Annotated in this window: 53 protein-coding genes, 1 pseudogene and 1 other annotated feature (2 of these 55 cut by a window edge); of the genes and pseudogenes, 30 read left to right on the forward strand and 24 right to left on the reverse strand. The window is 35.2% G+C overall.

The features are described 5' to 3' along the window. A protein-coding gene (gene lpxM / locus E2R68_RS05445; protein WP_134276489.1) for a lauroyl-Kdo(2)-lipid IV(A) myristoyltransferase crosses the window boundary here: on the forward strand, positions 1-193 show its end. It extends 773 nt beyond the left edge of the window; 193 of the gene's 966 nt are visible here — the last part of the coding sequence; its start codon lies beyond the left edge, outside the window; the stop codon is at positions 191-193. A gap of 55 nt (positions 194-248) precedes the next feature. Here the strand turns inward: lpxM and E2R68_RS05450 are convergent, their stop codons facing one another. Further along, positions 249-983 carry a YciK family oxidoreductase gene (locus tag E2R68_RS05450; protein ID WP_134276490.1) on the reverse strand — a complete coding sequence of 245 codons (735 nt, stop codon included), beginning with the start codon at positions 981-983 and terminating at the stop codon, positions 249-251. 127 nt (positions 984-1110) lie between these two features. Here E2R68_RS05450 and sohB point away from each other — a divergent pair, with 127 nt between their 5' ends. From sohB to purF, 7 genes are all read left to right on the forward strand, one after another. After that, positions 1111-2160, forward strand: coding sequence for a protease SohB (gene sohB / locus E2R68_RS05455; protein WP_134276491.1), 1050 nt, complete (start codon positions 1111-1113; stop codon positions 2158-2160). A gap of 180 nt (positions 2161-2340) precedes the next feature. Then, positions 2341-5001 carry a type I DNA topoisomerase gene (topA, locus tag E2R68_RS05460; RefSeq protein WP_134276492.1) on the forward strand — a complete coding sequence of 887 codons (2661 nt, stop codon included), beginning with the start codon at positions 2341-2343 and terminating at the stop codon, positions 4999-5001. 185 nt (positions 5002-5186) lie between these two features. Continuing rightward, a complete protein-coding gene (truA, locus tag E2R68_RS05465) occupies positions 5187-5972 on the forward strand; it encodes a tRNA pseudouridine(38-40) synthase TruA (RefSeq protein WP_134276493.1) in 786 nt (261 codons plus the stop codon). A gap of 12 nt (positions 5973-5984) precedes the next feature. After that, entirely contained in the window at positions 5985-7277 is a 1293-nt protein-coding gene (gene folC / locus E2R68_RS05470) for a bifunctional tetrahydrofolate synthase/dihydrofolate synthase (RefSeq protein ID WP_134276494.1), read from the forward strand. A gap of 3 nt (positions 7278-7280) precedes the next feature. Next, positions 7281-7895 carry an SPOR domain-containing protein gene (locus E2R68_RS05475; protein ID WP_134276495.1) on the forward strand — a complete coding sequence of 205 codons (615 nt, stop codon included), beginning with the start codon at positions 7281-7283 and terminating at the stop codon, positions 7893-7895. 73 nt (positions 7896-7968) lie between these two features. Beyond that, positions 7969-8469, forward strand: a complete 501-nt coding sequence (locus E2R68_RS05480; protein ID WP_134276496.1) for a CvpA family protein — start codon at positions 7969-7971, stop codon at positions 8467-8469. A gap of 90 nt (positions 8470-8559) precedes the next feature. Beyond that, positions 8560-10074 carry an amidophosphoribosyltransferase gene (purF, locus tag E2R68_RS05485; RefSeq protein WP_134276497.1) on the forward strand — a complete coding sequence of 505 codons (1515 nt, stop codon included), beginning with the start codon at positions 8560-8562 and terminating at the stop codon, positions 10072-10074. A 370-nt stretch (positions 10075-10444) separates the two neighbouring features. Here the strand turns inward: purF and asnS are convergent, their stop codons facing one another. Together asnS and bioA are read right to left on the reverse strand one after the other, a co-directional pair. Beyond that, entirely contained in the window at positions 10445-11845 is a 1401-nt protein-coding gene (gene asnS / locus E2R68_RS05490) for an asparagine--tRNA ligase (RefSeq protein WP_134276498.1), read from the reverse strand. 157 nt (positions 11846-12002) lie between these two features. Further along, positions 12003-13292 (reverse strand): adenosylmethionine--8-amino-7-oxononanoate transaminase, encoded by a 1290-nt coding sequence (bioA, locus tag E2R68_RS05495; RefSeq protein WP_134276499.1) that lies wholly within the window; start codon positions 13290-13292, stop codon positions 12003-12005. Positions 13293-13389: 97 nt separating this feature from the next. Here bioA and bioB point away from each other — a divergent pair, with 97 nt between their 5' ends. From bioB to bioD, 4 genes are read left to right on the forward strand one after another with little or no spacing between them, the layout of a single operon-like run. Continuing rightward, entirely contained in the window at positions 13390-14445 is a 1056-nt protein-coding gene (gene bioB, locus E2R68_RS05500) for a biotin synthase BioB (protein WP_134276500.1), read from the forward strand. Further along, complete coding sequence (bioF, locus tag E2R68_RS05505) at positions 14445-15620, forward strand: 8-amino-7-oxononanoate synthase (RefSeq protein ID WP_243834611.1); 1176 nt, start codon at positions 14445-14447, stop codon at positions 15618-15620. Before bioB ends, bioF begins: the two co-directional genes overlap by 1 nt. Further along, positions 15604-16467, forward strand: coding sequence for a malonyl-ACP O-methyltransferase BioC (gene bioC, locus E2R68_RS05510; RefSeq protein ID WP_134276501.1), 864 nt, complete (start codon positions 15604-15606; stop codon positions 16465-16467). The genes bioF and bioC overlap by 17 nt, the downstream gene beginning before the upstream one ends. Positions 16468-16502: 35 nt before the next feature. Beyond that, positions 16503-17204 carry a dethiobiotin synthase gene (gene bioD, locus E2R68_RS05515; protein ID WP_134276502.1) on the forward strand — a complete coding sequence of 234 codons (702 nt, stop codon included), beginning with the start codon at positions 16503-16505 and terminating at the stop codon, positions 17202-17204. Positions 17205-17228: 24 nt separating this feature from the next. On the opposite strand, the gene E2R68_RS05520 is transcribed toward bioD, so the two are convergent. From E2R68_RS05520 to E2R68_RS05530, 3 genes are all read right to left on the reverse strand, one after another. After that, entirely contained in the window at positions 17229-18119 is an 891-nt protein-coding gene (locus E2R68_RS05520) for a DMT family transporter (RefSeq protein WP_134276503.1), read from the reverse strand. Between the two features lie 226 nt (positions 18120-18345). Then, positions 18346-18624, reverse strand: a complete 279-nt coding sequence (locus E2R68_RS05525) for an Rdx family protein (RefSeq protein ID WP_134276504.1) — start codon at positions 18622-18624, stop codon at positions 18346-18348. 27 nt (positions 18625-18651) lie between these two features. Further along, the gene (locus tag E2R68_RS05530) at positions 18652-19503 is read right to left on the reverse strand and encodes a tetratricopeptide repeat protein (protein ID WP_134276505.1); all 852 of its coding nucleotides are present in this window, start codon (positions 19501-19503) and stop codon (positions 18652-18654) included. A gap of 232 nt (positions 19504-19735) precedes the next feature. Between E2R68_RS05530 and dapA the strand changes: the two genes are divergently transcribed. Both dapA and bamC read left to right on the forward strand, forming a co-directional pair. After that, positions 19736-20617, forward strand: a complete 882-nt coding sequence (gene dapA, locus E2R68_RS05535) for a 4-hydroxy-tetrahydrodipicolinate synthase (RefSeq protein ID WP_134276506.1) — start codon at positions 19736-19738, stop codon at positions 20615-20617. Continuing rightward, entirely contained in the window at positions 20614-21735 is a 1122-nt protein-coding gene (bamC, locus tag E2R68_RS05540) for an NlpB/DapX family lipoprotein (RefSeq protein WP_134276507.1), read from the forward strand. Before dapA ends, bamC begins: the two co-directional genes overlap by 4 nt. 61 nt (positions 21736-21796) lie before the next feature. Here bamC and E2R68_RS05545 read toward each other — a convergent pair whose 3' ends face one another. Next, a complete protein-coding gene (locus E2R68_RS05545) occupies positions 21797-21967 on the reverse strand; it encodes a DUF2897 family protein (protein WP_134276508.1) in 171 nt (56 codons plus the stop codon). Between the two features lie 106 nt (positions 21968-22073). Next, the gene (locus E2R68_RS05550; protein ID WP_134276509.1) at positions 22074-23177 is read right to left on the reverse strand and encodes a phosphoribosylaminoimidazolesuccinocarboxamide synthase; all 1104 of its coding nucleotides are present in this window, start codon (positions 23175-23177) and stop codon (positions 22074-22076) included. 112 nt (positions 23178-23289) lie between these two features. On the opposite strand from E2R68_RS05550, the gene E2R68_RS05555 reads away from it, so the two are divergent. After that, the gene (locus tag E2R68_RS05555) at positions 23290-24060 is read left to right on the forward strand and encodes a tRNA1(Val) (adenine(37)-N6)-methyltransferase (protein WP_134276510.1); all 771 of its coding nucleotides are present in this window, start codon (positions 23290-23292) and stop codon (positions 24058-24060) included. Between the two features lie 22 nt (positions 24061-24082). Here E2R68_RS05555 and E2R68_RS05560 read toward each other — a convergent pair whose 3' ends face one another. Further along, entirely contained in the window at positions 24083-24712 is a 630-nt protein-coding gene (locus E2R68_RS05560; protein ID WP_134276511.1) for a sulfotransferase, read from the reverse strand. A gap of 355 nt (positions 24713-25067) precedes the next feature. On the opposite strand from E2R68_RS05560, the gene E2R68_RS05565 reads away from it, so the two are divergent. From E2R68_RS05565 to yghU, 5 genes are all read left to right on the forward strand, one after another. Continuing rightward, complete coding sequence (locus E2R68_RS05565) at positions 25068-25994, forward strand: TAXI family TRAP transporter solute-binding subunit (protein ID WP_134276512.1); 927 nt, start codon at positions 25068-25070, stop codon at positions 25992-25994. A 71-nt stretch (positions 25995-26065) separates the two neighbouring features. Further along, complete coding sequence (locus E2R68_RS05570) at positions 26066-27985, forward strand: TRAP transporter permease (protein ID WP_134276513.1); 1920 nt, start codon at positions 26066-26068, stop codon at positions 27983-27985. Between the two features lie 157 nt (positions 27986-28142). Further along, positions 28143-28643, forward strand: coding sequence for a YbhB/YbcL family Raf kinase inhibitor-like protein (locus E2R68_RS05575; protein WP_134276514.1), 501 nt, complete (start codon positions 28143-28145; stop codon positions 28641-28643). Positions 28644-28872: 229 nt separating this feature from the next. Further along, on the forward strand, positions 28873-29550 hold the full coding sequence (locus tag E2R68_RS05580; protein WP_134276515.1) for a glutathione S-transferase family protein: 678 nt from the start codon (positions 28873-28875) through the stop codon (positions 29548-29550). 22 nt (positions 29551-29572) lie between these two features. After that, positions 29573-30433, forward strand: a complete 861-nt coding sequence (gene yghU / locus E2R68_RS05585) for a glutathione-dependent disulfide-bond oxidoreductase (RefSeq protein ID WP_134276516.1) — start codon at positions 29573-29575, stop codon at positions 30431-30433. Between the two features lie 112 nt (positions 30434-30545). On the opposite strand, the gene E2R68_RS05590 is transcribed toward yghU, so the two are convergent. The 3 genes from E2R68_RS05590 to E2R68_RS05600 all read right to left on the reverse strand — a co-directional run bounded on the left by E2R68_RS05590 (position 30546) and on the right by E2R68_RS05600 (position 32578). Further along, on the reverse strand, positions 30546-31094 hold the full coding sequence (locus E2R68_RS05590) for a carboxymuconolactone decarboxylase family protein (RefSeq protein ID WP_134276517.1): 549 nt from the start codon (positions 31092-31094) through the stop codon (positions 30546-30548). Between the two features lie 168 nt (positions 31095-31262). Next, positions 31263-31853, reverse strand: a complete 591-nt coding sequence (locus tag E2R68_RS05595) for a TetR/AcrR family transcriptional regulator (protein ID WP_134276518.1) — start codon at positions 31851-31853, stop codon at positions 31263-31265. 350 nt (positions 31854-32203) lie between these two features. Beyond that, positions 32204-32578: a hypothetical protein gene (locus E2R68_RS05600; protein WP_134276519.1), complete on the reverse strand. Its 375-nt coding sequence runs from the start codon at positions 32576-32578 to the stop codon at positions 32204-32206. A gap of 255 nt (positions 32579-32833) precedes the next feature. Here E2R68_RS05600 and E2R68_RS05605 point away from each other — a divergent pair, with 255 nt between their 5' ends. The 3 genes and pseudogenes from E2R68_RS05605 to E2R68_RS13880 all read left to right on the forward strand — a co-directional run. Continuing rightward, positions 32834-33094, forward strand: a complete 261-nt coding sequence (locus tag E2R68_RS05605) for a DUF3297 family protein (protein ID WP_134276520.1) — start codon at positions 32834-32836, stop codon at positions 33092-33094. Positions 33095-33338: 244 nt separating this feature from the next. After that, positions 33339-33866 (forward strand): pilus assembly FimT family protein, encoded by a 528-nt coding sequence (locus tag E2R68_RS14190; RefSeq protein WP_134276521.1) that lies wholly within the window; start codon positions 33339-33341, stop codon positions 33864-33866. Between the two features lie 203 nt (positions 33867-34069). Continuing rightward, positions 34070-34189: pseudogene (locus E2R68_RS13880) on the forward strand (type I restriction enzyme endonuclease domain-containing protein); the annotation flags it as partial. Positions 34190-34964: 775 nt separating this feature from the next. Here E2R68_RS13880 and E2R68_RS05620 read toward each other — a convergent pair. The 6 genes from E2R68_RS05620 to htpX form a co-directional block, all read right to left on the reverse strand. Further along, complete coding sequence (locus tag E2R68_RS05620) at positions 34965-35219, reverse strand: MetJ regulator of methionine regulon (RefSeq protein ID WP_134276523.1); 255 nt, start codon at positions 35217-35219, stop codon at positions 34965-34967. A 50-nt stretch (positions 35220-35269) separates the two neighbouring features. Then, entirely contained in the window at positions 35270-39226 is a 3957-nt protein-coding gene (locus tag E2R68_RS05625; RefSeq protein WP_134276524.1) for a translocation/assembly module TamB domain-containing protein, read from the reverse strand. Further along, a complete protein-coding gene (locus tag E2R68_RS05630; RefSeq protein WP_134276525.1) occupies positions 39223-40947 on the reverse strand; it encodes an autotransporter assembly complex protein TamA in 1725 nt (574 codons plus the stop codon). The genes E2R68_RS05625 and E2R68_RS05630 overlap by 4 nt, the downstream gene beginning before the upstream one ends. Continuing rightward, positions 40947-43445, reverse strand: a complete 2499-nt coding sequence (locus E2R68_RS05635; RefSeq protein ID WP_134276526.1) for a putative bifunctional diguanylate cyclase/phosphodiesterase — start codon at positions 43443-43445, stop codon at positions 40947-40949. The genes E2R68_RS05630 and E2R68_RS05635 overlap by 1 nt, the downstream gene beginning before the upstream one ends. Next, positions 43438-44415 carry an ABC transporter substrate-binding protein gene (locus E2R68_RS05640; protein WP_166738811.1) on the reverse strand — a complete coding sequence of 326 codons (978 nt, stop codon included), beginning with the start codon at positions 44413-44415 and terminating at the stop codon, positions 43438-43440. Before E2R68_RS05640 ends, E2R68_RS05635 begins: the two co-directional genes overlap by 8 nt. A 135-nt stretch (positions 44416-44550) precedes the next feature. After that, positions 44551-45426 carry a protease HtpX gene (gene htpX / locus E2R68_RS05645; RefSeq protein WP_134276528.1) on the reverse strand — a complete coding sequence of 292 codons (876 nt, stop codon included), beginning with the start codon at positions 45424-45426 and terminating at the stop codon, positions 44551-44553. A gap of 207 nt (positions 45427-45633) precedes the next feature. On the opposite strand from htpX, the gene E2R68_RS05650 reads away from it, so the two are divergent. Then, positions 45634-45915, forward strand: a complete 282-nt coding sequence (locus E2R68_RS05650) for a peptidylprolyl isomerase (RefSeq protein WP_134276529.1) — start codon at positions 45634-45636, stop codon at positions 45913-45915. Between the two features lie 91 nt (positions 45916-46006). Here E2R68_RS05650 and E2R68_RS05655 read toward each other — a convergent pair whose 3' ends face one another. The 6 genes from E2R68_RS05655 to yoaA form a co-directional block, all read right to left on the reverse strand. After that, a complete protein-coding gene (locus E2R68_RS05655) occupies positions 46007-47401 on the reverse strand; it encodes a sodium-dependent transporter (RefSeq protein WP_134276530.1) in 1395 nt (464 codons plus the stop codon). A 257-nt stretch (positions 47402-47658) separates the two neighbouring features. Next, positions 47659-48213 (reverse strand): cell division protein ZapC domain-containing protein, encoded by a 555-nt coding sequence (locus E2R68_RS05660; RefSeq protein ID WP_134276531.1) that lies wholly within the window; start codon positions 48211-48213, stop codon positions 47659-47661. A gap of 89 nt (positions 48214-48302) precedes the next feature. Beyond that, a complete protein-coding gene (gene pyrD, locus E2R68_RS05665) occupies positions 48303-49313 on the reverse strand; it encodes a quinone-dependent dihydroorotate dehydrogenase (RefSeq protein WP_134276532.1) in 1011 nt (336 codons plus the stop codon). Positions 49314-49496: 183 nt separating this feature from the next. Then, positions 49497-50285, reverse strand: coding sequence for a hypothetical protein (locus E2R68_RS05670; protein ID WP_134276533.1), 789 nt, complete (start codon positions 50283-50285; stop codon positions 49497-49499). 61 nt (positions 50286-50346) lie between these two features. Further along, entirely contained in the window at positions 50347-51063 is a 717-nt protein-coding gene (gene tsaB / locus E2R68_RS05675; protein WP_134276534.1) for a tRNA (adenosine(37)-N6)-threonylcarbamoyltransferase complex dimerization subunit type 1 TsaB, read from the reverse strand. Positions 51064-51126: 63 nt separating this feature from the next. Continuing rightward, positions 51127-53049, reverse strand: a complete 1923-nt coding sequence (gene yoaA / locus E2R68_RS05680) for a DNA repair helicase YoaA (protein ID WP_134276535.1) — start codon at positions 53047-53049, stop codon at positions 51127-51129. A gap of 88 nt (positions 53050-53137) precedes the next feature. On the opposite strand from yoaA, the gene E2R68_RS05685 reads away from it, so the two are divergent. The 6 genes from E2R68_RS05685 to hisB all read left to right on the forward strand — a co-directional run. Next, positions 53138-53542: a nitrous oxide-stimulated promoter family protein gene (locus tag E2R68_RS05685; protein WP_243834612.1), complete on the forward strand. Its 405-nt coding sequence runs from the start codon at positions 53138-53140 to the stop codon at positions 53540-53542. A 46-nt stretch (positions 53543-53588) separates the two neighbouring features. After that, the gene (locus E2R68_RS05690) at positions 53589-53750 is read left to right on the forward strand and encodes a DUF2986 domain-containing protein (RefSeq protein WP_134276536.1); all 162 of its coding nucleotides are present in this window, start codon (positions 53589-53591) and stop codon (positions 53748-53750) included. A gap of 139 nt (positions 53751-53889) precedes the next feature. Further along, positions 53890-54005 (forward strand) — a sequence feature (His leader region). Positions 54006-54027: 22 nt separating this feature from the next. Continuing rightward, positions 54028-54924 carry an ATP phosphoribosyltransferase gene (gene hisG / locus E2R68_RS05695; RefSeq protein WP_134276537.1) on the forward strand — a complete coding sequence of 299 codons (897 nt, stop codon included), beginning with the start codon at positions 54028-54030 and terminating at the stop codon, positions 54922-54924. A gap of 14 nt (positions 54925-54938) precedes the next feature. Then, the gene (hisD, locus tag E2R68_RS05700) at positions 54939-56231 is read left to right on the forward strand and encodes a histidinol dehydrogenase (protein ID WP_134276677.1); all 1293 of its coding nucleotides are present in this window, start codon (positions 54939-54941) and stop codon (positions 56229-56231) included. 61 nt (positions 56232-56292) lie between these two features. Then, positions 56293-57363 (forward strand): histidinol-phosphate transaminase, encoded by a 1071-nt coding sequence (gene hisC, locus E2R68_RS05705; protein WP_134276538.1) that lies wholly within the window; start codon positions 56293-56295, stop codon positions 57361-57363. A gap of 9 nt (positions 57364-57372) precedes the next feature. Beyond that, a protein-coding gene (gene hisB / locus E2R68_RS05710; protein WP_134276539.1) for a bifunctional histidinol-phosphatase/imidazoleglycerol-phosphate dehydratase HisB crosses the window boundary here: on the forward strand, positions 57373-57671 show its 5' portion. It continues 772 nt past the right edge of the window; the window shows 299 of its 1071 coding nt (coding positions 1-299); the start codon lies at positions 57373-57375; its stop codon lies off the right edge, out of view.

The raw sequence follows: 57671 nt of genomic DNA on the forward strand, positions 1-57671 counted from the left end.
TGCTAAAACCGGTAAAGTTGATGTTATTTGTCATGCTCCTTTAAAAGCAATTCCAACTGGTGATGAGCAGCAAGATACCGATTTAATGAATGCAGCAATAGAAGCCGTTGTTAATGAAAATAGAGCGCAGTACATGTGGACTTTAAAATTATTTAAAACTAGACCTGAAGAGGATTTAAAAATTTATAAGTAATCTTATTATTCGCATAAAAAAACAGGCCATGAGCCTGTTTTTTTATCTCTAGACTTTATTGAGCGTTGATTCTTTGCCCTGTAATATCAAGACTCTGATCACCTAATAAATATAAATAAGCAGCTAGTATTTGTTCCGGTGTTTTTAATAAACTGCTATCTTCAGCTGGAAAAGCACTTGCTCGCATTGCTGTTTTTGTTGCACCAGGATTAATCGAATTGAAGCGTAGCTTAGTGCCTTCGTATTCATCTGCAATAACCTGTACCATTCCTTCCGTTGCAAACTTAGAGACGCTATATGAGCCCCAATATGCTCTTCCTTTATTGCCTACACCTGAAGTGGTAAAGATAGTACTTGCTTGTGGTGCTTTTTCTAATACAGGAATGAGATATTTAGTCATTAAAAATGCAGCGTTGACATTAACATGCATAACTTCATTCCACATTTTACTTTCAATTTGCGTAAAAGGGCTCAATACACCTAACTTACCTGCATTGTGTACTAACCCATCTAACTGACCGTATTCACGTAATATAGTGTCAGCTAGATCTTGATAATGTTCTTCAGTAGCACCTAATAAATCTACAGGTAAAATAGCTGCTGATTGTTTGTTTAATGCTTCAATTTGATCATAAACAGCTTCTAATTTTTTTACTGTTTTCCCCAATAAAATAACTGCTGCACCTAGTTCGGCACATTTGATTGCTAGTGCTTTTCCAATACCGTCTCCAGCACCCGTTATTAGAATGGTTTTATTTTCTAGTAAATTATCTGGGGCAATATAATCCATTTATTATTCTCTTTAAGACAAAAAAATTGCATCATAGCTTTTTTTTAAAAAAAACTCACAAACTCTTTTGTAGGTTGCGACATTTTTTGTCATTATGAAGGAGAAAATACTATAAAGAGGATTTACTTTGGAATTTCTATTTGAATATGGGCTTTTTCTTGCAAAAGCCATTACATTTGTTATCACTGTGATCGCTATATTAATAGCGATTATTGCATTAACTAGCAAACAAAAATCTAAAAAAGGTGAGCTAGAAATAATCGACTTATCAGAACAGATTAATGACACAAAAAAATCAATTACAGAACAATTATTGTCATCAGTTCAACTAAAAGCAAAACATAAAGAAGATAAAAAAGCATTAAAAGCAGAGCAGAAAAAAGACAAAGCTTTGGCTAAAAAAGAACCTTCAAGCGAATTAACGCCACAAGTATATGTGATTGATTTTAAAGGCAGTATTGATGCAAAAGAAGTGGCCTCATTACGTGAAGAAATTACAGCTATATTAAGCGTCGCTACTGATAAAGATGAAGTTTTTGTTCGTCTTGAAAGTGGTGGCGGTATGGTCCATGGTTATGGCTTGGCAGCATCACAACTGCAGCGTCTAAAAGATAAAAATATTCCATTAACTATTTCAGTAGATAAAGTGGCTGCAAGTGGTGGTTATATGATGGCGTGTGTCGCAGATAAAATTATTGCGGCTCCTTTCTCAATCATAGGCTCTATAGGCGTTATCGCACAGATCCCCAACTTTAATAAACTACTAAAAAAACACGATGTAGAATTTGAGCAATTAACCGCGGGGCAATATAAACGTACATTAACTATGTTTGGTGAAAATGACGATCTAGGCAGAGAAAAATTTAAGCAAGAGTTAGAAGAAACACATCAATTATTCAAACACTTTGTCAGTGAACATCGCCCTCAACTAAATATAGAAAAAATAGCAACAGGTGAGCATTGGTATGGTACTCAAGCGATAGAGTTAGCACTCGTTGATGTTATTCAAACAAGCGATGACTATTTATTAGAAAGTAATGAAGCAAAACACATTGTTCAAGTACGTTATCAAAAAAGTAAAAAACTATCTGAAAAATTAGGTAAGAGTGTCGCATTATCAGTTGAAAGTAGTTTATTAAGCTTGATGCAAACAAACATTTCTAGAATGTTTAAATAGCTTTCTGGGTTGAAATAACGTAAAAAGCCGACTATTACTCAGTCGGCTTTTTCTTTTTAATTATCCAAAAAATAAAAAATAGGTTGCTATTAGTTGAAAGTTTGGATTATATAAAAAGAGAAATTCATTGGATGAGTTAACATTCTTTCTAAGACAAGACTATTTAGGTATTAAAGAAATATGAGCAAATCTCTGGTTATCGTAGAATCACCTGCCAAAGCAAAAACGATCAATAAATATTTAGGCAAAGATTTTATTGTTAAATCAAGTGTTGGCCACGTACGTGATTTACCGACAAGTGGTAGTGCCAAAAAATCAATTGATGCTAAAAAGAAAAAATCTTTAGCAGGATTAACTCCCGCTCAAAAAGCAAAGGAAACTGCAAAACGTACACAGGCGGCTTTGATCACTCGAATGGGTATCAATCCAAATAAAAACTGGGAAGCAAATTATGAAATATTACCCGGTAAAGAAAAGGTGGTTGATGAATTAAAAAAATTAGCGGTTGATGCGCCAACTATCTATCTCGCAACCGATTTGGATAGAGAGGGGGAAGCAATTGCATGGCATCTAAGAGAAATTTTAGGTGGAGATGAAAGTAAATATCAACGTGTTGTATTTAATGAAATTACTGAATCTGCTATCCAAGAAGCATTTAAACATCCTACTGAGTTAAATATCGATGGGGTTAATGCACAACAAACTCGTCGATTTTTAGACAGACTTGTTGGATTCATGGTTTCTCCGCTACTTTGGAAAAAAGTGGCGCGTGGTTTATCTGCTGGTCGAGTTCAGTCTGTTGCGGTTAAATTATTAGTAGAACGTGAGCGTTTAATTAAAGCTTTTAATCCTGTCGAATTTTGGGATCTACATGCTCAAACAATCTCACAAGATAAAACAGAATTACGTTTAGAAGTTTATAAACATAATGATAAAACCTTTTCGCCTGTTACAGAAACTGAAACATTAGTCGCAGTTGATGCGTTGAAAGAAGCGTCTTTTGTCCTTCATTCTCGTGAAGATAAACCAACCAAAAGTAAAGCCAGCGCTCCATTTATTACTTCAACACTACAACAAGCTGCGAGCACTCGTTTAGGTTTTGGCGTTAAAAAAACAATGATGCTAGCACAGCGTTTGTATGAAGCGGGTTATATTACCTACATGCGTACGGACTCAACCAACCTGAGTAAAGATGCCGTTGAATCAGCTCGTGAATTTATTGAAAAAGAGTTTGGTAGTAATTATTTACCCGACACTGCAGTTTCATACAGCAGTAAAGCTGGCGCACAAGAAGCGCATGAAGCGATACGTCCATCTGATGTATTACAACGAGCTGAGTTAATTGATGTTGCAGATAAAGATGCAAAACGACTTTATGAATTAATTTGGCGTCAATTTCTTGCATGTCAGATGCTACCTGCATTATACGATTCATCGACGTTGATTATTCAGGCAGGGGATTACAAACTACGTGCAAAAGGACGTACTTTGCGTTTTGCAGGTTGGACTAAAGCTCAACCAGTGACTAAAAGTAAAGCTGATGAAGTTAATTTACCTGACTTGAAAGTAGGTGAAACATTATCTTTAGTAGAGTTAGAGCCTCTTCAACATTTTACAAAACCACCTGCACGTTTCTCTGAAGCCGCACTAGTCAAAGAGTTAGAAAAACAGGGGATTGGTCGACCATCAACTTACGCGAGTATTATTTCAACGATTCAAGATCGTGGTTATGTGAAAGTTGATAAACGTCGTTTCTTTGCAGTTAAAATGGGTGAAATTGTTACCGACCGTTTAACTGAAAACTTTACCGACCTAATGAGTTATAACTTTACGGCTGCAATGGAAGAAAACCTAGATGCCATTGCTGAAGGTAAAGCTGATTGGCACAAAGAACTAGATCGTTTTTATAAAAACCTAACAACACAACTTGATACCGCTGAATTACCTGTTGAAGAAGGTGGTATGCGCCTAAATGAACCTGTGATCATTAAGGAAGTATCATGCCCAACATGTGAAAGACCAATGGGAATACGTACAGCAAGTACAGGTGTTTTCCTAGGTTGTTCTGGTTATGCTTTGCCACCTAAAGAGCGTTGTAAAACAACTATCAATCTAGTGGATGGTGAAGAAGTAGAAGATATTCTAAGTTCAGAAGATTTAGAAACTGCTGCATTAATGGCTAAACAGCGTTGTCCTAAATGTGATACTGCGATGGATAGTTATCTCATTGATGAAACTCGTAAACTGCATGTGTGTGGTAATAATCCACTATGTGATGGGCATACTGTGGAAGTCGGTGAGTTTAAAATCAAAGGTTATGATGGCCCGGTTGTTGAATGTGACAAGTGTGGCGCTGATATGCAGTTAAAAGATGGCCGCTTTGGTAAATACATGGATTGCACAAGTGAAGAGTGTAAAAACACACGTAAGATTTTACGAAGTGGTGAAGTTGCTCCTCCAAAGGAAGACGCTGTTCATTTACCTGAATTAGAGTGTGAACAAAGTGATGCTTATTTCATTCTTCGAGATGGTGCTGCCGGTATTTTCTTAGCTGCAAGTACTTTCCCGCGTTCTCGTGAAACTAGAGCACCTAAAGTTATCGAACTTGCACAATTTAGAGATAGAATCTCTGAGAAATTTTATTATTTAGCTGATGCCCCACAAAAAGATCCTGATGGAAATTTAGCTGTTGTACGCTATAGCCGTAAAAATAAAGAGCAATATGTCATGACGGAGATAGATAAAAAAGCAACAGGTTGGACGGCAAAATATGTTGATAATAAATGGGTAGAAGAGATCCCTAAAAAGAAAATCGCTAAAAAAACGAAAGCAAAAAAATAAACTAAGTTAATTATTTGGTTTTTTAAAATTGGCAGCTTAGGTTGCCATTTTTTTTGCGTACAAAAAAATACAACTTATTGAATGATTTTTATGCAAATAATCAACTAGATAATATTGAACTGATGTTGCTTGTTTAAATTATTAGACATTTGTATATACTAGCATTTTTTAAAAAGGTAATTTGAATGCGCATTGCTTTAGGTATTGAATACGATGGAGCCAATTATTATGGCTGGCAAAGACAAAAAGAAGTTAATTCTGTTCAAGAAGAACTTGAAAAAGCATTGTCAAACATTGCAAATCATACTGTAACAGTCAATTGTGCTGGTCGAACAGATTCAGGTGTTCATGGTACGGGGCAAGTTGTCCATTTTGATACTGAATCAGATCGTCAAATTGGTGCTTGGACATTAGGCGTTAACGCAAAATTGCCAGATGATATTGCTGTTCGCTGGGTTAAACAAGTTGATGATTCGTTTCACGCTCGTTTTAGTGCTACTGCCCGTCGTTATCGCTACATTATTTATAATGGCATTTATCGCCCTGGTATTTTAAGTAAAGGGTTAAGCCATTATCACTGTGATTTAGATGCTGATCTTATGCATAAAGCCGGACAGTTTCTAGTAGGCCAACAAGACTTCACTTCTTTTAGAGCACTACATTGCCAAGCTAATAGCCCAATTAGAACAATTGAATACCTAAACGTTACACGCCATAGCGACTTTATTGTTATTGATATTAAAGCGAATGCTTTTTTACATCATATGGTGCGTAATATTGCTGGCAGCTTAATAGAAATAGGGCAAGGTAAACAACCTGTTGATTGGCTCGCCACTTTATTAACTTACAAAGATCGCTCAAAAGCTGCGGCGACTGCCAAACCAGGTGGTTTATATTTAGTGGAAGTCGATTACCCTAAAGAATTTGAATTACCTAGACCTGCTTGTGGTCCTCTGTTTTTAGACATTTAATGCGAATTTAATATGACAAATAACTCTGCACATTCTGTTTTCTCAGCTGATAATTTAAGTGATTGGTTAAATCATCTTGAACAATTACACCCTAATGCGATAGAACTTGGATTAGCTAGAATAACTGAAGTTGGTAAACGCCTTAATTTAATAGAGTTTGATGCAAAAGTGATCACCGTTGCTGGTACTAACGGCAAAGGAACAACCTGTGCTTACTTAGAAAAAATATTGATTGATGCAGGGTTTAAAGTTGGTGTCTATAGTTCACCACATATCCACCGTTATAATGAACGACTACGTATTAACTACCTTGAATTAGATGATCAAATTCATTGTGATGCTTTTGCTGTCATTGAAAAAGTACGAAAAGATATTTCCCTTAGCTATTTTGAATACGCTACATTAGCTTGTCTGTATCTTCTACAGCAACAAAACTGTGACTATATATTATTGGAAGTAGGGTTGGGTGGACGGTTGGATGCCACTAATATGGTTGAATCAGATATGAGTGTTATCACAACGATTGGTATTGATCATGTTGATTGGTTAGGCAGCGATCGAGATGTGATAGGTTTTGAAAAAGCAGGTGTATTTAGAGCAAACAAACCTGCCATCTGTGGTGAATTAGATGTGCCACAATCTATTATTGATCATGCTGAGTCAATGTCGACACAACTCAAATTAGCGTCAACTGATTTTAATATTGAAATGCTCGATGAGCAGCACTGGGCATGGCATGGTCAACAAACATTATCACCTATTAAACAAACTTTGATGCCAATGCAAAATGCCTCAACAGCATTAGCCGTTATCGAACAACTAAATTTAAATATTGCACCATCACAGTTAATAAAATCAATTGAAACAGCTTCTTTAGTAGGACGTTTGCAACACTTAAGTGGCTTGGCTTGTGATTTATATATTGATGTTGCACATAACCCTCAATCTGCAGAATATTTAGCATCACAACTGAAACGATTGCGCTCAGAAAAAGGTGATGATTGTAAAGTTCATGCAGTGGTTGGCATGCTTTCAGATAAAGATATGAGTGCAACATTAAGTGCGGTGAATGTAGAAATTACTGATTATACTTTTGTTAATTTGAACTGTTATAGGGGAGCTTCTGCAGATATGCTTTTAGCTGCCTACCAAAATAGTGCAAACAATAAACATAATGTGATTTGTTTTGAAAATGTTAGTACTGCTGTCGATAAGGTAGCAAAGAATGCGAAGGCATCTGATATAATTATTGTATTCGGTTCTTTTCATACCGTGTCAGACATATTAAGCAATTGGAAAGGGTAAAACGTGGCATCTCAGTTTAAAAATCGTTTAGTGGGTATTACTATTTTGGTCGCTCTTGTGGTTATTTTTTTACCCTCTTTAATTGATGGTGAAAAAACATCTTATCAACAAGAATTCGTTGGTACGCCGATCAAACCTAACCTAAAAGAGCATTCAAAGTCATTTCCTGATAATGATGGAATTAAAAATGATCAGATGGTTATTGAAGATGCAACTGATGCTAATGACCAGACTGCTACAACAACTGAATGGAAAGTTGAAGAGATCGCTGATACGGTAGATATTGATGATCAGCCCAAAACAGCGAAAGTTGTTCAAGCTCCAAAAGTAACTAAACCCGTTATAAAAGAAAAAAAATCTAGCTTCAATGATCCTGCATGGACGATTCAACTAGGTGCATTTCAAAATAAAGCAAACATAAACGTGTTATTGAAAAAATTAAAAAAAGCAGGTTTTCAAGTTCATACATCACCTAGAGAAGTGGTTGATGGGCAATTAACTCGCGTTTTTGTTGGTCCAGATGTTTCTAAGAAAAAGTTAGAAGCTAATTTACCTCGATTAAAACGCTTAACAAACTTAAATGGTAAATTAGTACCCTTTAATCCAATTGAACCTTAGTTTTTAAAGCCTTTTAAAATGATATCTGTTAGAATGCGCGCGTTAAATACTTACTACAAAGATTAGGGATAGTATGAATTGGTTTGACCTCGTCATTCTTGGCATAATTGGTTTTTCATCATTAATTAGTTTAATCCGAGGCTTCACAAAAGAAGCTATCTCTTTAGTTACTTGGTTTGCTGCCTTTTTTATTGCCAGCAACTTTTATCCAGAAGTAGCATTATTCCTCACTCAAATTCAAGATGAGCTCATTCGTAATAGTGCCGCCATCGCCATCTTATTTATCGCTACATTATTAATTGGTGCTTTAATCAATTACATCGTTAATCGTCTTGTTGCTGTTACTGGTTTGTCTGGTACTGATCGTATATTAGGCGTTGTTTTTGGCGCTATTCGCGGAGTATTAATTGTCAGCGCAATCCTATTCTTTATTGATTCCTTTACTTCATTTAATCAAACACCATGGTGGAAAGGATCAGTATTAACGCCTGAATTTGGCATTGTCATTGAATGGTTTTTTAATCATTTAGAAAATTCTTCAAGTTTTCTAAATAATATACAGCCAACAAAATAAACGTTGGTTAGCACAAATTAGTCACTTAATTTAAAGATACAATGATTGTATCTTTTGTGAATTATCTTAAATATAGAAAGGCTTTAACTTATGTGTGGAATAGTTGGTATCGTTGGTTCAACTCCTGTCAATCAAAGTATTTATGATGCATTGACCGTTTTACAACACCGAGGACAAGATGCTGCAGGTATTGTTACTACTTATAATGGTAACTTTAAACAACGTAAAGCAAATGGTTTAGTGAAAGATGTTTTTGAAACTAAACATATGCAACGCTTAAAAGGTAACAGTGGTATTGGTCACGTTCGTTACCCAACTGCTGGTAGTTCAAGTGCAGCAGAAGCTCAACCATTTTATGTTAACTCACCTTGGGGTATATCATTAGCACATAATGGTAACTTAACTAATGCTAAAGATTTACGTACAGCCTTAGTTAAATCTCGTCGCCATATTAATACGACTTCAGATTCTGAGTTACTACTAAATACATTTGCAGCTGAACTAGCAAAAATCACAGCAGATAGACTGCTACCTGAAGATATTTTTTCAGCAGTAACAAAAGTACATGAGCAGATTAGTGGCGCTTATGCTGTAACATCATTAATTATCGATCATGGTTTAGTTGCATTTAGAGACCCAGATGGCATTCGTCCTTTAGTATTAGGATCTCGCCAAACAGAAGAAGGTGACACTGAATATATCGTAGCTTCTGAAAGTGTTGGTTTGGACACTATTGGTTTTAAATTCATGCGTGATGTTGAACCAGGTGAAGCAATTTATATCACTGAAGACAGACAGCTACATACGCAACTTTGTGCTAAAAACACAAGCTTAACACCATGTATTTTTGAGTATGTTTATTTTGCTCGTCCTGACTCAACATTAAACGGCGTTTCTGTTTACGAAGCTCGTTTAGAAATGGGTCGTAAATTAGGTGCAAAAATTAAACGTGATTGGGCAGACTTAGATATCGATGCTGTTATTCCAATTCCAGAAACATCTAACGATATTGCTTTAGAAATCTCTGTTGAATTAGGTTTGCCTTACCGTCAAGGTTTTGTAAAAAATCGTTATATTGGTCGTACCTTTATTATGCCGGGTCAAAAGCAACGTCGTAAATCAGTACGTCGTAAGTTAAATCCGATTACAGCTGAATTCAAAGGTAAAAACGTACTATTAGTAGATGATTCTATTGTTCGAGGTACAACTTCTGAACAAATAATCGAAATGGTAAGAGAAGCGGGCGCCAAAAAAGTTTATCTTGCTTCTGCCGCACCTGAAGTTCGTTACCCGAATGTGTATGGTATTGACATGCCAACGCCTGAAGAATTAATTGCACATAGTCGTAATGTTGATCAAATAAGTGATTGTATTGGTACTGACCGTTTAATTTTCCAAGACTTACAAGATCTTAAAGATGCAGTAGGTAAACAAAACCCTGCAATCAAAGAATTTGAATGTTCAGTATTTGATGGAAAATATGTAACTAAAAATATCAATAAAGAATACTTTGATTATTTAGCAAGCTTACGTAGTGAAGATGCTAAAAAAATTCAAACTCAAAAAGAAGAAATTGCAAACTTAGAAATGTATAACGAATCTTAAGTTTGATTTAATATTTTTTTATTAAGCACAGCACTTGCTGTGCTTTTTTGTGTCTGAAATAAAATCATTAACATTTTTAAAAAGAAAAATTTTTAAATTATTTTATGAAAAATAATTTTTGTTTTTTTATTTTATGATGAAGATGGTTAAGTGTTTTTTTAAATTAAATTTTATTTTTAAAATGGAGTGAAAGTAAATTTTTTAAAGAAAACTGGCGTGAAATTTGTTGATGAGGTGAAAATATTTTTAAGTGAAAGTTATAGCAATCACAATAAATAGTTTATCGATTTAAATTTTAGATGAAAAAAACCAGCGGTTAAACTGGTTTTATCATTTTAATATTTCTAAATGGTAATATTTTAAATGTTAATTAAAATTCTGCAGTACCTGGAGCACGAGGGAATGCAATTACGTCACGAATATTTTGTACACCTGTTACGTAAGAAACTAAACGCTCAAATCCAAGACCAAAACCTGCATGAGGAACTGTTCCGTATTTACGTAAATCACGGTACCAACTATAGTCTTCTTTATCTAAACCCATCTCTTCAAGACGTTTATCTAAAGCAACTAAATCTTCTTCACGTTGACTACCACCAATAATTTCACCAATACCCGGTGCTAATACATCCATTGCTGCAACTGTTTTACCGTCTGCATTTAATTTCATGTAGAAAGCTTTAATATCTTTCGGGTAGTTTTGTAAAATAATTGGAGCACCTACATGTTCTTCAGCAAGGTAACGTTCATGTTCAGACTGTAAATCAACACCCCATTCAACAGGGTATTCGAATTTTTTACCACATTTTTGCAGGATCTCAATTGCATCCGTGTAATCCATACGAACAAATTCAGAACTGATCATATTTTCCAAACGTGTAATTGCATCTTTATCAACACGATCAGCAAAGAAAGCCATGTCATCTGCACGTTCAGTTAATACTGCATTGAATACATATTTCAACATATCTTCTGCAAGTTGTGCTGCATCAGCTAAATCTGCAAATGCAATTTCAGGCTCAACCATCCAGAATTCTGCTAAGTGACGTGTTGTATTTGAGTTTTCAGCTCGGAAAGTTGGACCAAATGTATAAACATTACTTAATGCACAAGCATAAGTTTCTGCATTTAACTGGCCAGAAACAGTTAGGAATGTTTCTTTACCGAAGAAATCTTTTTTGTAATCGATTTGACCTTCAGCATTACGCGGCAAGTTTTCTAAATCAAGTGTGCTCACTTGGAACATTTCACCTGCACCTTCACAGTCACTACCAGTAATAATAGGGGTACTGATCCAGTTAAATCCACGCTCATAAAAGAAGTTATGAATAGCATGTGATAAACAGTTACGAACACGTGTTACCGCACCAAACATATTTGTGCGAGGGCGTAAGTGCGCATGTTCACGCATGTATTCAATACTGTGACGTTTAGCTGACATTGGGTAAGTATCAGGGTCTTGTACAAAACCATGTACTTTAACTGCACTTGCTTGCAGTTCAAATTTTTGTCCTTTTCCTGGACTTTCAACTAATTCACCTGTGACTTCAACACTACAACCTGCAGACAAATTTAAAACATCAGAGCTATAATTTTCTAACTCAGCTGGAACAACCGCTTGAATTGGATCAAAACATGAACCGTCATAAATATTTAAAAATGAGATGCCAGCTTTTGAATCACGACGAGTACGGATCCAACCTTGAACAGTAACTTGGCTGCCTAATGTAAATTTGCTGTTGAAAATATCAACAATGGGTGTTTTTGACATCTTAAATAATGCTCCATGATCACAGTGTTAACTGTTTTATACTAAAAATTTTAATTGTTGCATATATTACCTTGGCTAGACTCAGATACAAGTATCTGACTAGATAATAATAACAATATTGCCTATAAAAGACTGATATTAAAATACTTACGAACGGTTATTTACAAACTTCATAAATTGCTTCACATAGGCAGTTTATTTGTTGTTGTGATGCAACATAAGGTGGCATTACATAAATCAATTTACCAAAAGGGCGGATCCAAACACCTAATTCCACAAATTGCTTTTGCACCGCAACCATATCAACCGCTTGTTTTAATTCCACCACACCAATTGCGCCTAGCACTCTAACACTTTGTACTTTATCTAGTGGCTGACATTTCTGTAATTCATTATTTAATTGAATAGAAATATTATTTACCAATTGCGGCCAGTCACAGGTTAATAATTTACACAAGTTTGCATTGGCCACTGCACAAGCTAAAGCATTGCCCATAAAAGTAGGCCCATGCATAAAAACACCTGCTTTTCCTTCGCTGATAGTTGTCGCTACTTTTGTTGTTGTTAATGTAGCGGCAAAGCTCATGTAACCACCTGTGATAGCTTTGCCTAAACATAAAATATCAGGACTAATATCAGCATGCTCACAAGCAAATAATTTACCGGTTCTGCCAAATCCTGTGGCGATTTCATCTGCAATTAATAAAACATTGTATTGATTACATAATTCTCTAGCGGCTTTTAGATAATTAGGATGATAGAAATACATCCCACCCGCGCCTTGCACAATAGGCTCGAGAATTAAAGCGGCAATATTTTCATGTTGAGTTGCTAATAGCGTGGTTAAATCATCCATGGCATTTTCTTGCCATGATTGGTCAAAACGAACACTGGGTTGTTCAGTAAAATAATTCCTAACCACAAAGTCTTGATACAATTCATGCATTGAACCTTCAGGGTCTGTCACACTCATGGCTGCAAAAGTATCACCGTGATATCCTTTTTTAAGCGCAACAAATTTAGTTTTGTTTTCTCCCAATGACTGCCAGTACTGTAATGCCATTTTCATTGCCACTTCAACGGCAACACTACCTGAATCACTAAAGAAGACTTTATCTAAACCTTTAGGGGTTATGTCTACTAATGTTTTAGCCAAATCAACCGCGGGTTGATGAGTTAATCCACCAAACATAATATGCGACATTTTTGATAATTGTTCTGTTGCTGCGTCATTAAGCTCTTTTACGTTATAACCAAATAAACAAGCCCACCATGATGCCATACCATCAATAAGTTTTTCACCTGACTGCAATGAGATCAAACAACCTTCTGCACTTTCAACTGGATAACAGGGAATAGGTGAAGTCATTGAAGTGTAAGGGTGCCAAATATGCTTTTTATCGTAATTTAAGTCGATATCAATGTTACTTAGTGATTTGATGCTCATATATTAACCAGATGTAAAGTAATTGTCGTGTTGTAGGTTGACAGTGTAACTTTCAACATTAAACTAACCAAATATTTTTCAAGTTAGGTTAATTAAAATGCTCAATACAACACATATTCGTCATGATTGGACTGTTTCAGAAGTAAATGCTCTATTTGAGTTACCTTTTATGGACTTAATGTTTCAAGCACAAACGGTTCACCGAGCACATTTTCCTAATAATCAAGTTCAAGTGAGTACACTTCTCTCAATTAAAACCGGGGCTTGTCCTGAAGATTGTAAATATTGCCCACAAAGCGCGCGTTATGATACAGGTCTTGAAAAAGAAACCTTAATGGAAGTTGAAAAAGTCATTAAAGCTGCTAAAGATGCAAAAGCAACCGGCTCAACACGTTTTTGTATGGGCGCAGCTTGGAAAAATCCAAAACAACGTGATATGCCTTATCTAGTTGAAATGATAAAAGAAGTTAAATCATTAGGCCTAGAGTCATGTATGACCTTAGGTATGTTAGACGACAAACAAGCACAGCAACTTTCGAGTGCTGGCTTAGATTATTACAATCATAACTTAGATACTTCTCCAGAATATTATGACCAAATTATCACCACACGAACTTACCAAGATAGATTAGATACATTAGATAATGTACGCAGTGCCGGCATGAAAGTATGTAGTGGTGGTATCGTAGGTTTAGGAGAAGAGGGTAAAGATCGATCAGGATTATTAGTGCAATTAGCTAACATGCCTGTACAACCTGAAAGTGTACCTATTAATAAATTAGTAAAAGTAAAAGGCACACCATTAGATAATGTCGACGATCTAGATGATTTTGAATTCATTAAAACCATTGCGATAGCTCGTATATTAATGCCTAAATCGCATGTACGTTTATCTGCAGGTCGCGAGGATATGTCAGAACAAACACAAGCTTTATGTTTTATGGCAGGAGCAAATTCAATTTTTTATGGCTGTAAATTATTAACAACAGCCAATCCAGACGAAAATTCAGATATGCGTTTGTTCAATAAATTAGGCATTAATAAAGAAGAAATTAACTTTTCTCCTTATGAAACTGAAAAGACAGTTGATGCGGCGATTATTCGCCACGCTGAAAAAGATGAATTATTTTACGATGCGACCAGTAAATTATAATGATGGCTTTTTCATTTATTAGTGAACAATTAGCACAACAAAAACAACAACATTTACATCGTTCCTCTGTTCCTGTTGAAGGTAAGCAGTCTCGATATATTACGGTTAATGGTAAACAATATCTTAATTTCTCTAGTAATGATTATCTTGGTTTAGCTTCTGATCCAGCTTTAATTAAAGCTTGGCAAAAAGGAGCTGACTTATTTGGTATAGGTAGTGGCGGCTCTTATTTAGTAACGGGCTACAACCAAGTTCATCATGATGTGACTCAGCAATTACAACAATGGTTAGGTGTAAATGCTATTGCATTATTTAGTTCTGGTTATTCAGCAAATCAAGCGATCATTAAGTTATTACTGTCTAAAAATGATCTCTTAATTCAAGATAAATTAAACCATGCTTCATTAATGGAAGCTGGAATGAATAGCCCTGTGAAAATGCAACGCTTCAAACATAATGATATGCAGCAATTAACTTCTATCTTGCAAGCTAATACAGAGATTAAGAATAAACTGGTTATTTCGGAAGGTGTTTTCAGTATGGATGGTGATCGTTCGCCTATTCAATTACTAAAACAACAATGCCAACAAAACAATGCATGGTTAATGATTGATGATGCACATGGTTTAGGGGTATTAGGAAAGAATGGTGCAGGTAGTCTTGCTGAACAAGAAGTCAGTAATAATGATGTTGAAATCTATATGGCTACTTTTGGTAAAGCATTAGGTGTTGGTGGGGCGTTTGTATCCGGCTCAAATGAATTAATTGATTACATTAATAACTTTTCAAAACCCTATATTTACACAACAGGTTTACCTCCTGCCATGGTTTACTGCATTGGTGAAGCGGCTAAACTAGCTGAAACACAACAATGGCGTCGGGATCATTTAAATGAACTCATCCAACATTTCAGGCTATTAGCCACTCAACTTGATATTCCTTTAATGTCTTCAACTACAGCTATTCAACCTGTATTAATCGGTCAGAGTGATCAAGCAATAAAAATGAGTCAGCTGTTAAAAGAAAGTGGAATTTATACAACCGCGATACGACCACCTACAGTACCAAACAATACTGCTCGATTACGTATTACGCTAACAGTTAATCACCAAAAGCAAGATATTGAATTTTTGGTCCAACAAATAAAACAGGCTCTCGATGCATACAATAACTGATAAAGAGGTCATTACTAATAAAGTGATTAATAAAAAAGCCATCGAAGCATCGTTCTCTAAAGCGGCACTTTTTTATGATCAATATGCAGACCTGCAAAGAGATATAGGGCATCACTTAATGATGTTAACGGGCAGTGCTATGTCAGCAACAGAGCAAAGCCATGTAAGAGCAAAATTGAATGCAACAAAAACGACTAAAATATTAGATTTGGGCTGTGGTACAGGTTACTTTTCTACTGAGTTAAATCAATTAGCAATTAATGAACCTAGAGTAACCTGCTTTGATTTATCACCTAAAATGTTAGCGCAAACAGCATTAAGAAATATCCCTCATTGTTGTTATGTTGAAGGTGATATCGATGCGCTTCCTTTTACAGAAAATCAATTTGATTTAATTTTTTCAAATTTAGTTTTGCAATGGAGCCAACAACTTCAACACTCTTTACAACAAATCAAACAAGCGCTTAATGATAATGGTCTATTATGTTTCTCTACTTTATTAGATGGTTCATTAATGGAATTAAAAGAAGCGTGGAAGCAAGTAGACAATCATTCTCATATCAATACATTTTTAACGGAACAGGAAGTTAAAGAAGCCTTATATCAAGCTGGATATAAAAATGTAACCTTAACCACAGAAACACGAGTCAAAAAATATAACGATGTTGTTTCAGTGATGAAAGCACTAAAAGGTATCGGTGCAAATCATGTTCATGATGGTCCTAAAAAAACATTATCAGGGCGGAATTTATTGAAAAAATTACAACAAGGATACCAACCTTTTGTCGATACAGAGGGTTTATATAACTTAAGTTATCAGGTTTGTTATGTTGTTGCTTGTCGTTAAATACCTTTTCATCATCCTAAACCAAAAGAGAAAAAATGAATCATCCAACTTCAAGCACATTATTTCCAGGCACTTATTTTGTTACTGGAACAGATACCGATGTAGGTAAAACAATTTGTACTAAAGCGTTGTTACAAGCAGCTAATAAACAACAAAAAAGTACATTAGCTTATAAACCTATTTCCGCAGGTTGCGATGAAACGTCTCAAGGATTACGCAATGAAGATGCGCTTATTCTTCAACAGAATAGTCATATTAACGTTGCCTATGAGGCGATTAATCCTATTGCTTATAAACAACCAATAGCACCACATATTGCAGCCATTGAGAATAAGCGCAATATTGATCTTACGCTCATTGATCAAGGTTTACTTTTTTTACAGCAACAGAAACCAGACTATTTATTTGTAGAAGGAGCTGGCGGTTGGCATTTACCAGTGGATCATAAAAAGCTATTTTCTGAATGGGTGATTGAACATAAACTACCAATCATTTTAGTGGTTGGATTAAAGTTAGGTTGTTTAAATCATGCTTTATTAACAGTAGAAAGCATTAAACAAGCTGGTTTACCGATTGCAGGCTGGATTGCAAATCACTTACAATCCGACATGCCTTATGTGGAACAGAATATTGATACCTTGAGTGCTTATATTAACGCACCTTTGTTAGCTGAAATTCCATTTTTACAGGATATTAATAACCAAGATTTAGCTTCATATATCAATATTAATTTCTAATTTTTTATTAAACCGCATCCATAACTAAACCTTTTTTTCTGGTATTTCAGCCGTTATAACTAGTCTTTTAAAAAACCACTTTCGCCAAGGAAGTGGCATCATAGGAATAACAATCAACAATATACCAATGGCTGTAAATAAATCAGGTACTTCATCAAACCAAATAATGCCAAATAAGGTGACAAAAGCGAGTCCAGAATACTCTGCTAGTGCAATACTGCTGACAGCCGCTTTTTTGTAGGCAATAACAACTAAAGCGTGGTAACCCAACACAAATACATTAATCGCCACAATCCATAATATATTAGTCAGTGATACTGCTTGCCAATTAAATAAAGCTAAAAATAAAGCTAATGGTAAAGTCATTAATGTTGTCCAAAAAAGTGTAGAAATTAAATGTTGTCCTGGTGGTAAACGGCGAATAAAAATATTAGTGAATGCCATGGTGAGGGCACTACCTAAAGCAACAATGGCGGCCCAATGAAATTGCTCTGGACGTAAGACAATTAACACGCCAACAAAGCCAATTCCTGTAGCAATATATTTACCTAATGGTGGTGTTTCCTTAAGTAATAATATTGACATTGGTAACATCATTAATGGCGCAACATAAAACATGGCATTAGCTGTTGCGAGAGTTAGATGGGTAATGGCAATCATTGCACAAGCACTGCCTCCCACAATAAATTGTGCTCTCCAAAATGTGATTTTACAACATCCTTCTTTGTATTTTTCCTTAGGTAACTTTAACCAAAAAGGAAGAATAAAAAGTAAGCTGATAATTTGTCGGATAAACACGTATTGAAAAGTTGGTACTTCACCATTGAGTACCTTTAAAGATACGTCTGAAAGTGACGCTAATAAATTAGCCAATACAAGAAGTAATATGGCTTGGCTAACGGATTTTTGTTGCATAGTTTTTCCGACAAGAAGATGAGTTCGTTAGTGTGATTGGTATTAGAGATCACGTAGGGCGAGGCATTATACACAAAAGTTTATTTGCGTATAGTCTGTTTTTATCGATATAAAGCGTGGAAGTTATACCACTTAGAATGGATATGAGTCATAAGCATTATATGGTTCATTTAAATTGACTCTTGATATCAAATAGACCGCTTTATTCAGCGGCCTTTAGCATTTTTTATTTAGCTTTTCGGTCAATACAGCCAAGGTCTTTTTCTGGTGCAATAACGTCTCGAACATATTTTTTGAGTTCGGTAATTTCAGGAAAACGTCCCATTTCTTTACGTGACCAAATACACTGTCCATTAGCAAATATTTCAAATATACCGTCAGTACCAGGCAGTAATGAAAGCTCATGAATATCATCTTCAAATGTGCTTAATAACTCTTGTGCCATCCACGATGAACGCAGTAACCAGCGACATTTACGGCAATACTTTATTTCTATTTTATTCATCTGCTTATGCCTTTTAAATATTCATGCTTAATACAACAAACTGTATAACTTACGGCGATATGTTGAGACTAACGCAGCATCTTCAACCGTCGCTAAAATATCTAACATGGTCTTTTTGGCTTCACCATTTTCATAACCTAAGTCCGAACATAATAGGTTATATAACAAGTTCAGCGCCTCTGTATAACGTTTTGCTTGGTGATATTGAATAGCGAGTTGGAATTGAATTGGTTTTTTATCTTCGGCCGTTAATAAACTTTCTTCTAAAGCTGAAATTTCTGGGGTTTGAGATGATTGCTCTGCTAATTCTAATTCTGACATTAAGCTATGGTAGATCATGTTTTGATCTGCCATAGGAATAACAGATAGTATCGGTTTTGCATTTTCAAATTCCCCTAATGCCAAATAAATTTGTGCTACAGCTAACTTTATTTGGTTATCTTCAGGGTTTAGTTTTTGAGCTTGTAAAATAGTAGATTTCGCCTCAAGGAGATTACCTTGAGCAAATAAGGTCTGTGCATCTGCTAATAATGCTAACGCTGGGTCAGGTAAATGTTTTTTAATGAAATCATTAATAAATTGAGTGCTTTGTTCTCCAGCAAACCCATCAACACCTTGTCCATTAACAAACATATATGCTGTTGGAACACTTTTAATGTCAAAATGTTGCACAATCTGTTGTTCTATATCGCAATTTACTTTTGCTAATGTGAATGCGTTTGCATGTTCGCGTTGTAACTGTTCAATTAATGGTATTAAAGACTGACAAATCGAGCACTGGTTCGACCAAAATACAGCTAATACTGGTTTATTGACAGAGCCTTGCGCGATAATAGTTTGAAAATTTTGCGCAGTAACATCAAAAATATCTGCTTGCATTTTAACCTCTTATTGTGTGAAAACGTTTTATAAAAATAGTTTGTCATGATACTTGATGATACAAACTCATCAAGGACTGAGTGATAGATTAGCAATTGATTATCATATAAAAAGGTGAGCACTAGCAACAATGTCATAAATATTTATAAAGAGCGTTAATCTGTTGACTTTAACGCTTGTTTTTAAAGGCTTGCAAAAGTAACATTGAACGCTCAATTAAAGGAGCATTTACATGTTAACAGGTAGTATTGTCGCACTCGTAACCCCGATGGACCAAACTGGTGAAATTGATTTTCTCGCATTAAAAGAACTAGTAGAGTTCCACATAAAATCAAACACGACTGCCATTGTTGCTGTAGGCACAACTGGTGAATCAGCAACTTTAAGCGTTGATGATCATGTTAAGGTTGTTGAGCGAGTTATTAGTTATGCAGCAGGGCGTATTCCTGTTATTGCTGGTAACGGTGCTAATTCAACGTCTGAAGCAATCGCATTAAGCAAATTATTCACCAATAGCGGTATTGCAGCTGGTTTAAATGTGACACCTTATTACAATAAACCAACGCAAGAAGGTTTATACCAACATTATAAAGCGATTGCAGAATCCTGTGAATTACCACAAATTTTATACAATGTACCTGGCCGAACAGCCGTTGATATGTTGCCTGAAACTGTTGCTCGTTTAGCAGAGATCCCTAATATTATTGGTATTAAAGAAGCAACGGGTGATTTAGAACGCTTAAAAGAATTAAAAGCATTATTACCTGAAGATTTCTTATTATACAGTGGTGATGATGCAACGGGTTGTGATTTTATGTTACAAGGTGGTCATGGTGTCATCTCAGTAACAACTAATGTTGCTCCTGTAGAAATGGTTGAGATGTGTAAATTTGCACTAAATGGTGAAGCAGATAAAGCACTCGCGATTCATCAACAGCTATTACCTGTTCATACCAACTTATTCCTAGAAGCAAATCCAATTCCAGTAAAATGGGCATGTTCAGAACTAGGTTTGATCCCTAACTCAGTTTTACGTTTACCGTTAACGATTTTATCTGAGCAACACCAAAGTACTGTTCGTAACGCATTAATCGAAGCTAAACTACTTTCATGAACAAAAAGATAGCGTTAACTAAATTAGCTGGTGTTATTGCACTAGCTCTTTCTGTTTCTAGTTGTGTTCGTTTTGAAACAAGGACACAAGCAGAAGGAAAGTATAAGTACCTAGATGCAACACTTATAGATAAATACAATACGGGTGATTTTACTAACGATGAGCAGCGCCCGACTTATGACATTCAAGCGCTTACTGAAGAACAAGAAAATCTTGGTTTATTAGGTAAAAAAGTAGATGTTCGACCTCCTAAACAGTTGATGTCGGTATTAGAAGGGGTGCTATTAGACCCCGATCCTACACAGACTAAAGTGTGGTTTAATGCCTTTAAAAACGATGACAACATTCAACAAACGGTTTGGGATTTATTACTTGCTTATTTTGATTCAAAAAATGCAACATCACTTACCTCTGACAGAGCTGCACTAACCATCAATACGGGTCCTGTGATCCGTGAACAATCTTATGGTTATTTTTTTAGTCGTAATTATGTTCGTGACGAAGGTGTTTATAATATTCAACTTCTCAATGGAACGGATGGTAGAAGTGTTGGAGTCGCTGTTGATGTTCAAAATTTTGAAGAATTAAACGATGGTGAACCTGTAGAGCAAATTTTAGCGGGCGATACTAAACGTGGTATTGAATTAGCATTAATCAACGATATGTTGAAGTTTGCTTTCTTGAAAAAAGAAGCTGAAGAACTGCAAGCTGCTGATAACAAACCATTACCAATAAAACTTGGATTTGATGATAATCATCAAACGGCATGGGTTATTGATGCAGATTTCGTTGATGCATGGCGTAAGTTACCTAAGTTGTTAGCTTTAATGAGTTTTAGCATGGTTGAAGAGGATAAAAATCTTGGCTATTTCTTAGTTGATTTTGACTCTCAAGATCCTGAGTATTGGGCAGAAAATAACCTAAACCCTATTAATTTAGAAGAAGGTGAATATTTTGTTCAATTGGGTGAATTAACTGGAGGTGATACATCACTTATTTGGTTAGATGCAGATAAGCAACCATTAACTGAGCAACAAGTGACTGACTTGTACCTGAGTATTACCAGTAATATTCGTAGTGTTACACTAGAAAAAGATATCCAAACCATTTTATACTAGGAATCAAGCAAGTAAAAATGATGTAAATATCTATTAAATAACCTAGTTACTATTAACTAGGTTATTTTTTTTCCTGCTCATTTTCTTCTCGTTCCCTTTCTTTCTTTTCTCTGATTTCCTGTAAAAGACTTTCAGGGACTTTCATTTTGGCACTTTTTCTTATCAATAAGATATTATAAATAATAATGCCGACTACCAGTACAACAACAAATATTCCCCATCCGACAGACATATTATTTCCCCTTTACATAAGCAAAATGATAGGTAAAAAAAAGCAGGCCATAATAAGTATTATGACCTGCTCTTTATAGTAACCGTAAATTAACGATTAGCTAGTATTAGTCGATAAGATTGTATTGCTCGCGAAGAATATCGATAATTTCTTGCTTAGGATTTTCTGAGAGAATTATCTTTTCACCGATAATTTTTTCAGCAATACCCGTGTAAGTTTTAGAAATTTCCATTAATACGCTTTCTGGTAAAGCATTATCTTTTGCTAATGCAAAACGCTCTTCCATACGATCTTTATTTAATAAAATATCAGGATCAGGGAAATGCTTTAACAATAATTGACGGAAGTCTTCTTTTGAGTTTTCAACAATCTTACCTTCACGATAAGCTGCGCCATCCCAAATTCTAGATGAATCAGGTGTTCCAACTTCATCCATGTATATTAGTTTTTCATTGCCTGCTTTATCTGTTACATAACCAAATTCAAATTTAGTATCAACAAAGATTTGATCAATTTTAGCAAGTTCAGCACTGATCACATCAAAACCTTCTTTTAATAGTTTTTCGTAATCAGCAATGTGAGAAGGAGACGTAAAGTTAAATGCAGCAAAGTTATCTTCTATATTTTGACGTGTAATATTCACATCATCAACTTCTTGAACACCCGGTACACCTTTCAAAATACCTTTGGTAGAAGGAGTGATCAATAATTCTGGTAATTTTGTATTATTTTCAAGACCTTCTGAAATAGAAATACCACTGAATTCACGTTCACCTTTTTCATAAGCACGCCACATTGAACCCGTAATATATTGACGGGCAATCGCTTCAATCATGATCGGACGTGCTTTTTGAACAATCCATACAAATGGATGAGGAATATCTAAAATATGACTATCAGCTAAACCTTGCTCTTTAAATAATGCAAACCAGTGATTCGAAATCGCATTAAGTGCAGCGCCTTTTCCAGGAACACCATGCATACCGCCTTCGCCGTGCCAGATACAATCAAATGCAGAAATACGATCACTGATAACCATAATTGCCAAAGGAGCATCGGCAGCAACATCATAGCCTTTCTCTTCAATTAAGCGTTTGCTGTCTTCAGCGGTTAGCCAGTACACTGAACGCACTTTACCACTGTGGACTGGCTGATCTGTACGAATAGGTAAATCGTTGTTTACAGCTAATACTTTATCGGCAAAACTCATAAAAATGTCCTATAAAAAGTCAAAGTGAGCAGAAAACTCTGCATCAAATAATAAAGTCAGGATAATAGCAGATTGTACCTATATTTTCATATCAAAAAGGCGGGATATTCGCATGGCAAAAGATTTTACATTTAAAAAATTTCATATAAATGCTTTTCAGTGTGGTATGCCAGTAAGTACAGATGCCATTTTATTAGGCGCATGGGCTGCAATTGAAAAAAGCCAATCTATTTTAGATATTGGGTGTGGTACAGGTGTGTTAGCTATTATGTGTGCTCAGCGAAATTTAAAAGCAAATATTGACGCTGTAGAAATTGAACAAAATGCTTTTAACGCAGCACAACAAAACTGTACTAATAGTCCTTGGTCAAACAGACTTAACGTACATCATATTGGGATTGAAGTATTTGTAAAAAAGAAGCTTACTTTTGACGCTATTATTTGTAATCCCCCTTATTTTAATTCAGGCGAAACCTCGAATAATCTACAGCGAGCCATCGCAAGGCATAGCATCGCTTTAACACATCAAAATTTATTACATTATTGTGTGCAATTATTAAATGTAAAAGGCAATGCGAGCTTTGTATTACCTAAAGTGGAAGGGCAGGCTTTTATAAATTTATTGTTGCAATTAAATCTTCCATTGCAATTAACTCGTGTTATAGATGTAAAAACCACCGTTAATAAAGTCGCTAACCGTGTTTTAATCGAATTAACTAAACACAGTGAATATACAGAAAAAAGTGAATATACAGAAAAAAGTGAATATACAGAAAAAAGTGAATATGCAGAAAATAGCTATCAACAATTAATTATTCATGATGGTGAAGGCTATAGCCAAGATTTTATTGCTTTAACAAAAGATTTTTATTTAAAAATGTAACTTCGCTAAGTAAAAGATTTGTTTATGTTTCATAATCAAAAAATTGGCGATGTTCTTTCCCTGCACTAAAACTACTAATCTTATTTGGGTGTTTATAATTAGTCCATTTTGCAACTTGTGAACCTTTATTTAAATGAGGAAATGTTTGCCCTGTTTTATATGGTAGATCTAAAAACAGAAATAATTTTCTAAGGCTATTTACATCACTTAAGTTAATACAAATAAGATCATCTCTGCCTTCAAAGTAGCTTTCCACTTTACGCTGATGGTTTACATAACACTTTTCTAAATGTTTTTCTGATAAGAGATCTTCTTGTGTAAGTTGGAATGTTTCATTAAAAGAACGTTTTAATACCGGACTAAAATGTCCTTCTTTAGGTAATAAACCGGGGGCCATTTTTAATAATAAAGCTTGCATTGATGGTACCCACAAAGAAAGCTCTCTGGTTAAATAAATGAACTTTGAATGAGGGAAAAGTTTATCTAGCTGTTCAAAATCAGAAAAACAAGGCGCATCTGAAATCACATCTGCAAGCTCAAAAGCATGTTTGGTAAATGCCGTATGTGCAACTTTAAAACCAACGTCTAACATCGCAACACTGATACTTGTTGTGCCAGTTCTAGGTAATCCGATAATAAATATTTTAGGCATGAGCGACACTTATTAAGTTAAGTAATATCTGAATAGGAGATATCTGAGGTTATTAAATTGTTCCATCAATCATAGTTAATGATCACATTGATTAACCTTGAAATGAATAATAATGAAGAGATAAGTTGTTATCTTTTAAACCTTTACATCATCTTCTACATTTAGCTGCATGTTAACAGAGAGTTGAATATGAAATCTCATTTCTATAATAAAGACGGTTATTTTGTGAACAGGCTAAAGTGAACTTTGTGACATCACGCGTTTGTATAGCTCAGGTTAAGTGCTAGTCTTAATTTTTTACATATCAATAACAAGTCCACAACAAATCATCAATAGATAAAATGGAGTTATTATCATGAATAATACATTTAAGAAAGGACTAATAGGTTTAGCATGCTTATTTTCAGTTAATGTAATGGCTGAAAACTATACGATTGGTACAGGAAGTCAGAGTGGTACTTATTATCCATTAGGCGGGATCCTAGCTAAAATTTGGAGCGAAAAAATTGATAACTTTGATATGCGCGCTGAAGTGACAGCGGCATCTGTTGAAAACACGATTAAAGTTTCCACCAATAAACAACTTGCTGGTATTGCGATGGGGAATGTTGTGTTACAAGCGCATCAAGGTGTTAAACCTTTCCCTCGAAAAATGGACGTGTCAGTGCTATTTGCCCTATATCCTAACGTAGTGCAATTTATTGTACCGGCAGATTCAGATATTAAATCAATACAAGATTTAAAAGGGAAACGTATCTCATTAGGTGCACCAGGCTCAGGTACTAGAGTGAGTTCAACTAACATCTTGGCTGCATTAGGTATTACAGAAAATGATATTGACGCTCAATCTCTTAACTACACGGCAACAACAAATGCGCTTTCTGCAGGGCAGATAGATGCGGGTGCCATCGTAGGTAGTATTGGCGTTGGCGCAATTACAGAATTAGCATTCACACATAATATTCGTATTTTATCTTTTACTCCTGAGGAGCTTAAAGCCGTTTCTGACAGTAATGAGTCGTATCAAGTAATAGAAGTTCCTGCTGGTAGTTATAAAAATGTAAATGCATTTAATGCACCTGCGGTATGGAATATTTTAGTGGTAAATAAAAATATGGATACCGATCTAGCTTATGAAATGACCAAAGTTGCTTTCGAAAATATGAAAGAAATTAATCAAGTGATTAGCGTGACTAAATTTACAACGATCCAAAACATGAACAAATTAAAAGGAATTGAGCTACATCCAGGAGCTTTAAAATACTATAAAGAAAATATGTAATATGAATTAAGCCCATCAAATGCTTAATAGATTTGATGGGTCTTGCTAACAACGAACTCACGGAGAAGTTCATGACAACATCATCATCTATGTGCAAAGTTATTAGCGATAAAATTTTACTGTTCGCTGCACTTGCCGCCATTTCATTATCTATTTTTCAAATTTGGCAAGGTATTACCTCTGATTTATCTGCTCCTGTTTTTAGACCTATTCATTTAAGTTGGGTATTGATATTAGTCTTTTTTACATTACCCCTTATCAAATCTCAAAAATCTACTTTTGTTTACTTGTTAGGCCGAGCTATCGACCTATTATGCATCATCAGCATTACCTGGGCTTCATATCATATTGTCTCTTTTGATTATGATGATATTACTTTCTTATTAGACGGTTTAACGTCTCTTGATCAATTATCAGGCATGATCATTTTAGTGTTATTGCTTGAAGCAACACGTCGGACAGTAGGTACTGTCATGGTACTCATTGCCGCTGTATTTTTGCTGTATGCAATTTTTGGGAATTTATTACCTTCAGATGTTGCGAGTAAAGGGTTCTCTATTGAAGAGGTTATCCGATTCCATATCTATTCCACTAATGGTATATACGGAGCTCCGCTTGCAATAGCGGCTGGAGTGGTATTTGTTTTTGTACTATTCGGTGCATTTTTACAGGTTACTGGAGCAGGAAAGTTTTTTATCGATGCTTCTTTTTCTATCGCCGGAAAATATCGAGGTGGACCAGCTAAAGCTAGTGTTATCGCATCTGCGGCTCTTGGTTCTATTTCTGGCTCTGCGATTGCAAATACTGTAACCACTGGTGCGTTAACCATTCCTATGATGAAAAAATTAGGTTACAAGCCAGAGCAAGCTGCTGGTATTGAAGCCGCCGCATCAACGGGTGGACAAATCATGCCTCCAGTCATGGGAGCCGGAGCGTTTGTTATGGCACAGTTTACCGGGATCCCCTATAGCGAAATATTGTTAGTTTCAATTGCACCCGCTATTTTGTATTTTGCTTGTACCTTACTTTACGTGCATTTAATGGCCTGTAAGTTAGGTTTGAAAGGAATGGATATAACTGAAAAAATATCGGTTGTATTAAAAAATGGATGGCACTTTTTAGTTCCATTAATCTTAATTACCTCTTTATTATTAATGAGTTATTCTCCAATTTTAGTTGGCATAGCTGGTTGTGTTGCTGTTTTAGTCGCTGCAATGTGTCGTAAACATAGCCGAATTAGTATTTCATTATTTTTTGAAGGTATGAAAGAGGGCGCATTACTAGCATTACCCATTTCAGTTGCTTGTGGTACCGCAGGTATTGTTGTTGGCGTTGTTGGACAAACAGGAATAGGCCTTCAATTTACCCAGTTTTTAATGGCACTCTCCGGTGGTTATTTATGGTCTGTACTTGGTTTAATTGCTATTGCCGCCATTATTTTAGGTATGGGATTACCAGTTACTGCTGCATATATAGTGTTATCAATTATGGCAGTACCTAGTTTAACAGAACTTGGTGTTGGTTTATTGGCAGCGCACATGATTGTGTTTTGGTTATCACAAACATCAAATGTAACTCCACCTATTGCATTAGCCGCATTTGCAGCGGCAGGAATAGCAAATACGTCCCCCATGAAATCAGCTATTCAAGCATTTAAATTAGCACAGGGATTCTTCATTATTCCTATTATGATGGCATTCTCCGGGTTAATTTGGGTACAAGGTAATAACTTTGATTTTATTGTTTCAATTATACTGACTATCGGCTTAATCGTTGCTTTTGCAGGAACAATTGAAGGTCGATTAGCAAGTACATTATCAATAGTTGAGCGCCTTTTATTATTAACCTCAGGCTTTGCTTTATTAGTGCCATATCACTATGCCAACCTTGCTGGAATGTTAGTGATCTTACTTATTGCAGTACTAAATTATCGTTTTTCAAAAATGGATGATATGCCTGTAAGTATAAAAAGTCAGGAAAATCACCATTAATATTATTTAGCGAATAATAAACGTATGAGCAGTTATATATTAACTTATCTACTTGATTTATAAAGATACATTGTTAATGTGAAATAGTTATTTAAAGGCAACTTATATGTGTCATGTATAAGTGAAAAATACAAGTAAATCTAAAATGGAATTTATTATGAAATATAAACGACTAAATACATTGCTCGTTACAGCATTATTCACGAGCTATGCTTCGGCAGTTGAAGTTAAATTTGCAGATAGTGCTTGGGATGGTATTACCATACCTGCAGGTCAACAGTGTCAAAAATTTGGCGGTAAAAATCCTATTACCCCAAAATTAGCAATAACAGAACTACCAGCAGGTACGGACTCAATTGTTTTAGAATACAGTGATCGTGACTCACAAAAAATGGATAGTGGTGGTCATGGAGTGATGAGTTACGCACTTAGCGGGACAGTAACATCAGTAGAAATCCCTTCAGTTGCCGGCCATTCTTTTGAGCTTCCTCCTCAATTTAAAATGATTGAAGCGCATCGCAGTCCTGGTTGGGACAAAGCTGGTGCATATATGCCGCCTTGTTCTGGTGGTAAAGGACATGCTTATTACGTCACAGTTAAAACCATGAAAGGAGAGATGGAAACCTCTGCAACTGTATTAGAAATGGGTAAATTCTAATTAAACGTTTTTACTTTATATGTTTATTTTAAATATGGTTATCTATTAATCGGCTTGATAAAACTGATCATTAGGTAACCATATAGATACTTCACAAACCAACAACAAATTGACACACCACTAAATAAAGACAATCGTTTATTCACTTTCATTATAACTACTTGAAAAATGAACTTGAACGATCGTTATTTTAATGTTTGAATGAATATTCACTTATTGAGGATATCTTATGATCAAATTTTATTTTCACCCAGCACCGAATCCAATGAAAGTTGCACTTTACCTAGAAGAAACAGGTATTCCATTTGAATTAATGCCAATTGATTCATTAAAAGGGGAGCAACATACGGAAAGCTATCGCGCAATAAACCCTAATGGTAAAACTCCTGCCATTGAAGATGATGGAACGCGTGTATTTGATTCAAATGCAATTTTGCTTTATTTATCAGAGAAAACAGGACAACTTGCAGGTAAAACCGAAGATCGTGGGGAAATGTTATCTTGGTTAATGTTCATCGCATCAGGTTTAGGACCATTTTCTGGTCAATCTGTACATTTTAGACATTCAGCTCCAGAGCAAATAGATTACGCAATTAATCGTTATTTACGAGAAGCACAACGCCATTACGAAGTATTAGATACACATTTGGCTAATCGAAAATTCATTGTTGGTGATGAATATAGTATTGCGGATATAGCGGCTTGGGGATGGATAGATAAAGCATGTGTTGTATTAGGTGAAGAAGGATTAAGCCCTTATGCCAATATTAAACGCTGGTTTGATAGTATCGATAGTCGTCCTGCAGTAGAACGAGCACGTAATGTCGCTAATGGCATAGCATTTAAAAAAGAGTTTGATGAAGAAGCTCGTCGAGCATTTTTTCCATCTAACTATCCAAAACTTTAATTTTTTGATCATAGGAATTGAAATGAGTAATCAATACGTCCCCCCTAAAATTTGGATTCATAATAATGATGGCGGCAATAAATGGGCAAACATTAATCGTCCAGTATCAGGCGCTACCCACGAAAAAGAATTACCAGTAGGCGAACATGCAATACAACTTTATTCATTAGGCACACCTAATGGACAAAAAGTGACAATTTTATTAGAAGAGTTATTAGCTTTAGGCATTAAAGAAGCTGAATATGATGCTTATTTAATTAATATTGGTGAAGGCGATCAATTTTCTTCTGGTTTTGTTGCTGTTAATCCTAATTCTAAAATACCTGCACTCGTTGATAAAACGACTGGTGAAGCAGTTAATGTTTTTGAATCTGCTTCAATACTGGTACATCTTGCAGAAAAATTTGGGCATTTTTTGCCCACTTCAGGCAATGCCCGTACTACTACGTTTAATTGGTTATTTTGGGCTCAAGGCTCAGCCCCATTTTTAGGTGGTGGTTTTGGTCACTTTTATGCCTATGCAGATGAAAAATTGGAATATCCAATTAATCGCTTTGCAATGGAAGCAAAACGCCAATTAGATGTATTAGATAAACAATTGGCAAAAAATACTTATGTTGCAGGTGATCAAATAACCATTGCTGATATGGCGATATTTCCTTGGTATGGCAATTTAGTGTTAGGTAATTTATACGACGCTGCTGAATTTTTACAAGTTGAAAATTATACGCATATTATGCGTTGGGCTAACATGCTGGAAAAAAGACCAGGAGTGCAACGTGGACGTATTATTAACAGAGCTTTTGGTGAAGAGTGGGAACAAGTTAGCGAACGACATAGCGCTGAAGATATTGATAAAGCCTTAGCAAAGAAACCAAAATAATCAGTACAATATAATGAACCACAAAAAAACCAAGTAGCATTTACTTGGTTTGTTATTATTTAAATCTAAGTTATGCAGAACCTAAGTTATGTAAACCAGAGTTTTTTATAAATTATTTTTTCCAAGCAAAGGTTTCAAACATTGGGTCAACAGGTGTATGAGCCACATGGTTCACGTAATTGCTGATCACTTTTTGAGATAATCCTAAAATCACTTCTAATACTTGTTGTTGTCCATAGCCTGCAGCAAAAAAGTTATTCATATCAGCTTCAGAAACATTACCTCGGTCACGTACCATGGTTAAAGTAAAATCGTGTAATGCTTGCAGTTTTTCCGTTGGCATTTTTTCACCATTACGTAATGCTTCCGTTATTGCTGGATCAACTTTCATTGAATATGCAATAGCAGTATGAGCAGGGACACAATAATGACATTCATGTTCAACATTAATTGTTTGCCATACAACAGTCAGTTCTTCTGCATCAAAAGATGTATTTGTAAAAGCTTCATGTAATTGAGTATAAGCTTTTAAAGTACTTGGAGATTCAGCCATTGTCGCAAATAAATTTGGAACAACACCCATCTGTTTTACTGCACCTTCAAGAATGGCTTTACTTTGTTCTGGCGCTGTTTCAACTGTGTGTATTTTAAATTTTTTCATTAGTTAACTCCCTTATCTGATTAGTATTAATTTCAAGTTAACTATAGATAATTTTGAACGACTGTTCAATATAAATTTGTAAAATAAAAGCATAATAAAAAAGCTCAATTCAAATGAACTGAGCTTAATAGAAATGATAAGTTTGCAACAACAAATAAGGATGTAGTTTTAATGGAAAGGGGAGCCTAAAAAGATTTGCTCAATAAATTTTTCAATCGCTTGTTTATCTTTGACTACACGAGAATAAGTACGTAAACCAATAATTTGCACTTGTACATAACGAGCTAATTCGAGAGGGTCTTTATCGTCAGCAATTTCATTTAATTTGATTGCCTCATTAATGATATCGGCAAATTTTATTTCAACGTTATTAAGTAATGAAGTGGCTTCAGCTAACAGCTCTTTATTATCACTTTCAGTTAATTCAGAAATGGATTTAACAATCATACACATGTTACTTGGTGCAGTATCTCGGTTATCAACAATAATTTTTTTTATAAATAACTTTAAACCAGATAGGGGAGTCTCGGCTTCACTTATACAAGATGTTAATAAATTAGCGGTATTTTCAGCATAATGATTAAGAGCTTCTTTAAATAAATTATCTTTACTACCAAAAGTGGCATAAATACTACCAGGGCGAAGATCGATAGCGGTTTGTAAGTTACGCATTGAAGTTCCATGATAACCTTTTTCCCAATACAAATTAGTTGCTTTACCAACAACTTCTGTACGGTCAAATTTAGCATTTTTACTCATAATTTATCTTCTACTATAAAATTGTAATACTCATGAATTCTATCGATTACATTAAATATGTTACCTAAATTTCACGCTGAAAAATCAGTTAAATGCAAAGCGTAAATGGCAATAGGTAAGCTATTTAGTGTGATTGGTATTATACAGAAAGAATAGATATCGGCTATATGGAGCAAACTATTTGCTCATCACTTTAATAAAATTTATTCATAAAGTTTTTAAAAGTATGACTTGAAAATTAAAATAGCACTTTGATTATTAACAGATTTTATTTGACTTCATATCAATACGTTAAGTATATCTTCTAATGCTTAGGCAGAAAAAATTCAATAACCAGTAAAATAGAGCAACTATTTAATCTGCTTAATATTAGGTTTTTTCTTTTTAATAAAAGCAACGGGCATCACTTCAACACCAACCAAATGTCCTAATTTAATGATCACAGGAATAGTAATTGGTGCAAAGGGTAATATAGCGAACACACCTAGTCCTAATCCTTTTAATAATTCAATAAACTGCTCATTTGCAGCCTGCATCTCTTTTTTAGAAACATCACCATGCGTGTACTTTTGATAAGTCATCAACATCGCTTTAGTTTCTTGTTTTTCTTGCGCTAAAGCGAGTTTAAGTTGGATCATACTTCTTTTTATTTTTAATCTATAAGCGAGCTTCTTTAAACGAATAACACGAATTGGAGCTTTATGGATGTAACGTAAGGTTTTCATTAATATTTAATTACTTCTGTATGAAAATTAAAAACAACTAGGGATAAAATATCCAAACTATTGGCCATGTATTAAAGGAATAGAGGAACTAGCGATTATATTATAAACAATGCAAATGTCTTTATGTTTAAATCATTTGTTTATTCATTTTAAAAATAAAGGACTTAGAAGATTTTTAATGATAATTATTGAGCGTTATCTTTATATTGCCTACAATAGCGTACTTTTGAATTTTTATTACATAGGCTAAAAATAATGAACGATACTACATCATTACCAACTCTACCAGATCGTCTTTCTGTTAATCCTCGCAGTCCATTTTATATTGCTGAAATATTTGATGGAGAAAATGAAATCGGTATTAAAATTAACGGCAAACAACGTTTTGACGTTGAAGAATACTGTATCAGCGAAGGTTGGGTAAAAGTGCCTTCACATAAAGCACTTGATCGTAGAGGACAACCTTTAATGACAACAGTAAAAGGTACAGTTGAAGCTTTCTATAGTGAAGCTTAACCGTTAACCGTTTTCAATAAGTGATTAAAAGAACTTTTTATGTGTGTTAATAAGTAACAGCATAAAAAGTTTTTGTGTTTTTATCTCCTATTAAGCCCTCCAAAACCTGACTGTACGCATATATTTTTAAAATCTTCGAGAGAATAAAACATTATTCACATATAAATTAAATCAATAGTTTATACTGAAAAAATCAGCCTGCATGACTGTACTCAAATCTTATTATCGTTAGGGAAAATTTATCATGTTCAATAACAAAGGATTCACACTGATAGAGTTGGTCATTGTCATTGTTCTTCTTGGAATTTTAGCTGCGCTAGCGATGCCTTATTTTATGAACTTGCGTAAAGATAGTGAAGTAGCGATTGTGCAAAGTTTAAAAGGCGCATTACAAGATGGTAGTCGATTAGTTCATGCAAAGGCCGCCATTGAACATTTAGACGATGGTAATGAAAATATCTTAATCAATGGTGGAGAGATCTCCATTCGTGCTGGTTACCCTCGAGTGGCGGGTAACTGTTTAAATTTTACAGACCAGTTACAGTATTGGATTTCAATGGATATTGATAACTCAATTTGTTCATCTGGAAATAATACAGATTGGTACGGCACGGTAAAAGCAAATGCTTTTCATTTCATGCCCGCAAATTATACGAGCATTATACAAAATTGTTATGTCACTTATACAACCGCATCCGAACGTATCAATGGCGCTTGGATAGATACCGAATCAGCAACCGTGACAGCTGAAACTTCAGGTTGTGGGGGGTAATGGTTTATTAACTAGAAATCCAACTCATCTTAATCTTTTTAAAACACACTAATGTAACTCCCCCTCAATATACAACCGTACCGTTTTTCAGTTGTATGATCTGCATGATCGACTAACACAAGAAGATAATTATTGTGAAATAATCCAGCTTGTATTAGCTAAAAATAAGCGACCAGATTCAGCTACTTATCAGTATTTACAATCGAGTAGAGTTGATATTAGTGCTTGCCAAGTTTGGTTATCCGCCAGTAAGCCGTGATGAAGTGTATAAAGAAATTTTTGAGCAGGCTGAAGCCGTTAAGGCTAATAGTATTGATGCTTAATGGAATGCAGAAAAGAACAGAAAAGTTGAAAAACAACTAGCACTTTATAGAAAGGGCTAGTTCATAATGGCATTTTAGGTTTCTTTAATAAGAGTATGGAGCGAATAAAGTGTCAGATTTTAACACAGAGCGCCTAATTTCAGACTTTAACCTTGATAAAGCTAGCAATAACAATGCTTTCAGAACATTTTCGTGCATAGCGAATGATTAGCTGAAACCTTAGCATGAATTAAATTTAAGATTTCATTAGTCATATAAGTGAAGATGGAACTGTTTGTACAAATTGATAGATACTTGTACACGCATTTGTTTAGCTTTGTTTATTCAACTAAGTTAATTAGTCAGTTGATTGCTATTTAACAAAAACCGCGCGCGCATAAATAGTAACAGTATGTTATACATTTTATGTTAAATACAATTATGTTCAATAACAGCTAAGTAGGCTATATAAGAATATGTATCGATATAAATTTATATAGGCTATTTAACATAATATACATTATGCGAAGTTATGTATTAATCAAGGAAGAAGCGTGTTTTTATACTTAGTCTTTTTAGTTTTCTGGGCTTACAGCAGAAACTTAAATTTATTTTTCTATATCTCTGATGAGCAATGTATTTACATCATCTACTTTAAATTTAATTCCCTAAGTCATCATGGCAAGTAAAAAATAAAAATACGCTATTGAAGTATCACGTTTAGCAAGTAACTTATTAATTTTTATTATTTTAAGAATCTCAACGTAAACGTATTTACCATGGATTTCTTTTCACATTAAAAACTAATATAAAATAATAAAATGCCACAATATATTACTAAGCTTGATAACGCTTTATTTGTTAACTGCTGTCTTAATAGATCTCTAGAACCTTCAATCAAGCCTATCAATACAATTCCAATACCACCTGTAAATCGATAATTGTCCAAATCAATTCGACCATTCTTATCTGTGATAAAACGCAGATAACCAAACAATATTAAAATACAGGCAATGATTAACAAAATAGTCTGTAGCTTACCCAACTGCATTTACCTTAATCCATACCAGCAAAGAATTTACATTAATAAAATTTAAATAATTAATCCCAATCCCATTCATAGTAAACATCTACTGCTTGATACAAACCATTAGAAGCTTCTATGTAGAATTTTTTAAACAATTCATAACGTATTGCAAAAACTGTAAATGTTTCAAATACTCCTACACCATAACTGACCTCAACCCCTGGAGCGATTGTCCCTCTTACCCCGATTGATTGCTCATCACCCTGTCCACTTGCTGCTAATGACAAGTCATTTATGCCAACTTGTTTACCCAAATCATTCATTGTGCCATCCGTTTTTCCTGCACCAATATCAATAACCAATGCAGCTATTTGGCTGTTACTTTCTCCTTGGCTATTTTCAATAGATCGGCCACGGGTAATGTATGAGAGAGCATTTTGCTGTGACATTGCAGGATAAGAAAATACCGTTAATTTTAGCTGATCCGGTGTACCAGTAACTCGTACGCCGGCAGTCACATTATCTTCAATGTTACGCGGGTCTCGGATCGCTTCGATACTAATATAGGGAGAATCTGGTGGGCCACGGAAAATAATACGACTATTTTGTAACACTAACTCTTGGGCTAAAGCGCGATAACTACCTTGTGAAAAAGTTAATTCTCCATTAAGCGTCAGATCTTTTGTTAATTTTTTTCTGACTAACAAATTACCATGTACATAGGTATCAAGACCGATTGCTTTAATACGTAAGCGTTCACCCAATGAAATTTTCACATTCATTTTTATTGGTATTCCAGCAGACGTTTTTGTCCTTTTGGCATCAACAACGATAACGTCTTTAGAAACTTGTACTGCACCTTCAGGTAATTCTTTAATGGTGATCATACCTTTGTCGACATGAAGTTCACCTTCGACGGTAACACTATCATCAAAAACAATATTAATATCAGGACTGACATAAAGTTCAACTTTGCCATAATCCTGGATGCGCATGTTATCGGCTTTAAAATTCACATTACCTTTAAACTTATTTGTCCAATCTAGTGAACCTTTGATATCTGCCCGTCCATTACCATCTTTTTTAATCACTTGTTCGTTACGAACATGCGCAATTCTCTGTGGAATATTAATGGTATTAATAGCTGACTCTTTAAGAGAAACTAACTCATTGACAATTTTTCGGTGTTTTTTCTCACTGGCTTTTTTATTATTAGTGAAAAAATACCCATCAATTTTTGCATTGTTTTCATGGATATCAATGGTTGCGTTTAAATCATCAACTTGAATAGGTGAAAGCGGTGCTTTCATACTGGTATCAGCAATTAAAACTTGCCCTTCTACTTTCGGCTTAGCAACCTTTCCATGAATATCGATGTCTGCTTTTAACTGCCCTGTTAATGCATCTACATGTGGAATTAATACAGAAAAAGCATCAAAGTTAGGCAGTAATAAATTAAATTTGGCATCGATGCCAGGTTTTCTTTGGTACGGAGTAACATTACCTTTAAAGTTTGCATCAATTAAACCTTCTGAAACCGCCATAAAATAAAAATTCGCTTTTTGCTGATCGCTATTAATTTCAAAATGTAATTGATCTACTGGGTAGCGTACCCATTTATTTTTGTCACTATTTTCTTCGATGTTTAAAGCAATCTCTTTGCCATCAATATTGAGGTCAACTTTAGGTTTCTGATTATTTTTCCATAGTAAACTTACATCAGCATCTAATGCCCCTTCTAATTTTAATGCTTCAGGAACAAATGGGGCTAATGTGGCAATTAAAAAATCTTCTATATGAATTTTAATATCACCATCTTTACCTGCTACAAATTTATCAATGCAGGCTTTACCATTTTTATCGCTATTTTGATTGCTTGCATGCCAACAGTGCGGAGTTAGGTTGACGGTATCTTTTTTGACAGTCACGGTGAACGGTTTTTCTAATGTCCAGCTTCCTTGTGCGCTCTTGATTAATCCTGTATTTAGCCCCGCTTCCCAATTATCTGGCTGTTGCGTAAAGAAGATAGCTAAATCAGTTGTAACGGGTTTACTTTTCACATCAAAATTGATGATATGTTTTACTTCATTGTTGCTATGGCTATCAGGTGCAATGTTAACGCTAACACTATCGATTTTTTGTCTATGACTAATTATGTTTTTAGCATTCAGTTTTACATTGGCAATGGGAAGTTGAGCAAGAAGTGTTTTACCTTGTATGGTTACTTGCTCAATTGTATTTTCTAAATAAGCGAGATTAGTAGCGGTTAATTTTGTATTAACTTCTGTTTTATCAATACTGCCGGTTAAGCTAATTGAGCCTTTGACCTTACCTGCACTACCTACAACAACTTTACTTAAATCTTTAATATCTATAGTGGCAATTAAATCATTTTTGTCAGCAACTTTACCATTAACCACTATTTTATTATTTGCATTAATAATGTTTAACGCAGAAATTTTAATCCCTTTATTAGCATCACCAGTGACGGTACCATCAACACTTAAAGCTCGTTTTAAAAATGTTCCGTTTAATTTTATCAGTGGAAAGTCAAATGCCCAGGTAGGTTTTTTCGATTCATTTAACTGTACTGTAACTGATTGTTTGATATCACCATTAAGTACAGCCGGATAAGTTTTATTTAATTCACTTGTGTTGATGTGTTTAATATTTAAGTTACCCAACCAAGTAAGCTGTTCAACCCAATCTAATTTACCTGTTAATAATAATTCGCCTTGTAATGTGTTAATTAATAACTCTGATAAAGTAAGCGATTGTAAATTTCCTCTACCGTGAAGATTGACTGTACCTGCCGGCAAGTCAAGCAGCGTATAATGAGTTACAACATTGAGTAGGTAATCATTTAGTTTACCTTTGCTGGAAATTTTTCCTTCGCTTGTTTCTACTTGGGTTTTTCCTTTTAAAGGCCAGTTTAACTTTTTCCATTCAATGGATAATTGATGCGGTAAATTTTCACTATATAAATCAATTTTATTTTCAATGGATGCGTTGATTAAATTAGTTAATAAAATTGTTGAATTTAATCCACCTAAATTCCCTTTCGTATGTAGTTTTATGCGTTGACCTTTTAATAAATCCACAGGTTGTAACTGTTTTATTTTATTAATATTCACTGTTGCATTGATATCCATTGGGTATCGTTTGCTTAAATCTATCGCTCCTTTTAAGTCTAAATCCCCTTCTGGGATATCAAAATACAACTTATCAATAGCAAGATGTGACCCCATATAGGTAAATTTACTATTTGCTTGGTTAACAACGAATATGTCTTTTTTGTCTTGAACTAGCTTAAAGCTAACAATCTCTAACTTTTCAGTGGTTAAATTAAATGGTAAAACAACTTCAGGTAAGCTTTTGTCGGTTAAAATAGGCGGGAAATTAGTAACCGGCTTGTGCTTTTCTAAAGCTGCCGACTGATTGTTCTGAGTATTAACAGGTTCAGCTTTACTATCAGGTAAAATAACTGTTAAGCCTGATATTGTTGAGTTTAAGTTAACGTCACTATCATTACCGTTAGCAACTAATAGTACTTTTTTTACATCGACTTCAACGCCAGCGACTTTGATAGTAATATTATTGACGTCAAGATGCTTAATATCGACAGCAATGGGGAAATTTAAAACAAAGGGCTCGCTCGTTTCTTCACTTTCTGGTGTGCTTGTTTCACTAGGAGCGATATTGATATTAGCACTTTGTAATTCAAGAGAATCTAGACAAACTTCATCTATCAAACAAGTCCAATCAAAGTCATAACTTAATTGCTTAAATTCATATAAATTATCGCCATCTCGCCAACTTATCTCTTCATATTCGGGGGAATTAAGAATACTACCACTTGTTAAATCAATGGTTAAACGAGGCTCAAATTCATGTAATGATTTAAAAACTAATAGATTACCCGCATGAGTAAATAAACCTAAGGAGACAATAAGCAAAACAAGCGCAATAAAAGTTAGCACAATACAAAGTAAGTGTTTTGTGCACTTAGCAATAAAAGAAACAAAGATCATAATTCAGGACCAATCATAAAATGCACTCTAAAATTATCAGAGGTATCGGTCAGTGGGACAGCAAAATATAATCGTACCGGGCCAACAGGTGATGCCCAAACAAGACCCGTACCAGTACTGATAGATAAAGGCTCTGCAAAATCATCTGTTGCAGTACCTGCATCGGTGAATACAGCTATTTTCCAATTTTCTGCAATAGGGTAACGATATTCAAGACTGGTTGTTGCCAAATAATATCCCCCAACTAAGTAATCTTGAGTATCTCTCGGTGCAATTTCATTATAACCATAACCTCTTATGCTTTGGTCACCACCGGTAAAGAAACGCATTGATGAAGGTACGTTGTAAATTGAGTTTGCAAGGATCCCACCTGCTTGTGCAGAGGCAACAAATTGATGCCCTTGATAGGTACGAATTATTTTACTTTGTGCATAAAGTTTTACAACGGTGCTTGATGAAAAAAGGTTTTTATTCGCAAATTCAAAATAGGTTAATAATTTATCGCCCCAATCGATATTAATATCACCACGACTTCTTGTGCGACTAAAACTGATCCCGGGTAAGATTAATTCGGTGGCAAAATCCTGCTGACCTTGTCGCCCTGACTCATTGTCATAACGTAAATAAACAGTTCGTAACCAAGTATTATCTAACTTCCAATGACGGTAATAACCCACTACATATTGTGTCGTATCGGTATCATTTTGATCCAGCATTTTATAACCACTTTGAATCGAATCGTAATGATAAAGCGGTTCATCAATTGGCATTTTATAAGTTAAAGTCGCTTCTTGCATAGGAGCTGAAGCAATCAGGCTACCTCCTATAGAATGTCCATATTTATTGATCCAGGGTCTATTCCAGCTAAATTTACCGCGTAACCCGTTATCCGTTCCATAGCCAAAACCTGCATTAAATGAATCTTCGGGACTTTTTGATGCTATTACGTGTAAAGGGATTTTTCGATCTTGTTTATTTTCTATTGCAGGTAATATAGTGATACTTTTAAAATAACCCGTTTCATTTAAGTCTTCATTAAATTGATTTAAAGTGGTCGAGTCATAAGGGTCACCCGGTTGGAAATTAGCTAATGCACGAACGAATTTTTCAGAAGGTATTTGGTTGTCGAAGATAAGTTCGCCAAACTCATAACGAACCCCACTATCAAACCATAAAATAACAACGGCAGTATTGTTTTTTTGAGTCACTTCTACGGCTGATTTTGTGTATTTAGCATCAAAATAACCATAACGTTGTGCAAGACTTTTGAATGCGCTTTTTGTCTCGGCGTATTTACCATGGTCTAAAAATTGACCTTCTTTTATTGGCAAATTAACCATGAATTTTTGGAAATGACGGTTATTAACTGCTTCCCCTGTGATTCTTAAATCAACTTGTGTAATAACGGTTCTAGGACCTAAATTGACAGTAACGGTAACCACTTGATCTTTTTCATCACTAGTAACGGATGATATCACTTCAGTTTGGTAATAACCTAAAGCGATTAAGCTTTCTTTAGTGGACGATTCAACTTCTATTAAATAACTTTCATTATCAGCATCTTCAGGCACAGTTAAACCTTTCAAGAAAACGCTAATATTTTCTTTCGCTTGATCGTCTTCTTCTACACCTTCAATATCAAAACTTACACTTGCCATCACTTTAAAAGATAAGCAGGTTATCAGTAAGCAAAAGATACAAAATTTGTAACGTTTATTCATTAACTCTCTAACTTGTTAAGTTTAAGCTTTTCATTGGCTAATACGGTTTGAAAGCTTCTATTGGCTAATGGCGTGCCAACAAAATACCCTTGAAATTGATGACAGCCCTTTTCGATCAAAAAGTCCAATTGTTGTTTATTTTCTATGCCTTCTGCAACCACTTCTAAATTCAAAGATTTCCCCATATTAATAATCGCAGTCACAATCACTTGGTTATTTTCTTGCTCTAAAAGGTGGCGAATAAACATCTGATCAATTTTTAATGTTGATACAGGTAATTGGCTTAAATAAGAAAAAGAAGAGTAGCCTGTACCAAAATCATCAATTGCAAATCTAAAGCCTAGTTTACGCAATTTATTTAATTTCTTAACTATTAATTCCATGTGAGAGGAAAATACTGATTCAGTAATTTCAAATTCGATTAATTTTGCATCAACCCTTGTTTTTAATACGAGTTTTTCGATAACTTCAAAAAAATCAGGCTGTAATAATTGCTTCGCACTGATGTTAATTGATAAGGTTTCAAAATGTTTAGGTAAACCTTGAATCATCCAATTTTTCAGCTGTAAGAAAGCATTTTCTATTACCCATTCACCTAATGGAATAATTAAATCTGAATCTTCTGCCACAGGAATAAAATCACTTGGATTGATCCAGCCTTGTTCTCCTCTAAACCACCGTGCTAATGCTTCTGCTCCCAGTAAGTTGCCATTAACATCAACTCTAGGTTGATAATTTAATGAAAATTCGTCATTTTCTAAAGCAATATGAATTTGCCCTTGTAAGACATGATTCTGATGAATTTTATCTTCTATTTCTTTAGCAAAAAAACTAATGTTCGCAAATTGACTGTTTTGTGCATTTTTCATTGCCATGACTGACTGACGTAATAGATCATTTGCTTGATTATTCTCTGAAGGAAATAAACTGATCCCAAAAGTACAACTCAGTATGAGTTGTTCATCATCAATTTTAAACGGTTCCTTTAAAGCAATATCTAACTTAGTGGCGAAGTTAAGTGCGAATTCTGCAGCATGCTCTTGATTAGCATTAAGTTCGGGTAAAATGGCAACAAACTCGCCACCTTGTAAATGCGCGACAAAGTCAGCTTCAGATTTGTTTTCTTCTAATCGACGAGCAATTAAATACAATAACTCATCACCTTTATACAAGCCTTGTAAATCATTAATGGTTTGATATTGTTTACAATCAATCAAGATAACCGCTCCTGCCATACCACTTTTTTGTGCTCTTTTATTTTCTAGGCTGATATGTGACATTAATTGTGTACGATTAGGTAATGCAGTTACCTCGTCAAACTGACTTTGTAATATAATTTTCTCGTGCATCTCTTTATAGGGTGTTACATCCGTATGAGTACCAATAATACGCAAAGGGTTGCCATTTATATCCCAAGAAACAATTTGCCCTCGACTTAATATCCAACGGTAATCATTATTATGACAACGTAATCGATGTGTATTCTCAAAAAAGGAGTTACGGCCAATAAAATGTGCACGTAAGTCTTTAAATGTATTAAATAAATCATCTGGATGAATACGGTCTTCCCATTCAGCAATATCATTTTTAATATCATCTTTATGGTAGCCTAACATCTCTTTCCAACGTAAAGAGTAATAGACCTGATCCTTCTCCATATCCCAATCCCAAACACCATCTCTTGCACCACTTAAAGCATATAACCACCGTTGTTCTGTGGCTGATAACTTATTTATGTTGTCCGTGACTTCAGAGCTTAGCCTAGCAAAAGAGCGTTGTAATAAACCGATTTCACCTAATCCTGATTGTTCTAGGTTCATATGGTTTGTCATATCAGATAAAGCGGTTGTTTGTGCTAAACGTTTAAGCGGTGATGTGATTAAGCGGTTAATAAAATAAATCAGTAGTAATAAAGTGAAAATGAGAATTAAAAATATTTTAATTAAGGCAATGGCAGCATCGTAAGCTAGCTCACTATAAGCGCTATTTAATGAATAACGAATGAATATAACACCGTTAAATTTACGGTTAAGACTATTACCTTTGGAAATCATTTGTAATGGTGCGTAAACAACAAGCTCTTGACTGTGTTTAAGGTATTTAACAATGAGCTCATTGTCATTGATCACCCTTTCTAATAATGCGCCGTCATATTGTTGCAACTGTATTTTTGCAAACATATATTTTTCACGGAATTGATTACTTAAAACAATCTGCTGGTTACGGTCAACTACCGCAATCGTTTGTACATTTTCATTTAATGCAGCATTGGAAACTAAATCCTGTGCTTGTGCTTTTTCTAAACGCATTAATGAATTAGATAAACCTGTTTGTAGGTGCCCTGCAATGCCTTTGATATCTTGTTCAGCTTTAACGTATAGCTTGTGTTGGTCATGACGATATTCAAAGAAAAAGATAGTGCCTTGTAATATAACAAAAACCACAAGCAGTATGGCTGGTAAGATGATACGTAAAGATAATTGTCTGAACTTATTCATAAATAGCACGCTCTAGAATACGGGTAGTAATAAGTGAAGATAAGTCTGTGTGAATTTGTCCAAGCATATGCTTTTCACTCATTAATTTACTTAATCTCTCCGCTTGTAGTTGGATATTAGAAGGTGAGCCAGATAAGCGCATTAAGGATTGTTTTGAATCGATAAAACGAGTGTTTAAAAAAGCTTGTTTAAGAAAATATGGGTAAAGTTGTAAGCGAACTGACATTGCGGTTAACGCATCTTCCGTATTCTTTTTATAAAACATATGTGCTCGGTAGAATTGCCTTACAAAATTAGCAATCTGCCCTTCTTTTTCTTGGTAAATATCACCGCGAGCAACCATGACATTGGTGATCGGTAAACTTAATGATTTTGAGTTGATTAATTCTCTAGCACCTAAGGCTAATAATTGCTGTTTCACAGGCTCTCTTACAATCAATGCATCTATATTATTTTGTAGATAAGCTCCTTTAATTTCATTTTGTTTTACTTCATGAAGTTGTACGGTTTGGTTGTTTAATCCCGTTAAGTTAAATACTTCATCCAATAATAATGCACCTGCTGCTTTATTTTCATAACCAATGGCACTCCATTTTAAATCTTGCAGTGATTTTATTTCTGGTTTAGCCATTAACGCATCACCACCATAAGAGTTATCAACCACTGAAATTATTTTTAGATCAAGGCCTAAAGCGACTAACGTTAATACTTGATCTAAAGAAAGAAAAGCAACGTCTAACTTACCTGTTTGAAATGCCTGAATAACACTGGTTGAAGAAGTTAATTCTAATAATGAATACTGATTTTTATTTAAATAACCTAATTCATTAGCTAAAAATGCAAACTCGAAATTAGGCCAAGGAGCTGCGCCAATGGTGAGAGGTTTCTGATATGGAGTACAAGATAATAAAGAAACAAATAAACAGACTAAAAGAATTAATCGATACACTTTATTGACAAATAAATTCATAACAAGCATTACAGGTAGCAGTTGGAAGGAGGTGTTTGATTTTACAGGGTAAAATAGATAAAAAAATAGCACCCTACTATATAGGTGCTATTTTTTTAAATTAATGAGGGTTAAGTGGGATTTAGCACAAAAAATTTACATCATTTGACTATTTTTTAATGCTTCAATACGCACTTCTAGAGGTGGATGCGACATAAACAAACTGCTTTTCTTTTCACCTGCAATACCAAATGCCATTAAACTGCCTTCTAATTTAGGCTCAGATGCTGTTTGTAAACGTTGTAATGCAGCAATCATTTTCTGTTTACCTACTAATGAAGCAGAACCAGAATCCGCTCGGAATTCACGTTGACGCGAGTAATACATCACAATTGTGCTCGCTAAAATACCAAACACCATTTCTAAGATAAACACGATGATGAAATAAGAGAAACCATGACCAGAGTTTTGATCGTTATTACCTCGCATTGCGTTATCGATAAATCCACCAATTACACGAGCAAGAAAAATAACAAAGGTATTAACAACACCTTGGATCAGCGCCAAGGTAACCATATCACCGTTAGCAATATGACTTACTTCATGTGCTAATACCGCTTCAGCTTCATCTTGTGTCATTTGGTTTAATAACCCCGAGCTTACCGCTACTAATGCACTATTCTTCTTCATACCCGTTGCAAAAGCATTAATATCTTGCGAATGATAAATCGCTACTTCAGGCATGCTGATGCCTGCTTTTTTAGCCTGTACTGCAACCGTTTCTAGTAACCAGCGTTCCGTTGCATTGCTAGGATTTTCTATTACTACTGCACCGGTACTTCTTTTAGCCATCCACTTAGACATAGCTAATGAAATAAGTGAACCACCAAAACCAAATACAATTGCTAATGTTAATAAGCCACCAATACTTCTTGAGTTCATGCCTGTGACTGAGAATACAATACTCAACACAATACCTAAGACCAAGACGACAGCTAAGTTAGTTAATAAAAATAATGCGATACGTTTCATGTTGACCTCAATTCATATAAATAACACGGAGACATAATATGACTTTATTCTTTATATGCAAGTAAATAATAAAGAAAAAATAAACATAAAGTTTGATTACTTCAAATGACTTTATATTACTTGCCAAACTACAAGGCAGTATATGATTTGCACCCTTGATATTCTGTCGTTACAATCGGTGTACTTTTTATTACTTAAGGAATTATCATGGCTTTAGCTCAAGCTCGTCATATTTTAGTTAGCTCAGAAGATCAATGTAATACATTAAAAAATGAAATCGAAGCAGGTTCAGATTTTGCTTCAATCGCAAAACAACACTCTTCATGCCCATCTGGCGCACAAGGCGGTGATTTAGGTGAATTTGGACCAGGTATGATGGTTCCTGAATTTGATAAAGTAGTATTTAGTGCACCTGTTGGCGTAGTACAAGGTCCAGTTAAAACTCAGTTTGGTTACCATTTATTAGAAGTAACTAAACGTAACGATTAATCGCAATCGTAAAAACAGCAAATTATTTTGCAGCTTAAAACAAAAAAACCGCTTCAATTGAAGCGGTTTTTTTATGGTTTAAATATATTAACTAGTTAAGTAATTTTAATAAACCAATTGAGTTTGCAAATACGAAGATTATTGCAATTGGAGCAACCCAACGTAATAGAAGCAACACTGCATTAAACTGCCATTCAGCTAAGTTAAGATCTTCTTTAACCATCTCTTTCTTCATTATCCAACCAACAAAGATTGAAATTAATAGACCACCTAGTGGCAACATGACATTCGCCGTAATGTAATCTAAGAATTCAAAGATATCTCCACCCATGCCGAATGATAGCTTAGTCCACTCTGCACCAGCGAATGAGAATATAGTTAATAAAGATAATAACCACACACCCAAACCAGATGTAACGGCAGCTTTAACACGAGAAAAACCTTGGCGCTCAACTAGGTAAGCAGCTGATGCTTCGAGTAATGCAATCGCAGATGTGAATGCTGCAAATACAATCATGATAAAGAATAATGTACCAACCAAATCACCAAATGGCATATTACCAAATGCAATTGATAACGATTGGAATAATAAACCAGGACCCGCTGTTGCTTCTAATCCGCTTGCAAATACAATTGGGTAAATAGCGAGGCCGGCAATTAATGCAACAACCGTATCTGCAATCGCGATCATGATAGAAGTTTTAGCGATTGAAACACCTTTAGGTAAGTAAGCACCGTACATCATCATGATGCCTGACGCTAAACTTAAGGTGAAGAATGCATGACCTAAAGCAACCAATACCCCTTCAATAGTTAATTTAGAAAAATCAACATCAAACATGAAAGAGAATGCTGCAGCAAAATCACCAACCACTGCAGAGTAAAGCATGATACCAACAAGCAATACTAATAATGCAGGCATTAAGTAAGTTACAGCTGTTTCTAGACCGCCTTTAACGCCTTTAGATATAACAAAGATAACCGCAGCAACAATTAATGTTGTCCAAATAAGTAGTTGATTAACGTTAGTTATTAACCCAACAAACAGTGATTGAATTGCTTCTGTATGAGTGACTGGATTTGCGGCTGCAGCACTGAATTCACCCGTACCAGCAAAAAATACATAAGCTGCAGCCCAACCTGCAATAACTACGTAAAAACTTAAGATAAGGAAGCCAGATAATACGCCCATTGAACCAATAATTGACCAATGTGAAGACTTACCAGATTCTGTTGCACAATGTGCTACAGCATTAGCAGGTGTTGAACGGCCACGTTTACCGATAACTACTTCAGCCATCATCACTGGAATACCAATGAATAAAATACATAATAAATATACTAAAACGAATGCTCCGCCGCCATTCTCCCCCATGATATATGGAAATTTCCAAATATTACCAAGACCAACAGCCGCACCCGTTGCAGCTAAGATATATGCATATCGACTCGACCATCGATTTGAAACATGTGTATCAGTACTCATTTAAAAGCCTATTGATTATTAAAATATAACTCTTTATATCCATAACGAATATCAATTACAAGTAGCTACTTGTTAATGAAAAAACACAATTAAATATAATTAAAGTATATATTTGAATTACAAGGCACATAAAATGAATTTATATGCAAATATACACACAGAAAGTGCATATACATTCACATTGAAATATTGACTCAAGTGCGAGATCACACTTAGAAAGTAGAAAAAATTGAGAACAAGCTAACAATAAATATTGCTTAACCTGCGTTTTGAAAAGAAACCCATTCTTGTGATTGTGGGGCTAAACAACGTTTTAATTTATCTGTTGTCACTTTAATTATTTGGAATTGTTTAAATACTTTGTTGTTAGGAAATAAATGTTGCTCATCAAACAACATACATAAACAAAAATTATCTTGTTGCTCTAAAACCATATATTTAGCTGACTGAGGTACACCCGAAGTCGTTAAAGTGATCAACTCTCCATTGGCATAGTTTGACTCAGGTTGTTCCACACTTTTAAATAACCAACTTTTAGGCATAATTGGTTTATGGAAGCTATCAATGGCAATAAGATGCAATATTATTTTACAACGTAAAGACTCTTCAAAATGGCTTAATGAAGGACTTTCAAATAACTCAATATATCGAGTTACATCTTCTAAAGTAAATGATAATTTCTGGCTTTCACGTAGACGTAACATATTAGATTGATAAACAAGTGGAAAAGTACGATCGCGATCAACAACAGATAATTTTCCCTGCTGTTGATCATATACCCATTGCCATTCTGCTTTTGGCATAAAATCCATCGTAACCTCCTGCTGAAACACTTTAAATCATCCTTAATACTTAGTTTAGTTGCTGTTTATCAATCTTGATTATTTATTACTGTTAACGTTTAAATATTATTAACAATATCTTTCACTAATGGTGGTCCTTGGTAAATAAAACCAGAATAAATTTGTACTAATGAAGCACCTGCTTCTATTTTTTCTTTTGCTGAAATAACACTATCAATTCCACCTACTCCAATGATTGGGATTTCACCTTTAAGGTGTCCAGCAAATTTAGCAATAACAGCAGTGCTTTTGCTTTGTAAAGGACGGCCACTTAAACCGCCAGCTTCAGCTGCATGAGACATACCTTTAATCATTTCACGATCCAAAGTTGTATTTGTTGCAATCAAGCCATCTATTTTGTATTTCAATATTGATTGTGCAATTGACTCAATTTCTTCATCACTTAAATCAGGTGCAACTTTTAATGCAATAGGTACATATTTTCCATGCTTTTTAGCTAATGCTTGTTGACGAGTTTTTAGTGATTCTAATAAATCATCTAATGCTTCACCATATTGTAAAGTACGTAATCCCGGTGTGTTTGGTGAAGAGATATTCACTGCGATGTAACCTGCATGCTGATAAACTTTATCCATACAGATAAGGTAGTCTTCTTTACCTTGTTCAACGGGCGTATTAATGTTTTTACCGATATTAATACCAATAACACCTTTATAATTACTCTTTTTCACGTTTTCAATCAGGTTGTCAACACCGTGGTTGTTAAAGCCCATTCGATTGATAATACCTTCAGCTTCTAATACTCGGAATAAACGTGGTGACGCATTACCAGGTTGAGCGACCGGTGTAATAGTACCTACTTCAATATGACCAAATCCCATTGCACCAAATGCATCAATACAATCAGCATCTTTATCTAAACCTGCGGCTAAACCAACAGAGTTAGGAAATGTTAATCCCATTACTTCAACTGGACGTTGTTGTACTTTTTGACGATAAAAAAGATCCAATACTGTACCGTGTGTCAGTTTTAACTGTTTAATTGAAAGCTCATGCGCTTTTTCAGGATTGAACTTGAATAAAAAGCTACGCATAATTCGATATAACATAATAGGACCTTATTAATAATGAAATTTGGGGTGATAAAATATTTTTATCATTGTATCTAAAAAGTATAAAAATCAATACTGCAAAAACAATAAAAGCTTGAAAATAGACATATAATTCAGCCTTTTTTTTAATAAAAATTAACTACCTTACGGTTCACCTAAGATCTAAGCATTGCTTTCTATTTATTGAATTTTTAATGTTGGGTATTTGTAAACTCGGACTCGCCAACCTCTTAACCAATTAAATTCATCTCTTGGTGCATTTTTAACGCGTCTGGTTAACATTTCATCTGCTGATAAAGCAAAACTAAGCAATACATTATTTGATTTGTCTGGCATAGCTAACAACACTTGTTTTAAACCCCAACCATAACCTTGGTATTGTTCTTTATCTGAAATCCCTTCGCCTTTGAAATTGATATAATCTAACAAAATAAAAATACCTTCTGGTGTGGCAGTGAGATCAGCAAGGTGCTGCGTTATTTTAACTTTTTCTTGTTCACTACTCGCTTTTAAAATCGCAGGGATCCCAGTTTCTAAGCGCTTAATGATAAATCTAGCTTGTAATCCAACAGTGTTATGCATTAACTCTCTTAATTCTGTTAACTGTTGATCATCAAACGCTTTATAAAAGTCATCTCTTGTTTTCCATGGCGCTATTTCATTTGTAGTTAACCATGCCGGGATAATGACTTTATTCTCTTGTAAATAACTAAGCAAAGCCGGAAATTGCTCAATATAAGGCCCTTTCTTTTCTGTTGGGTACCAAATAAAATGGCCTATTCCTAATGAAGGGAAATTTTCATTCTTGTTCCAAACCGTTAGGTTTTCAACACGACCAGCACCTTCATTTGCCCACACTAATTTAGCAAGCACCTGTGTTTGTGCTTCAGATAATTTAATTGGATAAGGTTGTGCGCTTATTTTAAGTGGCATAACAAAACAAATAACAAATAATAGGTAACGCAGCATAATAAAACCTAAATAATCGAAGAAAAATAAAATGAATCTGTAATGATGATATTCAAAAATATTACTCTCGACCTGGTAATTTTTTCCAAGTCACAGTATCACGTAAATAAACAGGGGTAGCTAATTCAGGTTCAACCGCAGCACCTTCAGAAATCAATTTAATCGCTTCATCAAACATGTAAGCGGCATCTGGATATAAAATTTCTGTGATTTTCGCGATTTCAAAAAAGCTTAATAATTGTGGGTAGGCAGACCAACCCGTACCAACTAAGAGGCTATTCTCTATCATGTTTTGTGATTGAGTTTTAAACACTTCAATCAAGCTATCAGGTTGTATAACAATTTCTTTATTTTGCAATTGCATAACACCATCAAGATACAAATAATGAGCAAAATAAACTTCTCCCATACGAGCATCTATTGCTGCATAAACACTTTCACATTTTGTTTCTGTAAAAGCTTGTTGTGCCATCGCTTGTAACGTTGAAATACCTACCATCTTTTTTTCTAAACCAAAAGCTAACCCTTGAGCAATGCTGATCCCAATACGAACACCAGTAAAACTGCCAGGCCCTTGGCCATAAGCGATCACGTCAATATCAGATAAGTTAAGTTGTGCTTCTTTAATCACATCGTCTACCGTAGGTAATATTTTCTGTGTATGTTCTCTTGGTGCAAGCATAAAACGTTGGTGAAGTTCAGCTTGCTTGGTTAACACAGCAACTGAACATGCTTCAGTTGAAGAATCAATACACAGAATATTTAATGAAGATGACATAAATGGCCTATTAAAAATGTTATAGAAAAATTAAGCTCGTTTTGAAATTAAGTACTGGATACTCTATTGGATCAAATTTAAAAAATCGATAGCTTTATCGAGGTCTCTCGTACGTGGCATGCAAGGTAAACTATTCAGAAAAAGATTGCCATATTTACGACTCACTAACCGTGTATCACACACAATCAGCACACCTTTATCCTGTTCCGCTCGAATTAATCGCCCCACGCCCTGTTTTAAAGTGATCACCGCCTGTGGTAATTGCACATCAAAAAAGGGATCGCCGCCTTTTAATTCTGCATCTTCCATTCGCGCTTTTAATAGTGGCTCTTCTGGCGAAGCAAAAGGAATTTTGTCGATGATCACGCAGGATAAAGTTTGTCCTCTAACATCAACACCTTCCCAAAAACTACCTGTTGCAACCAACAAAGCATTACCATGATTAATAAACTCATCTAATAAAGCTTGTTTACTTTTTTCGCCTTGTAATAAAACCGGTAAAGTAAGCGATTCTCGAAAAGCTTGGGCTAATTGGTTCATCATTGAATGACTTGTACAGAGAAAAAAACATCGCCCTTTACTTGCCCGAATAACAGGAGACAATGCTTCCACTAATTTAACTGCTAAGCCAGGTGTTCCTGGTTCTGGTAATAGTCGAGGCACAACAAATAAACTTTGTGTGGCGTAATCAAAGGGACTATTAAGTTGTAAGCAGTTTGCGCCGGTTAATCCAAGTAATTGGGTGAAATGCCTAAACTCACCTTTAACCGATAACGTTGCTGAGGTAAAAACCCAGCTTGCTTGTTTCTTTTGACACTCCGTTTGAAATCGCGTTGCCACACTTAATGGCGTAATATTGAGTGAAAAGTGCTGTTTTGTGCATTCATACCAATAACTAAAGCCACTTTCCTGAGTGTTATTGAGACGCTCAAATAACAAACTATATTGGTTAATTTTTTCAAAACAATGATCTAAGACCTCACTTTTTCCTAAGCGTTCAGTAATCACTTGCTTTAAAAAAGTAAGCACTTGACGTAATCGATTAACATGCATTTGCATCGCGCGATCTTTACTTTTATCTCGCCAACTGCCTGAGCCTTTTTCCATAGCAAAGGCTAATCTAAAATCCAATGACGCTGCACGAAGTTGTTCCGCCGCTTTTGCCATCTGTTTAGCTTCTTTTAATTCTGTTCGATAGACAAAATCAATTTCTTTAGCTAATTCAGTCAATTGTTTACTTGATAATGTTTCACCAAAATACTGGCTGGCAATATCAGGTAGCTGATGGGCTTCATCAAAAATATAAGTGTCGGCCTCAGGAATGAGCTTTCCAAAACCTGTTTCTTTAACGGCAAGATCGGCAAAAAATAGATGATGATTAATCACAATCACATCGGCATCCATTGCTTTATTTCTCGCTTTTATAACAAAACAGTCTTCATAACTAGGGCATTCTTTACCCAAGCAATTATCATTACTACTGGTAATTGATGGAATGATCATAGCATCTTCAGGTAGATCATCGACTTCAGCAATATCTCCTGTTTGTGTGCTAACGGACCAATCCTTAATAGCTACTAATTCACTATGTAAATTAGGCTGTTTAAAACGCGTTTCTAGCATGTATCGATTTAAACGTTCAATACATAAATAGTTACTACGACCTTTTAATAAAGTGCAGTGCCCAGTAAAATTAGTTGCCTTGAGTAATAGAGGGAGATCTTTAAGATAAAGTTGTTCCTGTAATGCTTTACTACCCGTAGAAATAATAAGTTTTTGCGCAAGACTTTTATCAAGATTAAGTAATGCAGGCGCTAAATAAGCAAAGGTTTTACCTGTACCTGTTTCTGCTTCAACAACTAATGTTGTTTTTTGTTTGATAGTCAGATCAACAGATTCAGCCATTTTGACTTGAGAGTCTCGGCCTCTAAAATGGGGAATAAGATTAGCGAGCTCGCCTGTAGAAGAAAAAAATGACGCAATCAAAATAGTTAAGCTCTACTGTTAGATAATATATATAATATTCTACGTTAATTACTTCAGGCTGAACAAGGTTTAAAACAAAAGCAATAATATGAGCAGACAAGATAAAACCCATAAAAAAATGTTACTAACCGGTAATTTGGCTATTGAATTGAAAACAATTAGTGCTATGACTGAACTATATTGTCAGGCACACCATGGTTCAAAACCAAGTCAGCAATGCGAAGAATGTGCCGCATTAGTGACACATGCTCATCAAAAATTAGACCGATGTGTTTATGGAGAACATAAACCGGCCTGTAAAGAATGCCCTATTCATTGTTATAAACCAGAACGTAGAAAACAAGCTCAAGTGATCATGCGTTACGCGGGTCCTAAAATGCTCTTAAAGCACCCTATCTTAGCGATACGCCATTTAATAAAAGCGAGAAATAAATTTCCTGACACAATACCTGATGGCATTTCAAATTATCATCTACGTAAAAAGCTTAAATAATGATTGAGTTTGCAGTATCATGATGGGCTAGACAAAAGGGGTAAATATGAATCGTAAAAAGAAAATTAATAGTATTTTGAAAAAACGTTTAAAGAAAATAAACGCAAAAGTCGCACCAGTAAATAAAACAAAATATATCTCTAAAGCTGAAAGAGCAAAATTAGAAACAGAACAAGCCCTTAGCAATGATGCTATAGCGAGTGAATAATCAGACTTCTTGCATATTTATTCTAATTTAGTCTTATATATGTAGAAAAATAGTTTCACATTTTGTGTTGAGGTTGGTAATCTTAGCCTCAATCAAATTAAAGAGTTTTAATCATTATGAAAAATACACATCTGAAAGCACATCACCATCATATTACTTAATCTTTCAGGATTTTTCTTGGAAGAGTTTTTATGTGCTTCCAGTGGTTACCCAAATATAAACCCTCGGAAGTAAACCTCCCGAGGGTTTTTTAGTTTTAAATGCAAGGAAATTTACTATGTCAGAACAACGTTTAAGAATCGCAATACAGAAAAAAGGTCGTTTAAGTGACGACACTGTTAAATTATTAAAAGCATGTGGTGTAAAAGTAAATTTAAATACACAACGCCTTATCGCACATAGTGAGAACATGCCGATTGATATTCTGCGTGTCCGCGATGACGATATCCCAGGTTTAGTAATGGATGGTGTTGTTGATCTAGGTTTTATTGGTCAAAATGTACTTGAAGAAGAAGGTATGATGCGTAAGGCTGCTAAAGTACCTACTGCGCATAAAGTAGTAAAAGAGTTAGCATTTGGCGGTTGTCGTTTTTCACTTGCAGTCGATAACGATTTTGATTATCAAGGTGTTCAATCGTTAGCAAATATGCGTATTGCAACAACTTATATTCATATTCTTAAACGTTTCATGGAAGAAGCAAATGTTCCTTACACATCTTGTATGTTAACGGGTTCTGTTGAAGTTGCTCCGCGTGCTGGTTTAGCGGATGCGATTTGTGACTTAGTATCAACAGGCGCAACACTTGAAGCAAATGGCCTAAAAGAAGTTGAAGTGATTTATCGTTCAACAGCTGTATTAATGCAACGCGAAGAAGCATTAAGTGAAAGTAAACAAGACCTTGTTGATCGTCTACTGACTCGTATCGACGGTGTGCAAACAGCAAAAGAATCAAAATACATCATGCTAAATGCACCAAAAGCAAACTTAGCTGCTATCACTGATTTATTACCAGGTTCCGATCTACCTACTGTAATGGAACTGGCAGGAAGTGAAGATCACGTTGCATTACACGTAGTGAGCAAAGAGAATCTTTTCTGGGTAACAATGGAACAATTAAAAGCATTAGGTGCAAGTTCAATTCTTGTATTACCAATTGAAAAAATGATGGAGTAGTCCAAATCATGGCAATGCAAACAGTCAACTGGGAACAATTAACATCAGAGCAGCAAGTTCAATTACTTGCTCGCCCTGCAATGGCAGATTCATCAGGTTTGAGCACTACTGTTGCAGATATTATTTCTAATATACGTCAACGTGGTGATCAGGCATTAGTCGAATACACTAAACGTTTTGATAAATTACCAACGGATAATTTTACCTTAACGCAAACAGATATTGATAACGCAACAGCACGTCTTAGTAGTGAAATAAAAGACGCAATCAAAACTGCTTACGAACATGTTGTGACATTTCATGAAGCACAAAAACAAGATGTGATCCGTGTTGAAACTATGCCAGGTGTTGTATGTGAAATGCATACTCAAGCCATTGAATCAGTAGGCTTGTATATTCCCGGTGGAAGCGCCCCATTGCCATCAACTGTGATCATGACTGGTGCTCCGGCACAAATCGCAGGTTGTTCTCGTTTAGTATTATGTTCACCTCCACCACTTGCAGATGAAATACTCTATGCGGCATCACTGTGTGGCGTAAGCGAGATATATTCTGTTGGTGGCGCACAAGCTATCGCGGCTCTTGCTTATGGCACTGAAACCATTGCACCAGTAGATAAAATATTTGGACCTGGTAATTCATTTGTGACAGAAGCAAAACGTCAAGTGAGTAATGATTTTGCAGGCGCAGCCATTGATATGCCAGCAGGCCCCTCGGAAGTATTAGTGATTGCAGATGAAAGTGCAGATCCTGCTTTTATTGCTGCTGATTTATTATCTCAAGCAGAACATGGCCATGATTCACAAACTATTTTAGTGACACCATGTGCCAAGATTGCTGAACAAACAACGATTGAAATCACTAAGCAACTTGCTCTATTAGAGCGTCGTGAAATTGCTGAAAAAGCAATTGAAAACAGTGTCAATATTGTTTGTAAAGATCTTGAGCAAGCTATCGTTATTTCAAATCGCTATGCACCAGAACATTTGATTGTACAAACTGAACAACCTCGTTTATTACAACCACACTTAAAAAATGCTGGTTCTATTTTCTTAGGTGCTTGGACACCTGAGTCTGTTGGTGATTATGCAAGTGGAACAAATCATGTGTTACCAACATACGGTTACACAACAACCTATTCAAGTTTAGGGTTAGCTGATTTTGTTAAACGTTACACTGTACAAGAATTAACACAGGATGGTTTACGTAATTTAGCGCCAACAGTAACATGTTTAGCGGCAGCTGAAGGGTTAACTGCACATAAACGAGCAGTCACTATTCGCATGGAAAAACTAAACCAGAAATAACTGCAATCAATATGCGCCTGAGTGTTTATAGCTCTCAGGTATTTGCTAGGGAACAATATCGATGAGTAAGATCACAATGCTGGCTAGAAAAGCAGTACAAGTTTTAACACCTTACCTTTCAGCTCGCCGTATTGGCGGCCAAGGTCATGTTTGGTTAAATGCCAATGAAGCACCTGATAGCAGTGTATATCAACTTGATTCATCGGCATTAAACCGTTATCCAGAATTCCAACCACCACAAATAATCAGTGCTTATGCAAATTATGCAAAGCTTGATACGACACAAGTATTAACTACGCGTGGTGCTGACGAAAGCATTGAAATTTTAATCAGAACATTCTGTGAACCTGGTATAGATAGTATTTTAATCTGTCCACCTACTTACGGCATGTATGCAATCAGCGCAGAAACTTGTGGTGTAGATGTTGCTCAAGTGGCATTACAAGACAACTTTGATGTGGATTATGATGCAGTAGAAGCAGCCGTTTTAGCTTCTAATGGTCATAACAAAATTGTTTTTCTATGCGCGCCTAATAACCCAACGGGTAATATATTAGACAAGCAAAAACTTGCCAAATTATTAACGGCAACAGAAGGTAAAGCATTAATTGTTGCTGATGAAGCTTATATCGAGTTTTGTCCTGAACTAACACAAACAGACCTAATCAATGATCATGAAAACCTAGTGATCACAAGAACCCTATCGAAAGCATTTGCACTCGCGTCTATTCGTTGTGGTTTCACATTAGCACAAGCTTCTGTTATTGAGATGATGGGCAAAGTGATTGCACCTTATCCGGTACCAGGGCCAGTTGCACAAATTGCAGAGCAAGCATTATCAGCAGATGGTTTAGAAGTCATGCGTGATCGTGTTGCAGTATTAAATAATAATCGACAAGTATTAGCCAATGAACTGAGCAAATTAGATTGTGTTGTGGAAGTATTCCCAACCACAGGTAATTTTGTATTAGTTCGTTTTAAAGATTCAGCAAAAGTATTCCAAGCGTTTGCTGACGATGGCATTGTCATGCGAGATTTTGCAAATAAACCTCGTTTAGAAAATTGTGTTCGTATCACCATTGGTAACAGTGATGAAATGAGCAAAACACTCAGTACTTTAAACTCACTGTAGGAAACAAAAATGAGTAAACAAAAATTTCTATTCATCGATCGCGATGGAACGTTAATTGATGAGCCTATTAGTGACAAGCAAGTAGATAGCCTTGAAAAATTAGTGTTAGAGCCATACGTTATTCCAAGCTTATTAACACTACAAGATGCAGGTTTTATTTTAGTGATCGTATCAAACCAAGATGGTTTAGGTACTGATAGCTACCCACAAAGTGACTTTGATATTCCACAAAATAAAATGATGGAAATTTTCGCATCACAAGGTGTTAAATTTGAAGCAACCCTACTTTGTCCGCATTTTCCTGCTGA

This window comes from Psychromonas algarum (assembly GCF_004376845.1).
Classification (GTDB): domain Bacteria; phylum Pseudomonadota; class Gammaproteobacteria; order Enterobacterales; family Psychromonadaceae; genus Psychromonas.

Bases quoted from the DNA above. Each gene is read 5' to 3' on its own strand.
- E2R68_RS05450 (WP_134276490.1), bottom strand. From the start codon at position 983: ATGGATTATATTGCCCCAGATAATTTACTAGAAAATAAAACCATTCTA.
- topA (WP_134276492.1), top strand. From the start codon at position 2,341: ATGAGCAAATCTCTGGTTATCGTAGAATCACCTGCCAAAGCAAAAACG.
- truA (WP_134276493.1), top strand. From the start codon at position 5,187: ATGCGCATTGCTTTAGGTATTGAATACGATGGAGCCAATTATTATGGC.
- folC (WP_134276494.1), top strand. From the start codon at position 5,985: ATGACAAATAACTCTGCACATTCTGTTTTCTCAGCTGATAATTTAAGT.
- E2R68_RS05480 (WP_134276496.1), top strand. From the start codon at position 7,969: ATGAATTGGTTTGACCTCGTCATTCTTGGCATAATTGGTTTTTCATCA.
- purF (WP_134276497.1), top strand. From the start codon at position 8,560: ATGTGTGGAATAGTTGGTATCGTTGGTTCAACTCCTGTCAATCAAAGT.
- asnS (WP_134276498.1), bottom strand. From the start codon at position 11,845: ATGTCAAAAACACCCATTGTTGATATTTTCAACAGCAAATTTACATTA.
- bioA (WP_134276499.1), bottom strand. From the start codon at position 13,292: ATGAGCATCAAATCACTAAGTAACATTGATATCGACTTAAATTACGAT.
- bioB (WP_134276500.1), top strand. From the start codon at position 13,390: ATGCTCAATACAACACATATTCGTCATGATTGGACTGTTTCAGAAGTA.
- bioF (WP_243834611.1), top strand. From the start codon at position 14,445: ATGATGGCTTTTTCATTTATTAGTGAACAATTAGCACAACAAAAACAA.
- bioC (WP_134276501.1), top strand. From the start codon at position 15,604: ATGCATACAATAACTGATAAAGAGGTCATTACTAATAAAGTGATTAAT.
- bioD (WP_134276502.1), top strand. From the start codon at position 16,503: ATGAATCATCCAACTTCAAGCACATTATTTCCAGGCACTTATTTTGTT.
- E2R68_RS05520 (WP_134276503.1), bottom strand. From the start codon at position 18,119: ATGCAACAAAAATCCGTTAGCCAAGCCATATTACTTCTTGTATTGGCT.
- E2R68_RS05525 (WP_134276504.1), bottom strand. From the start codon at position 18,624: ATGAATAAAATAGAAATAAAGTATTGCCGTAAATGTCGCTGGTTACTG.
- E2R68_RS05530 (WP_134276505.1), bottom strand. From the start codon at position 19,503: ATGCAAGCAGATATTTTTGATGTTACTGCGCAAAATTTTCAAACTATT.
- dapA (WP_134276506.1), top strand. From the start codon at position 19,736: ATGTTAACAGGTAGTATTGTCGCACTCGTAACCCCGATGGACCAAACT.
- bamC (WP_134276507.1), top strand. From the start codon at position 20,614: ATGAACAAAAAGATAGCGTTAACTAAATTAGCTGGTGTTATTGCACTA.
- E2R68_RS05545 (WP_134276508.1), bottom strand. From the start codon at position 21,967: ATGTCTGTCGGATGGGGAATATTTGTTGTTGTACTGGTAGTCGGCATT.
- E2R68_RS05550 (WP_134276509.1), bottom strand. From the start codon at position 23,177: ATGAGTTTTGCCGATAAAGTATTAGCTGTAAACAACGATTTACCTATT.
- E2R68_RS05555 (WP_134276510.1), top strand. From the start codon at position 23,290: ATGGCAAAAGATTTTACATTTAAAAAATTTCATATAAATGCTTTTCAG.
- E2R68_RS05560 (WP_134276511.1), bottom strand. From the start codon at position 24,712: ATGCCTAAAATATTTATTATCGGATTACCTAGAACTGGCACAACAAGT.
- E2R68_RS05565 (WP_134276512.1), top strand. From the start codon at position 25,068: ATGAATAATACATTTAAGAAAGGACTAATAGGTTTAGCATGCTTATTT.
- E2R68_RS05570 (WP_134276513.1), top strand. From the start codon at position 26,066: ATGACAACATCATCATCTATGTGCAAAGTTATTAGCGATAAAATTTTA.
- E2R68_RS05575 (WP_134276514.1), top strand. From the start codon at position 28,143: ATGAAATATAAACGACTAAATACATTGCTCGTTACAGCATTATTCACG.
- E2R68_RS05580 (WP_134276515.1), top strand. From the start codon at position 28,873: ATGATCAAATTTTATTTTCACCCAGCACCGAATCCAATGAAAGTTGCA.
- yghU (WP_134276516.1), top strand. From the start codon at position 29,573: ATGAGTAATCAATACGTCCCCCCTAAAATTTGGATTCATAATAATGAT.
- E2R68_RS05590 (WP_134276517.1), bottom strand. From the start codon at position 31,094: ATGAAAAAATTTAAAATACACACAGTTGAAACAGCGCCAGAACAAAGT.
- E2R68_RS05595 (WP_134276518.1), bottom strand. From the start codon at position 31,853: ATGAGTAAAAATGCTAAATTTGACCGTACAGAAGTTGTTGGTAAAGCA.
- E2R68_RS05600 (WP_134276519.1), bottom strand. From the start codon at position 32,578: ATGAAAACCTTACGTTACATCCATAAAGCTCCAATTCGTGTTATTCGT.
- E2R68_RS05605 (WP_134276520.1), top strand. From the start codon at position 32,834: ATGAACGATACTACATCATTACCAACTCTACCAGATCGTCTTTCTGTT.
- E2R68_RS14190 (WP_134276521.1), top strand. From the start codon at position 33,339: ATGTTCAATAACAAAGGATTCACACTGATAGAGTTGGTCATTGTCATT.
- E2R68_RS05620 (WP_134276523.1), bottom strand. From the start codon at position 35,219: ATGCAGTTGGGTAAGCTACAGACTATTTTGTTAATCATTGCCTGTATT.
- E2R68_RS05625 (WP_134276524.1), bottom strand. From the start codon at position 39,226: ATGATCTTTGTTTCTTTTATTGCTAAGTGCACAAAACACTTACTTTGT.
- E2R68_RS05630 (WP_134276525.1), bottom strand. From the start codon at position 40,947: ATGAATAAACGTTACAAATTTTGTATCTTTTGCTTACTGATAACCTGC.
- E2R68_RS05635 (WP_134276526.1), bottom strand. From the start codon at position 43,445: ATGAATAAGTTCAGACAATTATCTTTACGTATCATCTTACCAGCCATA.
- E2R68_RS05640 (WP_166738811.1), bottom strand. From the start codon at position 44,415: ATGAATTTATTTGTCAATAAAGTGTATCGATTAATTCTTTTAGTCTGT.
- htpX (WP_134276528.1), bottom strand. From the start codon at position 45,426: ATGAAACGTATCGCATTATTTTTATTAACTAACTTAGCTGTCGTCTTG.
- E2R68_RS05650 (WP_134276529.1), top strand. From the start codon at position 45,634: ATGGCTTTAGCTCAAGCTCGTCATATTTTAGTTAGCTCAGAAGATCAA.
- E2R68_RS05655 (WP_134276530.1), bottom strand. From the start codon at position 47,401: ATGAGTACTGATACACATGTTTCAAATCGATGGTCGAGTCGATATGCA.
- E2R68_RS05660 (WP_134276531.1), bottom strand. From the start codon at position 48,213: ATGGATTTTATGCCAAAAGCAGAATGGCAATGGGTATATGATCAACAG.
- pyrD (WP_134276532.1), bottom strand. From the start codon at position 49,313: ATGTTATATCGAATTATGCGTAGCTTTTTATTCAAGTTCAATCCTGAA.
- E2R68_RS05670 (WP_134276533.1), bottom strand. From the start codon at position 50,285: ATGCTGCGTTACCTATTATTTGTTATTTGTTTTGTTATGCCACTTAAA.
- tsaB (WP_134276534.1), bottom strand. From the start codon at position 51,063: ATGTCATCTTCATTAAATATTCTGTGTATTGATTCTTCAACTGAAGCA.
- E2R68_RS05685 (WP_243834612.1), top strand. From the start codon at position 53,138: ATGAGCAGACAAGATAAAACCCATAAAAAAATGTTACTAACCGGTAAT.
- E2R68_RS05690 (WP_134276536.1), top strand. From the start codon at position 53,589: ATGAATCGTAAAAAGAAAATTAATAGTATTTTGAAAAAACGTTTAAAG.
- hisG (WP_134276537.1), top strand. From the start codon at position 54,028: ATGTCAGAACAACGTTTAAGAATCGCAATACAGAAAAAAGGTCGTTTA.
- hisD (WP_134276677.1), top strand. From the start codon at position 54,939: ATGCAAACAGTCAACTGGGAACAATTAACATCAGAGCAGCAAGTTCAA.
- hisC (WP_134276538.1), top strand. From the start codon at position 56,293: ATGAGTAAGATCACAATGCTGGCTAGAAAAGCAGTACAAGTTTTAACA.